The 40462-nt window shown below is 65.6% G+C and carries 41 protein-coding genes, 1 tRNA gene and 1 pseudogene (1 of these 43 running past the window's edge); 24 read left to right on the top strand and 19 right to left on the bottom strand.

What is annotated here, in order from left to right; translation table 11 throughout:
• The 4 genes from ASD94_RS09145 to ASD94_RS09160 form a co-directional block, all read left to right on the top strand.
• Window positions 1-320: the 3' end of a BMP family ABC transporter substrate-binding protein gene (locus ASD94_RS09145; protein WP_056641617.1), read on the top strand. 781 nt of this gene lie to the left of the window's left edge; the window shows 320 of its 1101 coding nt (coding positions 782-1101); its start codon lies beyond the left edge, outside the window; it ends in the stop codon at window positions 318-320.
• Between the two features lie 112 nt (window positions 321-432).
• Complete coding sequence (gene guaD, locus ASD94_RS09150) at window positions 433-1731, top strand: guanine deaminase (protein WP_056641620.1); 1299 nt, start codon at window positions 433-435, stop codon at window positions 1729-1731.
• A gap of 80 nt (window positions 1732-1811) precedes the next feature.
• Window positions 1812-2384: a dCTP deaminase gene (gene dcd, locus ASD94_RS09155; protein ID WP_056641623.1), complete on the top strand. Its 573-nt coding sequence runs from the start codon at window positions 1812-1814 to the stop codon at window positions 2382-2384.
• Between the two features lie 136 nt (window positions 2385-2520).
• Window positions 2521-3015: a hypothetical protein gene (locus ASD94_RS09160; RefSeq protein WP_056641626.1), complete on the top strand. Its 495-nt coding sequence runs from the start codon at window positions 2521-2523 to the stop codon at window positions 3013-3015.
• On the opposite strand, the gene ASD94_RS09165 is transcribed toward ASD94_RS09160, so the two are convergent.
• The 3 genes from ASD94_RS09165 to pcp form a co-directional block, all read right to left on the bottom strand.
• On the bottom strand, window positions 2967-4667 hold the full coding sequence (locus tag ASD94_RS09165; protein ID WP_056641628.1) for a diguanylate cyclase: 1701 nt from the start codon (window positions 4665-4667) through the stop codon (window positions 2967-2969). The genes ASD94_RS09160 and ASD94_RS09165 overlap by 49 nt on opposite strands.
• Complete coding sequence (locus ASD94_RS09170; protein WP_056641631.1) at window positions 4664-5653, bottom strand: delta(1)-pyrroline-2-carboxylate reductase family protein; 990 nt, start codon at window positions 5651-5653, stop codon at window positions 4664-4666. The genes ASD94_RS09165 and ASD94_RS09170 overlap by 4 nt, the downstream gene beginning before the upstream one ends.
• Before the next feature lie 124 nt (window positions 5654-5777).
• Window positions 5778-6452, bottom strand: a complete 675-nt coding sequence (pcp, locus tag ASD94_RS09175) for a pyroglutamyl-peptidase I (RefSeq protein WP_056641633.1) — start codon at window positions 6450-6452, stop codon at window positions 5778-5780.
• Window positions 6453-6574: 122 nt separating this feature from the next.
• On the opposite strand from pcp, the gene ASD94_RS09180 reads away from it, so the two are divergent.
• From ASD94_RS09180 to ASD94_RS09215, 8 genes are all read left to right on the top strand, one after another.
• A complete protein-coding gene (locus ASD94_RS09180; protein WP_056641636.1) occupies window positions 6575-7459 on the top strand; it encodes a neutral zinc metallopeptidase in 885 nt (294 codons plus the stop codon).
• A gap of 67 nt (window positions 7460-7526) precedes the next feature.
• Window positions 7527-9716 (top strand): cyclic nucleotide-binding domain-containing protein, encoded by a 2190-nt coding sequence (locus ASD94_RS09185; protein ID WP_056641639.1) that lies wholly within the window; start codon window positions 7527-7529, stop codon window positions 9714-9716.
• Window positions 9717-9850: 134 nt separating this feature from the next.
• A complete protein-coding gene (locus ASD94_RS09190) occupies window positions 9851-10273 on the top strand; it encodes a group II truncated hemoglobin (RefSeq protein ID WP_056641640.1) in 423 nt (140 codons plus the stop codon).
• Window positions 10274-10386: 113 nt separating this feature from the next.
• Complete coding sequence (locus ASD94_RS09195) at window positions 10387-10980, top strand: LemA family protein (protein ID WP_056641642.1); 594 nt, start codon at window positions 10387-10389, stop codon at window positions 10978-10980.
• A gap of 19 nt (window positions 10981-10999) precedes the next feature.
• On the top strand, window positions 11000-12091 hold the full coding sequence (locus ASD94_RS09200; protein WP_056641645.1) for a M48 family metalloprotease: 1092 nt from the start codon (window positions 11000-11002) through the stop codon (window positions 12089-12091).
• A gap of 43 nt (window positions 12092-12134) precedes the next feature.
• Window positions 12135-12632 carry a RidA family protein gene (locus ASD94_RS09205; RefSeq protein WP_056641650.1) on the top strand — a complete coding sequence of 166 codons (498 nt, stop codon included), beginning with the start codon at window positions 12135-12137 and terminating at the stop codon, window positions 12630-12632.
• A gap of 27 nt (window positions 12633-12659) precedes the next feature.
• Entirely contained in the window at window positions 12660-12926 is a 267-nt protein-coding gene (locus ASD94_RS09210; RefSeq protein WP_056641653.1) for a hypothetical protein, read from the top strand.
• A gap of 120 nt (window positions 12927-13046) precedes the next feature.
• Window positions 13047-15110 (top strand): bifunctional 2',3'-cyclic-nucleotide 2'-phosphodiesterase/3'-nucleotidase, encoded by a 2064-nt coding sequence (locus ASD94_RS09215; RefSeq protein ID WP_108626754.1) that lies wholly within the window; start codon window positions 13047-13049, stop codon window positions 15108-15110.
• A 134-nt stretch (window positions 15111-15244) separates the two neighbouring features.
• On the opposite strand, the gene ASD94_RS09220 is transcribed toward ASD94_RS09215, so the two are convergent.
• Window positions 15245-15991: a Smr/MutS family protein gene (locus ASD94_RS09220; RefSeq protein WP_369818052.1), complete on the bottom strand. Its 747-nt coding sequence runs from the start codon at window positions 15989-15991 to the stop codon at window positions 15245-15247.
• 176 nt (window positions 15992-16167) lie between these two features.
• On the bottom strand, window positions 16168-16881 hold the full coding sequence (gene radC, locus ASD94_RS09225; RefSeq protein ID WP_056641656.1) for a DNA repair protein RadC: 714 nt from the start codon (window positions 16879-16881) through the stop codon (window positions 16168-16170).
• A 97-nt stretch (window positions 16882-16978) separates the two neighbouring features.
• Here radC and ASD94_RS09230 point away from each other — a divergent pair, with 97 nt between their 5' ends.
• Both ASD94_RS09230 and ispH read left to right on the top strand, forming a co-directional pair.
• Window positions 16979-17443, top strand: a complete 465-nt coding sequence (locus tag ASD94_RS09230; protein ID WP_056641658.1) for a peptidylprolyl isomerase — start codon at window positions 16979-16981, stop codon at window positions 17441-17443.
• Window positions 17443-18438 carry a 4-hydroxy-3-methylbut-2-enyl diphosphate reductase gene (gene ispH, locus ASD94_RS09235; RefSeq protein WP_056641662.1) on the top strand — a complete coding sequence of 332 codons (996 nt, stop codon included), beginning with the start codon at window positions 17443-17445 and terminating at the stop codon, window positions 18436-18438. Before ASD94_RS09230 ends, ispH begins: the two co-directional genes overlap by 1 nt.
• 110 nt (window positions 18439-18548) lie before the next feature.
• Here the strand turns inward: ispH and ASD94_RS09240 are convergent, their stop codons facing one another.
• Complete coding sequence (locus ASD94_RS09240) at window positions 18549-19277, bottom strand: HPP family protein (RefSeq protein WP_056641666.1); 729 nt, start codon at window positions 19275-19277, stop codon at window positions 18549-18551.
• Between the two features lie 167 nt (window positions 19278-19444).
• On the opposite strand from ASD94_RS09240, the gene ASD94_RS09245 reads away from it, so the two are divergent.
• From ASD94_RS09245 to ASD94_RS09265, 5 genes are all read left to right on the top strand, one after another.
• Entirely contained in the window at window positions 19445-20386 is a 942-nt protein-coding gene (locus ASD94_RS09245; RefSeq protein WP_056641669.1) for a threonine/serine dehydratase, read from the top strand.
• A 33-nt stretch (window positions 20387-20419) separates the two neighbouring features.
• Window positions 20420-21739, top strand: a complete 1320-nt coding sequence (gene serS, locus ASD94_RS09250) for a serine--tRNA ligase (protein ID WP_056641672.1) — start codon at window positions 20420-20422, stop codon at window positions 21737-21739.
• Window positions 21740-22103: 364 nt separating this feature from the next.
• Window positions 22104-22724: an IPTL-CTERM sorting domain-containing protein gene (locus ASD94_RS09255; RefSeq protein ID WP_056641674.1), complete on the top strand. Its 621-nt coding sequence runs from the start codon at window positions 22104-22106 to the stop codon at window positions 22722-22724.
• Window positions 22725-22921: 197 nt separating this feature from the next.
• Window positions 22922-23011: transfer RNA gene (locus tag ASD94_RS09260), tRNA-Ser, on the top strand.
• 154 nt (window positions 23012-23165) lie between these two features.
• Window positions 23166-23777, top strand: coding sequence for a hypothetical protein (locus ASD94_RS09265; protein WP_056641676.1), 612 nt, complete (start codon window positions 23166-23168; stop codon window positions 23775-23777).
• Window positions 23778-23876: 99 nt separating this feature from the next.
• Here the strand turns inward: ASD94_RS09265 and ASD94_RS23530 are convergent, their stop codons facing one another.
• The 7 genes from ASD94_RS23530 to ASD94_RS09300 all read right to left on the bottom strand — a co-directional run bounded on the left by ASD94_RS23530 (window position 23877) and on the right by ASD94_RS09300 (window position 29065).
• On the bottom strand, window positions 23877-24677 hold the full coding sequence (locus tag ASD94_RS23530) for a hypothetical protein (RefSeq protein WP_156391379.1): 801 nt from the start codon (window positions 24675-24677) through the stop codon (window positions 23877-23879).
• A gap of 6 nt (window positions 24678-24683) precedes the next feature.
• Window positions 24684-25124 carry a hypothetical protein gene (locus ASD94_RS09275; RefSeq protein ID WP_235510606.1) on the bottom strand — a complete coding sequence of 147 codons (441 nt, stop codon included), beginning with the start codon at window positions 25122-25124 and terminating at the stop codon, window positions 24684-24686.
• A 38-nt stretch (window positions 25125-25162) separates the two neighbouring features.
• Window positions 25163-26269 (bottom strand): plasmid recombination protein, encoded by a 1107-nt coding sequence (locus ASD94_RS23135; protein WP_082576813.1) that lies wholly within the window; start codon window positions 26267-26269, stop codon window positions 25163-25165.
• Window positions 26262-26642, bottom strand: coding sequence for a hypothetical protein (locus tag ASD94_RS23140; protein WP_235510608.1), 381 nt, complete (start codon window positions 26640-26642; stop codon window positions 26262-26264). The genes ASD94_RS23135 and ASD94_RS23140 overlap by 8 nt, the downstream gene beginning before the upstream one ends.
• 80 nt (window positions 26643-26722) lie before the next feature.
• Window positions 26723-27007 (bottom strand): hypothetical protein, encoded by a 285-nt coding sequence (locus ASD94_RS09290; RefSeq protein ID WP_082576815.1) that lies wholly within the window; start codon window positions 27005-27007, stop codon window positions 26723-26725.
• 138 nt (window positions 27008-27145) lie between these two features.
• On the bottom strand, window positions 27146-27610 hold the full coding sequence (locus ASD94_RS09295) for a hypothetical protein (RefSeq protein ID WP_056641688.1): 465 nt from the start codon (window positions 27608-27610) through the stop codon (window positions 27146-27148).
• A gap of 93 nt (window positions 27611-27703) precedes the next feature.
• Window positions 27704-29065: a site-specific integrase gene (locus ASD94_RS09300; RefSeq protein WP_056641691.1), complete on the bottom strand. Its 1362-nt coding sequence runs from the start codon at window positions 29063-29065 to the stop codon at window positions 27704-27706.
• Between the two features lie 500 nt (window positions 29066-29565).
• On the opposite strand from ASD94_RS09300, the gene selD reads away from it, so the two are divergent.
• A complete protein-coding gene (gene selD, locus ASD94_RS09305) occupies window positions 29566-30618 on the top strand; it encodes a selenide, water dikinase SelD (RefSeq protein WP_056641696.1) in 1053 nt (350 codons plus the stop codon).
• Window positions 30618-31724 (top strand): tRNA 2-selenouridine(34) synthase MnmH, encoded by a 1107-nt coding sequence (gene mnmH / locus ASD94_RS09310; protein WP_056641699.1) that lies wholly within the window; start codon window positions 30618-30620, stop codon window positions 31722-31724. Before selD ends, mnmH begins: the two co-directional genes overlap by 1 nt.
• 118 nt (window positions 31725-31842) lie before the next feature.
• On the opposite strand, the gene ASD94_RS09315 is transcribed toward mnmH, so the two are convergent.
• The 4 genes from ASD94_RS09315 to ASD94_RS09330 all read right to left on the bottom strand — a co-directional run bounded on the left by ASD94_RS09315 (window position 31843) and on the right by ASD94_RS09330 (window position 35398).
• Entirely contained in the window at window positions 31843-32748 is a 906-nt protein-coding gene (locus tag ASD94_RS09315; RefSeq protein WP_235510610.1) for a formylglycine-generating enzyme family protein, read from the bottom strand.
• A gap of 140 nt (window positions 32749-32888) precedes the next feature.
• On the bottom strand, window positions 32889-33149 hold the full coding sequence (locus ASD94_RS09320; RefSeq protein WP_056641706.1) for a hypothetical protein: 261 nt from the start codon (window positions 33147-33149) through the stop codon (window positions 32889-32891).
• Window positions 33150-33368: 219 nt separating this feature from the next.
• Window positions 33369-34673 (bottom strand): tryptophan--tRNA ligase, encoded by a 1305-nt coding sequence (locus tag ASD94_RS09325; RefSeq protein ID WP_056641709.1) that lies wholly within the window; start codon window positions 34671-34673, stop codon window positions 33369-33371.
• Between the two features lie 56 nt (window positions 34674-34729).
• The gene (locus ASD94_RS09330) at window positions 34730-35398 is read right to left on the bottom strand and encodes a site-2 protease family protein (RefSeq protein ID WP_056641712.1); all 669 of its coding nucleotides are present in this window, start codon (window positions 35396-35398) and stop codon (window positions 34730-34732) included.
• A 236-nt stretch (window positions 35399-35634) separates the two neighbouring features.
• Here ASD94_RS09330 and ASD94_RS09335 point away from each other — a divergent pair, with 236 nt between their 5' ends.
• Window positions 35635-36783 carry a methyl-accepting chemotaxis protein gene (locus tag ASD94_RS09335; protein WP_056641717.1) on the top strand — a complete coding sequence of 383 codons (1149 nt, stop codon included), beginning with the start codon at window positions 35635-35637 and terminating at the stop codon, window positions 36781-36783.
• Window positions 36784-36910: 127 nt separating this feature from the next.
• On the opposite strand, the gene ASD94_RS09340 is transcribed toward ASD94_RS09335, so the two are convergent.
• A complete protein-coding gene (locus ASD94_RS09340) occupies window positions 36911-37546 on the bottom strand; it encodes an L-threonylcarbamoyladenylate synthase (RefSeq protein ID WP_056641719.1) in 636 nt (211 codons plus the stop codon).
• 98 nt (window positions 37547-37644) lie between these two features.
• Window positions 37645-38502 carry a 3',5'-nucleoside bisphosphate phosphatase gene (locus ASD94_RS09345; protein WP_056641722.1) on the bottom strand — a complete coding sequence of 286 codons (858 nt, stop codon included), beginning with the start codon at window positions 38500-38502 and terminating at the stop codon, window positions 37645-37647.
• A 255-nt stretch (window positions 38503-38757) separates the two neighbouring features.
• Between ASD94_RS09345 and ASD94_RS24275 the strand changes: the two genes are divergently transcribed.
• Both ASD94_RS24275 and ASD94_RS09355 read left to right on the top strand, forming a co-directional pair.
• Window positions 38758-39605 (top strand): HAMP domain-containing protein (locus ASD94_RS24275; protein WP_369818053.1); only part of this gene is annotated, 848 nt, incomplete at its 3' end.
• A 1-nt stretch (window position 39606) separates the two neighbouring features.
• A pseudogene (locus ASD94_RS09355) lies at window positions 39607-40462 on the top strand (methyl-accepting chemotaxis protein); the annotation flags it as partial.

Genomic DNA, 40462 nt, shown 5'->3' on the forward strand with positions numbered 1-40462 from the left:
GGGGCACGTACTACACGGAGCGCGTGCGGGCCGTGCAAAACGGCACCTGGAAAAGCGCCAACCTGTGGGGCGGCGTGCGCGAGGGCATGATCCGTGTGGGCGACTTTGGCCCCCGGGTGCCGGCTGCCGTGCAGCAGGAGGTGCTGAATGCCCAAAAGGCCGTGGGTGCGGGCAAGCTCCAGCCCTTCCGTGCGGGCAAGGTGCCGGTGCGCGACAACGAGGGGCAGGAGCGCATTGCTGCGGGCCAAGCACTGCCGGATGCCCAGATCCTGCAGATGAACTGGCTGGTGGAAGGCGTGGTGGGCAAGCTGTCCCGCTGATCCCGCAGGGCATATCGCCCGTCGTTATCACCTACCGGCGCTCCCCGAACCCCATAGCCACTATGGGGTGCCGCATATACAAACGGCGCCCCCTGCCGCTAAGCTTGCCGCCATGCCTGTTTACCGTTCCGCCCTTTTGCGTTTTGCCGACGATGGCCGCGCCCTCTATGACCAAGATGGCCTGCTGGCCGTTGGCCCCGACGCTCAGGGCTGCCAGCGTGTGCTGGCGGCAGGCGCCTGGCAGACCCTCGCGCCCCAGTTTGCCGGGGAGCCAATCGTGCATCTGCCGGGGCGCATCCTGGCCCCGGGGTTTGTGGACATGCACATCCACTTCCCGCAGACGGACGTGATCGGCTCACCCGCCGATGGCCTGCTGCCCTGGCTGGAGAACTACACCTTTCCCCACGAGTCGCGGTTTGTGGAGCAGGACTATGCGGGGCAGGTGGCGCAGTTCTTTGTGGCCGAGTTGCTGCGCAACGGCGTGACCACGGCCCTGGCGTTTTCCACCTCGCATCCTGCATCGGTGGAGGCTCTGTTCACCGAAGCCCAGCGTCAGCAGGTGCGCCTTATCACCGGCAAGGTGCTGCAGGACCGCCACTCGCCTGACGGCGTGCGCGACGACACCGAGCAGAGCCTTATCGATACCGAAACCCTGATCCAGCGCTGGCACGGCGTGGACCGGCTGGGCTATGCCATCACTCCCCGCTTTGCGCCCACCAGTACCCATGAGCAATTGCGCGGCGCGGGCGAGCTGGCCGCGCGTTACCCTGATGTGTGGATTCAATCCCACGTGGCCGAAAACCGCGACGAGATCTGCTGGGCGCGCGAGCTGTTCCCCGCCGCACGCAGCTATCTGGGCGTGTATGACGACTTCGGCCTGATGCGCGAACGCGCGGTGTACGCGCACTGCATCCACTTCGACGACGATGACCGCGCGCTGATGCGTGACACCGGTGCCGTGGCTGCGGTCAGCCCCACCAGCAACCTCTTTCTGGGTAGCGGGTTCTTCGACTACGCCGGTGCCGACCGGGTGGGCTTTGGCTACGGCCTGGCCAGCGATGTGGGCGGAGGCACCAGCTTCAGCCCGTTCCACACCATGCTGGCCGCGTACTACGTGGGACGGGAGGGGCAGACCAAGCAGGGCCTGAGCCTGTCGCCCCAGCAACTGTGGTGGCAACATACCGCCGGTGCTGCGAAGGCGCTGGGCCTTGCGGGCGTGGTGGGCAATCTGCAGCCGGGCTGTGAGGCCGATTTTGTGGTGCTGAACCCCGAGGCCACCCCCCTTTTGGCGCGCAAGACACGCCAGGCGCGCAACCTGGATGAGCTTTTGTTTGCGCTGATCGTGCTCGGTGACGACCGCGTGGTGCAGGAAACGGTGATTTCTCAAGCAAAATACGGCTCTAGCGCTTGATATTCATGCGCTACCAGCTACGTATTTAATAGCGCCCAGCAGTCCACCACTGCGCGGGCCACAGCGCAGGGAGTTCTGCTATGAGCATCAAGAGCGACAAATGGATCCGCCGCATGGCGGCCGAGCACGGCATGATCGAGCCCTTCGAGCCCGGCCAGGTCCGCGAAGTCGAAGGCCGCAAGATCATCAGCTACGGCACCAGCAGCTACGGCTACGACATCCGCTGTGCGCCCGAATTCAAGGTGTTCACCAACATCCACAGCACGGTGGTCGACCCCAAGAACTTCGACGAAAAGAGCTTTGTGGATTTCGAGGGTGACAGCTGCATCATCCCGCCCAACAGCTTTGCGCTGGCCCGCACGGTCGAATACTTCCGCATCCCGCGCAACGTGCTCACCATCTGCCTGGGCAAAAGTACCTACGCGCGCTGCGGCATCATCGTCAACGTGACCCCGTTCGAGCCCGAGTGGGAAGGCTATGTGACGCTGGAGTTCAGCAACACCACGCCATTGCCCGCACGCATTTATGCAGGTGAGGGCTGCGCCCAGGTGCTGTTCTTCGAGAGCGACAAAGACGACGTGTGCGAAGTCAGCTACCGCGACCGGGATGGCAAGTACCAAGGCCAGGTGGGCGTGACCTTGCCCAAAGCCTGACAACGCGCGCGGTGTGGGCGGCGGCAGGGCTGCTGTCCTACATGCGCCTTGCGTGTTGGCTGAAATGCAAGCATCGGTAAGTTTTTTAGCATGGGTGACACGCCTCCCGCGAGATGGGGGCTGATGGAGTTACACCATGCTGATGTCCGCCGCCGCCTCAACCTTCTTCCTCGCGCCCGTCCGTGCTCTGGTGCCAGCGCTGGCCGATACCGTTGCCGACGCTCGGGCCCCTGCTGCCGCCGCGTCCACTGACACCCCTTCGACCAGCCGTGCCAGCCCGGCGCAGCATTCCGCCGACGCAGACTGCCAGGCGCATCACACCTACTGGCCCTGTGACCTTCTCAACACCTTTGTGCTGCGCATGGCGGCACAAGGCCACTGCGTGAACCTGTCGATGATGCTGGGCCACCGGCCCTATGCGCTGGAGCGGCTTGCGCTCGCAGCAAGCGCTCCGGACACGGGCCTGCAGGAACTGGCGACCCATTTGCGGCCGTATTTCGAGGCTCCGGTGCTGCAGGCGGAAAGCCCGGCGCCGCTGCCTGCCGCACAGGGCGATGGTCTCGCTGCGCCGCCGGACAGCTCTCACGCTTCGACACAGACCCTGTTGCGCCCCTGGCCCTTCGCTTCGTAGAGCGCGGCATCACCCCGTCGCAGCATGGCTGCGCCGTTGTCGTCTGCGCCGCGCATTGTGGCCACTCCGGCGCTGATGGTGATCGCGCCCACCACCGGGTCCTGCTGCCCGGCCATGGCCGTGACCAGGGCCTGCGCAATGGACCGCGCGCCTTCGAGGTCGGTGTCGGGCAACAGGGCCACAAACTCCTCTCCGCCCACCCGGGCCACCACATCGGAGCCGCGCAGGCGCGACTCGAGCGTGCGCGCCAGTTGGCGCAGCACCTCGTCTCCCGCTTCGTGCCCGTAGGTGTCGTTCACCCGTTTGAAGTGGTCCACATCCACGGTGATCACGCTGAGTGAGCGGCTGCTGCGCCGCGCCAAGGCCACGGCAAACGCCATCTGCGTCTCGAAGCCGCGCCGGTTCAGCAGGCCGGTGAGGGCATCGGTGCGTGCCTGCAGATCCAGTGCGCGGTTGGCGGCTTCCAGCTCCAGCGTGCGCAGCCGCACCTTTTCTTCCATGGCCTCGCGGGCGGCCAGCAGGCGGTGCGTCATGCGGCCCAGTGACTGGGAGAGTTGCGCCACCTCGCGGTTGCTTTGCATGGCCGGGATGCTGCTGCCTGGACGGTCGGCTTCCACCGCGCTGGCGGCATCGGCCAATGCGTACAGGTCCACGCTCAGGCGCCGGGCGGCGAGCCAGGCCAGGGCGGAGGCGAGCAGCGCGGCGGCCAGTCCGATCACCAGTGTCAGCTGGACCGTTTTGTCTGCCTCGGCAAAAGCCAGCTCCACCGGCTGGCGTGCCACGATGCGCCAGCCCAGGTCGCTGGCTGCGTTGCGTGGCTGCAGCTGGGTGGCTGCGGTCAGGTAGCGCTTGCCATCCTGCCATCGGGTCACCGTGGTCTGCGTGCGGTCGCCATCGCGGTTGTTGTTGACATTGATGCCCTCGGGCAGGCGCTGCCCGGCGGCTCGCATCGCGTCGGTCTGCCCGCCGGGCGCATAAATCAACTCCCCTTTGCGGTCGAAAATGAACAGCCCGAGCGCGCTTTCATCGGAGGTTACGGGGGTGAGGCTTTCCAGCACCTCGCGGGTCCATTGCCAGTTGCCATGGATGCCGAGTACGCCCACCGTGGTGGGGCCGATGCGGATGGGGGCTGAAAAGTCCACGAACCGGTGTGGCTCGCCGGTGGCGTTGGGGGGCAGCAGAGAGCTCAGCAACTGGGCCGGGTGCACGTCGCCCACATGCACCGCTTCCAGCCCGTGTTGAAACCACGGGCGCTGCGCCACGCTCTGGCCCACCAGCAGCCCCCCCGTGGCGTTGCGCACCACGCCCTGGGCATCGGCCACACCGATCCAGATGTTGTTGGGTTGCATGGCCTGGCTGCGTGCAAGCATGTGCTGCGCTTCGGCAGAGTCGAGTCCCTTGGACCAGACCACTTCAGCGCTGGCCATCACCTCGGCTTCCAGGCTGCGCTGCATCAGACCCAGGGCCAGGAGCGTGCCGGCGTTTTCGGCCACCACCTGCAAGGAGTTGCCTGCATCGCGCTGGATGCGATGCTTGAGAAGCTCGCCAAACCCCAGCGACAGCAACACCGACAGGCTCACCACCAGCGTGCCAAACACCAGCGCGATCTGCATGCGCAGGCTGTGGTCTGAAAAGCGGGCGATGAACATCATGCGGATGTGGCCGTCAAGGGCTCCATCGCAGCCGGCGCCTGGCTGGCGTGGCGCAGCGCGAGCCGGGCGGCTGCCAGGTCCCAGCCTGCCCAGCCGCAACTCTTGAACAACACCGGCCCCGTGTGGCGCACGGTGGCTGCGGTGCCGTGGCTGCACACCACGTCACCCAGCGTGGGCAGAGCGGCCACGTCCAGTCCCGCCTGCAGCAGGTCGCCTGCCTCGTGGAGCGCATCGCTGGTGTCCACCACGATCCCTCCGTGCCGCGCCACATGGTGGCACAGGCCCGGCGCCAATTCGGCCATGGTCGGGGTGAAGGCACCCACGGCCGTCACAAAGGCGTCGGGACGGGGCAGGGCATGCAGTGCCACTGTGCTGGCGGTGGTGCAGGTGGCTATCAGCGGGCAGTGGGGCACCGCAGCGTCGGCATCGGCCACCACCCGTACCTGGGCGCCCAGGGCCCGCACCTGCGCCGCCAGCGCCTCGGCGCTGGCACTGCTGCGCGAGGCAATCCACACCTCGCGCACGCCCAGGCCGTGGATGAATGCCTCGGCATGGGCCAGGCCCTGCACCCCTGCGCCTACGATGAGCAACGGGCCGTGTGGCACCCGCGCCAGGTGCCGGGCCGCCAGCAAAGAGACGGCGGCGGTGCGCCGTGCGGTGACTGTGGGGCCGTCCAGCACCAGCCGGCGCTCGCCCGTGGCAATGTCGAACACCACCACATCGCCCTGGATGGACGGGCGGCCCGTGCCTGCGTTACCCGGCGTGAAGGTGATGAGCTTGGCCATGGCCACCGTGCGGTCCGTGGCCGGCATCACAAACAGGCTGCCGCCCTGTGCCAGCGGCAGCACGCCACGCTGGGGCACCACCACGGTGCTGTCTTGCAGCAAGGCAGCAATTTCATCCGCCAGAGCGGACCAGGGCAGCCGCGCGACGGTGGCCGCTGCGTCCAGCACGCCCAGGGATTCAAGAGGGGAGGCTAAAGGCATGCCCGGACTGTACACAGCAGGCTGCTGAATGGGGAGCGGAGAACCCCTCAATGATCCCGAGCCTCATCCCACCCCCCGGTCGGTGCAGGGTGCCGGTGCAGGCTTGCCTCGGGGCCGCGGCGTGCTAGTGCGTTGCGCCCGCCTGCAGCGCAATGTCTTGCGGCGCCAGCACCGCTGCCCAGAGGGCCGCATGGATGCCGCGCACCATGTCGCGCAGCGGCAGGTGGGGCTCGCCCTGGCCGCTGAGCCAAGGCACATGCACAAAGCCGCCGCGCGCGCCCTGGGGACCCCGGCCCTGCGCCAGCAGGTGCATCAGCCCGTACAGCACATGGTTGCAGACGAAAGTGCCCGCGGTCTGAGACACCTCGCAGGGCACACCCGCGCGCTGCACGGCGCGCAGCATGGCCTTGATGGGCAGGCTGGAAAAGTAGGCGGCGGGCCCGCCAGCGTGGACTGGGGTGTCGATGGGCTGGGCACCCATGTTGTCGGGGATGCGCGCGTCGTTGATGTTGATGCCTATGCGCTCGATGGACAGTGCATCACGCCCGCCCGCCAGCCCCAGGCACAGCGTGAGGGCCGGCTGGTGGGCCTGCACCAGCGACTGCAAACGCTGCAGCGACTGCCCGAACACCGTGGGCAATTGCGCGGCCACGACCGAGTGCCCTGCCATGCGCTGGCCGTGCAGGGCCTGCGCGATGAGCCAGCTGGGGTTGTGCGCGCCACCCCCAAACGGGTCAAAACCGGTGAGCAGGATGGTGGGCCTGGCCTGGGGCGCACTGTGGAGGGTGTCAGGTGCCATGGGTGTGATGAAGGGCGTGCAAGAGCAGGGTGGAACACATCGTAAATCGTCCGCGCCGGGGGCGGTCCCGCGCGTAACATGCAGGCTTGGTCGCCCCGCCTGGAGGGCGCTGGAGAGACACCATGAAATGGGAAGGCAATCGCGAGTCTGACAACGTGGAAGACCGCCGCGACGAGGGGGGCGGCGGCGGATCGCCGGTGTTTGGCGGGCGCAGCATTGGCATTGGCACCATCGTGATCGCGCTGCTGGGCGGCTGGGTGCTGGGTATCAACCCCTTGACCATCCTGGGCCTGCTCAGTGGCGGCGGCCCTGCGCCCCAGGTGCAGACGCACCCCCAAGCGCCCGCGCACCGCCCGCCCGCCGACGACGCCATGGCCCGTTTTGTGTCCACGGTGCTTGCCGACACCGAGGATGTGTGGGGCGAAGTGTTCCGCCAGGGCGGCGGGCGCTACCAGGACCCGCGCCTGGTGTTGTTCCGGGGCGCCACGCCCACGGCCTGCGGCACGGGGCAGGCGGCCATGGGCCCGTTCTACTGCCCGGCCGATCAGAAGGTTTACATCGATCTGGGTTTTTACGAAACCCTCAAGAGCCGACTGGGGGCCCCGGGCGACTTCGCCCAGGCCTATGTGATTGCCCATGAGGTGGGGCACCATGTGCAGAACCAGCTGGGCATCAGCGCCAAGGTAGACCAGATGCGGGGCCGCGTGAGCAAGCCCGAGTACAACGCACTGTCGGTGCGGCTGGAGCTGCAGGCCGACTGCTTTGCCGGGGTGTGGGCGCACCACGCCCAGAAGGCCCGCCAGATCCTGGAGCAGGGCGATGTGGAGGAGGCGATGAACGCAGCCGCCAAGATCGGTGACGACGCGCTGCAACGTGCCAACGGCGGGGCGGTGGTCCCCGAGAGCTTTACCCACGGCACCAGCGCACAACGGCAGCGCTGGTTCAACAACGGCTTGCAGACGGGCAGCGTCAAGGCCTGTGACACCTTTGCCGCGCGCAGTCTGTAGCGCGCTTACCAATGCCTTGGCAGTGCCTTGATACCGCCCTGACTTCGACGGTCGTATAAATTTCTCCATGCCTTCCACCGCACCTGTGGCTCCCCCAGCGCATCGCCATGCTGAGCGCCCGGCAGGTGCCGAGGCGGGGCCCTCAGCGCCACAGCCCTCGGGCGCTGCGGCGGCGTGGTCCGCGGCGGCTGTCACCGTGCCCCATGCGGTTGGCCTGGGGCTGCTGGCGTTTGCTCCGCTGGCGGGCGAGCATTCGCTGGCGGCGCTGGCTTTGTGGTCGGCGGCACTGCCCGGCCTGCTGTTGACCCTGGCGACGCCCCGCGCGGGGGTGGTGTACGCACCGACCACCGTGGTGGCGCTGCTGTTTGCAGCCGTGCTGGCCACCGCCCATGGCGCTGCGCCCGGCCTGGGTCTGAACGCCCGCCAGGTGCTGGCGGTCACCGGCGCCACGGTGGCCTTGGCCTTTGTGTTCCAGTGGCTGTTGGGGGTGCTCCGGCTGGCGTCGGTGGCGCGGTTTCTGCCCATCTCGGTCACCCACGGGTTTGCGGCCGGCGTGGGCTTGTCGATGGTGGTGGGGCAGGTGCGCAATGGCTTTGGCGCCGGAGCCGATGCGCTGTGGGACGCGCGCACCGGCTGGCACCTGCTGGCCGCCCTGGCGGTGGTGGGGCTGGCCTGGGGGCTGCGCCAGCGCTGGCCCCGCATGCCGGGTCTGCTGTCAGCGGTGGCTTTGGTGGCCTTGGCCGTGGCGTTGTCAGGGCTGTGGGGGGGCGGGCACAGCACTGTGCTGGTGCCCGCAGTGCAGCCCAGCCAATTTGCCTTGCCGTTGTTGCCCGACTGGACAGGGATTCCCTGGTGGGCCCTGGCCCGGCAGCAGGGCTCGGCCCTGGTGGTGCTGGCCGTACTGATGGCGCTGGTCAACAGCCTGGAGATTCTGGTGTTCAACCAGGAGCTGGAGCTGGACCATGGGCTGCGCGGTAACGCCAACCTGGCGCTGCGCCGCGAGAGCCTTTTGGGCGCACTGTGCGGGCTGATGGGAATGATTCCCGCATCGACCAGCGCGTCGCGTTCGCGCATCGTGCTGGCGCAGGCGGAGGCATCGCGCGATGCCCCGCGCTGGCACGCCGCCATCATGCTGGGGGTGGCGGTCACCGGGGCGTGGTGGCTGCACTGGGTGCCCGTGGCCTGCCTTGCGGGCGGTCTGGTGTTGGCGGGACTGATGCAGGTGCCGGGCCTCATGTGGTCGTTGCGCTATGCGCGCCGGTCACGAGTGACCTGGGCGCAAAGCTGGCTGGTGGCGCTGGTGTTTGCCGTGATGGGTGGCGTGGTGGCGCTGGTGGCCGGTCTGGTGGTGGCCACGTTTGTGCTGCTGCACGACTCTGCCGCCACAATGCTGCGCCACGTGCGGCTGGATGGCGAGCTGCGCTCACGGCGCTTGCGCAGGGCGGGGTCGGACAGCTGGCTGTCGCCGCGCATGAACCAGGTAGCGGTGTTCGAGCTGCAGGGCGTGATGTCGTTTGGAGTGGCCGCTCACTTGGCGGAGCAGGTGCGCATGCTGCTGCAGCCGCGCCACCGCTGGGTCATTCTGGACGCGGGCCGTGTGCCGGCCTGGGACAGCACCGCATTGGCCCAATTGCGGGCGTTGGTGCGCGACCTCGACCAGCAAGGCATTGCGGCCGCCGTGGCGGCACTGGACCCCATGGCCGCCGAACATGCAGGGGAGCAGGTGCGCGCCTTTGCCGATCTGGATCGTGCGCTGGAATGGGCCGAGGTAGGCATCCTGTCCCTGCGCCCCATCGAGCAACGCCCGGCCCGGCCCGAGCGTGATCTGCTGGGGGAAGTGGGTGAGGGCGTGCCCAAGGCCGCCGCAGAGGCCTTGCAGGCTTTGCTGCTGCAGCAGGCCGTCCCACCGCACGGTGTGGTGTTCCATGCCGGCGACACCGACCACGACTTGCTGGTGGTGAAGTCCGGCCACATCACGCTGGTCACCCAGTGGCCGCCCGACAAGGGTTTGCGTCTTGCGACCGTCGGTCCGGGCATGGCGTTTGGTGAGATGGCGTTTCTCAATGGCGCAGCCCGCAGTGCCTGCGCCGGCTCCGAGCGGGGCCCCGCGCATCTGGTGCGTTTGTCGCGCGCTCATTTCGATGCCTGGGCTCGCCAGTACCCCGAGGCAGCGCTCACAGTGATGAACAACCTGGCCCAGATCGGCGCCCGCCGCCTGGCGGTGACCACGCGGCAGTTGCGGGCTGTGCTGGAGTAGCGAGGGCGGGCAATGGGCCTTCTTGCCTGGCGTGAAGCGTGACCCGGTCCTGGGGCCGACAGGCGTGCGAAAACCGCGGATTTCTATAATCAAGGGTTGGCCAATGCCACTTGGCAATCTCCCTTTACCGCTCCATGGAATCCACCACCTCGCCCCCCGCCGCCGGAACTCCCGTGGCCGTCACTCCCTTTGAATGGATCGGCGGCGAAGAGCGCGTGCGCACCCTGACCGAGCGCTTCTACGACCTGATGGACCTGGAGCCTGGCTATGCCGAGTTGCGTGCCGCCCATGGCAGCGACTTGGGCCAGGCCCGGCAAAAGCTGTTCATGTTTCTGTGTGGCTGGCTGGGTGGGCCTTCGTACTACACCGACCAGTTTGGCCATCCGCGCCTGCGTGCGCGCCACATGCCGTTTGCCATCGGCATCAAGGAGCGCGACCAGTGGGTGGCCTGCATGGACCAGGCCATGGGCGAGACCGGCGTGCCCACCGACCTGCGCGTGCGGCTGAAGGAAAGCTTCATGGGCACGGCCGACTGGATGCGCAACAAAGGGGTCTAGCCAGCCCGCAAGGCGGCCCTCGTTTGCGCCCTTGAAGGGCGTCCCTGTGTGTTTCCTGAGGCTTCGTCCGCAGGCTCTAAGATGCTCCCTCCAACAAATACAGGAGGTAGGGTATGTCGGCAACTGCATGGGTCGTGGTCGTTGTGCTGGTTGCGGTGCTGGTGTGGGCCGTCACGGTCTACAACCGGCTGGTGCAGTTGCGCAACCGCATTGCCAACGCGTTTGGCCAGATCGACGCGCAGCTCAAGCGCCGTTATGACCTGATTCCCAATCTGGTGGAGGTGGCGCGTGGCTATCTGGCGCACGAGGCTGCCACGCTGGAGGCCGTCATCAAGGCCCGCAGTCAGGCGCAGGGTGCGGCCGCGGCAGTGCGTGCAGCCCCCCAAAGCGCCAGCGCCATGGGCGCGCTGGCGACAGCAGAAGGCGTGCTTGGCGGCAGCCTGGGGCGCCTGATGGTGGTGGCCGAGAGCTACCCCGATCTCAAGGCCGATGCCACCATGCAGTCGCTGTCCGAAGAGATCACCAGCACCGAAAACCGCCTGGGGTTTGCACGCCAGGCCTACAACGACCAGGCGCTGGAGTTCAACGATGCGGCTGCTCAGTTCCCCGAGCTTGTCGTCGCGCGCCTGCTGGGGTTTGCGCCCGCGCCCATGCTGGCGTCCACGCAGTCCGACGAAGAGCGCGCCGCGCCCCGGGTGAAGTTCTGATCCTCCCCTCGCCACACCCATGAAGTTCTGGGACCACCAGCACAGCGCACGCAGCGAGACGCGCCGCCTGCTACTGGGCTTTGCCTTCGCCGTGGTCGTTCTGGTGGCGGCTGTGCATGCTGCCCTGGCGCTGGCCTGGTGGCTGATGGTGGCGGTGCTGCCAGTGCATCTGCCCTTTCCGCAGGGGTTCCTGGCGGCCAATGTGGGCGTCTCGCTGATGCTGGTGCTGGGCGGCTGGTGGGTGGAGACGTCCAACTTGCGCGCTGGCGGTGTCAAGCTGGCCCGGCGAGTGGGTGCACGCGAGTTGCGCCCGTCGCTGTCGCACGCCGAGCAGCGGCTGTCCAACATCGTGGACGAGCTGTGCATCGCTGCGCACATGGCTCGCCCGCAGATCATGGTCATGCCCCGCACCGATGCCATCAACGCGTTCGCTGCAGGATGGGACGAGAGCGACGCCGCCATTGCCGTGACGCAGGGCGCCCTGGACTACCTCACCCGTGAAGAGATGCAGGGCATGGTGGCCCACGAGTTGAGCCATCTGCACGAGGGCGACACGCGCCTGAAGATGCGGCTGGCGGGCATGGTGTTCGGGCTGGAGCTGGTCTACAACTTTGGCGACACGATGCGCGAGCGCCGGGGCCTGGCCTGGTGGTTCGGGTCGGCCATCATGGTGGCGGGCTTTGCGGGCTGGCTCACCGGCCGCATGCTCAAGGCCGCCGTGTCCCGCCAGCGCGAATACCTGGCCGACGCACGCGCGGTGCAGTGGACACGCAGCCGTGACGGTCTGGGCGGTGTGCTGCGCAAGGTCATGGCCCAGCGCCGCGACACACCGGCCGGGTATGCCGAGAACCCCGCCCACACCGGCCTGGCCCACCCGGCCGTGCAACACATGCTGCTGGTGGATGTGGACGGTGGTAGCCGCATGGAACGCTGGCTGGACACCCACCCCACGCTCGACGACCGCGTGCAGCGTGTGTATGGCCGCCGCATGCAGCCGTTGCCAGCCGTGCCGGTGACTGCGGGGCCCGAGTCTGCGCGGCGCAATGAAGGTGTGGTGCCCGGGGCGGTGTCCATTGCGTCGCTGGTGGACCCGTTTGCGCGCTTCATGTAAACCGCTGCGAAGGCGGCAGCTTTTTTGCAGGAGAACCATTTCAATGTCACGCGACGCACGATTCCAGGAACAGGCCCAGGCGCTGGGCTACAGCTTTGAGGGCGAGATCAAGATCGGCGGCAACTATGTGCCGCTGGTGCGGGACGGCCACCACATCTACCTGAGCGGGCAGATCCCGCGCGTGGGCGACACGGTGGTCGTCACCGGCGCGGCGGGTGCCGCTGTCTCGCTGGCCGATGCGCAAAAGGCCGCCAAGGTCTGCGCGATGCGGGCGCTGGCGCTGCTGCAGCGCGCCTTGGGTTCGCTGGATGCCGTGCAGTCCATCCTGCGCATTACCGTGTACGTGCAGTCGGCGCCCACCTTCACGCAGCAAAGCGAGGTGGCCGATGGCGCCTCGGAGGTGCTGTTTGCCGTGCTGGGGGAGGCGGGTGCCCACACCCGCACCTCGGTGGGGGTGCTGCAGCTGCCCAAGAGCGCCACTGTGGAGGTGGACCTGATTGCCTCGGTGGCGCCGCAGGCGTCCCCTCCGGTCCCGGGCTGATGGCTCATCGCGTCTGGAGAACATGCCATGACCGCCGCTGAGTCGGCTCCCGCACCAGGGCCGCGCCAAGACGCCAGCGTGCACCCGCGTTTCAACGTGTTCGGCCGCATCGTCGAAGTGCGGCGCGAGGGCCCGCTGTGGCAGGCCTACCGCGTGGGCGCTGACGGCAAGCGCACGCCGTCTGGCTTTGTGATCCCCGACTTTGTCGCAGAGCATGAGCTGGTGCAGTTTCTGGAAGATTTATTCCACGAGAGCGCCTCGCCCCACAACGGCGACGTGTACCGCATCGGCTGAATCGACACGCGGCGCCCTGACCGCGGGGCGCTGCGCGGGTGTTGCGGCGCCGCCGTCGCGTCACACCGCTGTCAAACCCGGCCCAGACACTCGGTCCCTTGTTTCAATGAGGGACTGTTCATGCCTGAGCGCACTCCGGGTTTTTTGATTTCTTCTTCGCGTGTTTCACGCCGCGTGGCCACGCTGGGGTTGGTGGCCCTGGCCGCGTCGCTGGCCGCTTGCGGTGGCAGCGACAGCGCTAGCAGCAACGCAGGCGCCACAGCCACGCTGGCCGTGCTCGAGACGACCGACCTGCACTTCAACGTGCGCAGCTACGACTATTTCAAGCTCGCCGATGACAAGTCCTACGGCTTCGAGCGCACCGCCACGCTGGTGCGCGCCGCGCGCAAGGAGTTTGCCAACACGCTGCTGGTGGACAACGGCGACACCATCCAGGGCACCGCGCTGGCCGACTACGAGGCCACCATCAGCCCCATCCCCTGCACGCAGCAGCTGTCCATGTACAAGGCCATGGGCGCGCTGGGATTTGATGCGGGCACGCTGGGCAATCACGAGTTCAACTACGGCCTGCCTTTCCTGAACCAGGTGCTGGGTGGCGGGCTGGACGTGGATGGCGTCGATGCCACCAAGAAGTGCGCAGGCGCAGGCTACCCCGCCGTGCTGGCCAACGTGTACAGCAGCAAGACCAAGAAGCCGCTGGTGCAGCCCTATGCGCTGCTGGAGCGCACGCTGGTGGCCAAGGGTACCGATGGCAAGGAAGTGAAGCTGCCCATCAAGATCGGTGTGATCGGTTTCACGACGCCCGGCATCATGAACTGGGACAAGCGCTACCTGGAAGGCAAGGTCTATACCGAAGGCGCAGTCGAATCCGCCAACAAGTACGTGCCTGAACTGCGCGCCAAGGGTGCCGACATCGTGGTGGCGCTGTTGCACGGCGGGCTCGACAATGCTGCCTACTCGGCCACCATGGAGAACCCGGGCCTGTACCTGTCGAAGGTGGCCGGTATCGACGCGATGGTGATGGGCCACCAGCACGGCGTGTTCCCCGACACGGCGGCCACCCCCAGCTTCAACTTGGCCGGCGTGGACCACAAGGCAGGCACTGTGAACGGCGTGCCGGCGGTGATGGCCAGCTCGTGGGGCAAGGCGCTGGGCGTGGTGCAGCTGGCGCTGCAGTGGGATGGCGCCAAGTGGGTGGTCAACAAGTCCGCCAGCAAGAGCGAGCTGCGCAACATCCAGAGCAAGAATGCCGCAGGTGCCACGGTGACTGTGGATGCAGACCCTGCCATCGCCCCGTTGATCGAGACGCAGCACCAGGCCGCGATCAAGTATGTGAAGACACCGATCGGCCAGACCGATTTCCGCATGAGCACGCTGTTTGCCGATGTGGGTGACCCCGGCGCGATCCAGATCGTGAACCAGGCCCAGCAGGCCTACGTGGCGGCCTACCTCAAGGCCAGCCTGCCGCAGTACGCTGCGTTGCCCGTGCTGTCGGTGAGCGCACCGTTCAAGAGCGGCTTCCAGGGCGGGGCCGACTACACCGACGTGGCGGTGGGCCCGCTGGCCATCAACAACGCGGCCGACCTGTACCTGTATCCCAACACGGTGTACGCGGTGAAGGTGAACGGTGCTGACATTAAGAACTGGTTAGAGGCCGCTGCCAAGCGCTTCAACCAGATCGACCCGGCCAAGACGGGCGAGCAGCAGCTCATCAGCACCTTCCCTGGCTACAACTTCGACATGTTCACGACGGCCGACGTGCAGTACGAGATCGACGTGACGCAGGCCGTGGGCAGCCGCATCAAGAACCTCACCTACCTGGGCAAGCCCATCGACGCGGCGCAGGAGTTCGTGATTGCCACCAACAACTACCGCGCCACCAGCGGCAAGAGCTTCATCGACAAGCTCGACGGCTCAGGCACCATCTGGGCCTCGCCCGATGCCAACCGCGACGTGGTGATCGACTACATCCGCAAGAACCCCGCCGTGACCCGCGCTGCCAACGGCGCTGCCAAGAGCTGGCGCTTTGCCAAGGCCACGGTGGCGGGGCCGGTGGTGTTCAGCTCGGGTGCCAATGCCCTCAGCGTGGCGCAAGCGGCCGGGCTGGGCAATGTGTCGCTGCTAGCGGCCGATGATGGCTCGGGCAAGGGCACTTCGAAGTACGGCGTGGACCTGTCCAAGTAAGCATCAGCCCACCGCCGCAGGGAATGTGGCGGTGCGCGCCTTCACCGCGCCACCGCTGCATGTCCCGGTTGTCTCTGATTTGCTCTGTTTTTGATAGCTGCAAGCGCAAATAAATCATGCGCTTGCGGCTTTTTTTATGAGTTTTTTCGCAGAACGGGCTGCAGCAGCACCACCAGCGCCCCCGCGCCCCCGTCCATGGGCCGTGCCTGCACAAAGGCCAGCACCTCGTTCTTTTGCACCAGCCAGCGCTGCACACGGCCCTTGAGCACGGGGCTCTTGCCGGGCGAGCCCAAGCCCTTGCCATGCACCACGCGCACGCAGCGCAGGCCGATCTTGTGGGCGTGGCGGATGAAGTCGCCCAGCGCCTCGCGCGCCTCGTCCACGCGCAGGCCGTGCAGGTCCAGCTGGCGCTGAATGCTCCAATGGCCCGCGCGCAGCCGGCGTGTCACCTCCACGCCAATGCCGGGGCGGCGAAAGCTGAGCTGGTCGTCGGTGTCCAGCAGGGTGCTCACGTCGAAGTCATCGCTGATCGATTCCATCAGCACCCGCTCCTCGTCCAGCCAGTGCTGCACCGGCAGCGGTGGAGGCAGATGCTTGCGCAGCCGCGCCACGTTGGGATTGCGCAGCGGCGTGACGGGGCCCACGCTGCGGCTGAAGAGGTGGCGCTCGGCCTCGGCCCGGGCAGCCGCTTCGCGGCGGGCTTTTTCTTCAGCCTCGCGGCGCTCCTGCTCCTCGCGCAGGCGGCGGGCCACGGTGGCCAGGTCCTGCAGCTGGGTGATGCGTTCGCCCGCGCGCCGTGGGGCCGGCGGGGCGCGGCGGCGGGGTGGTGCGGTGCTGTCTGCGGCTGCGGGCGCGGCAGGGGCATGGCGCAGCGGGCGCATGGCCGCCTTGGCCGCTGCTTTTTTGTCGGCCAGGCCTGCGCGCCGGATGGACCGGGGCGCGGTAGGCGCAGGGGCGGGGGCGCTGGCTTCCTCGGGTGCCCCGTTGCCACGTGCAGCCCGTGCCAGCGCGGTGTGTAGTGCCGTCGGTGGGCGGGCCGGTGCGGGTGCAGGTGCTGTCACACCAGGCCCTTCTCCGCCATCGACAGGGCCTGCCCCGGCGCCACGATCACATGGTCGAGCACGCGCACATCCACCAGGGCCAGCGTGGTCTTCAGGGTCTGGGTCAGCGCTTCGTCGGCGCGGCTGGGTTGTACGCTGCCGCTGGGGTGGTTGTGGGCCAGCACCACGGCTGCGGCCTGGTGGTGCAGGGCGCGCAGCACCACCTCGCGCGGGTACACGCTGGTCTGCGTGAGCGTGCCGCGAAACAGCTCCTCCAGCGCCAGCAGGCGATTCTGCGCATCCAGAAACAGCACGGCAAACACCTCGTGCCCTTTGGCGGCCAGGTGCAGCTGCAAGTAGTGCTTGACGGTGTCGGGCGAGTCGAACACCTCGCGCTCGCGCAGCTGCTGGGCCAGGGCGCGGCGGGCCAGCTCCAGCACCGCCACCAGCTCGGCGCGTTTGGCGGGGCCCAGGCCTTTGATCCGCTCCAGGTCGGCCGCGCTGGTGTGCAGCAGTCCGGCAATGCCGCCAAAGCCGCCCGTGACGGCGCCCGTGTCGGGGTCGATGCCGGGCGGGTCCAGCAGCTCCTGCGCCATCTGCAGCACGCCCTTGCCCACGATGCCGGTGCGCAGCAGGATGGCCAGCAGCTCGGCATCGGCCAGCGCGGCGGGGCCGCGCGCCAGCAGTTTTTCGCGGGGCTGGGCATCGGCGGGCAGGTCTTTGAGGGGCATGGCGCGAGGAAATTACGTACGGGGCAGGGCACCGATGGACCCAGCCGATAGGGGTTTCCCCGGTTTTCTACAATCGGGGCAGTTTATCGGGACTCTCATGACCACTACCGCCACCCCCCTTCCCACCGTTCAGCCGGGCTCCTTCCTCACGCTGCACTACCGCCTGGCTGGCCCGGCGGGGGATGTGATCAACACTTTTACTGACAAACCCGCCACCCTGTCGCTGGGCACGGGCGAGTTGTCGCCCGCCATGGAGCAGCGCCTGTTGGGCCTGGCCGAAGGCACGCGCACCACGTTCGAGCTGCCTGCGGGCGAGGCTTTTGGCGAGCGCAATGCCGACATGCAGCAGTGGGTGGCGCGCAAGTTGATGAACGAGCTGGGCGACCCCGACGAAAAGTACAACGTGGGCGATGTGGTGCAGTTCCCCACGCCCGACGGCCAGGGCAGCTACGCCGGGGCCGTGATGCAGGTGCGTGAAGATGGCGCGGTGCTGTTCGACTTCAACCACCCGTTGGCGGGCCAGCCCGTGACCTTTGAAGTGCAGCTGATCGGGATCCTGTGATGCAGGCGCCGCAAGAAATCCTGCTGGCCGAGCCGCGCGGCTTTTGCGCCGGTGTGGACCGCGCCATCGAGATCGTGGAGCGCGCTATCCAGAAATTTGGCGCCCCCATCTATGTGCGCCACGAGATCGTGCACAACACCTATGTGGTGAACGACCTCAAGGCCAAGGGCGCGATCTTCATCGAAGAGCTGTCGGACGTGCCACCCGGCGCCACGCTGGTCTTCAGTGCCCACGGCGTGAGCAAGGCGGTGCAGCAAGAGGCCGTGGCGCGTGGCTTCAGCATTTTTGACGCTACCTGCCCGCTGGTGACCAAGGTGCACGTCGAAGTGGCCAAGCTCGCCAAAGAAGGCTACGAATTCATCATGATCGGCCACAAGGGTCATCCCGAGGTCGAGGGCACCATGGGCCAGCTCGACCACGGCATCCACCTGGTGGAAGACGTGGAAGACGTGGCCCGCGTGCAGCCTGCGCAGACCGAGAAACTGGCTGTGGTCACGCAGACCACGCTGAGCGTGGACGACGCTGCCGAGATCTCGGCCGCCGTGCGTGCGCGCTTCCCCAGCGTGCGCGAGCCCAAGCAGCAGGACATCTGCTACGCCACGCAGAACCGGCAGGACGCCGTCAAGGTGCTGAGCCCGCAGGTGGACGTGGTGATCGTGGTGGGCAGCCCCACCAGCTCCAACAGCAATCGCCTGCGCGAGCTGGCCGCCAAGCTGGGCACCACCGCCTACATGGTGGACAGTGCCGAAGAGCTCAAAGGCGAATGGTTTGACGGCCTGGCCCGCGTGGGACTGACCGCGGGCGCTTCAGCCCCGGAAATCCTGGTGCAGCAGGTCATTGATCGCATCAAGGCGCTGGGCGCGGTGTCGGTGCGCACCATGGCTGGCATCGAAGAAACCGTGAAATTCCCGCTGCCCAAGGGGCTCAAGATCGACGCGGCCACAGGCCTGGAAATCTCGCAGCGAAGGCCGGAGACAGGGCCTGTCGGAGGTTGACCCGCACGGCATCTGGATTGCTCCTGAATTGATAGCTGAAAGCGCATAAAAAGATTGCACTAGCGGCACATTTGGCTTCTTTTTAAGAGCCAGACGGCATGGTAGGGCCACTACAGCGACACCGCAGGCCCGCTCCACAGATCCAGTGGCGGGTCGGCCGCCACCGCCCGCAGGATGTCGGTACGCGAGATAAAGCCCGACAGCACCCCGGCCTCATCGGTCACCGGCAGGCCGGGCAGACCGGTGTCCAGCAGCACGGCGGCCACGCGGCGCAGTTCGGTGTCGGCCGCCACGGTGGGCACGGGGCTCACCATCACCTCGGACACCGGGCGGCGCGCCAGGGCGATGGCCTCCTTGACGGCGCCAGGCTCGGGCAGCAAGTCCAGCGGCGCCATGTCGGCCCGGAGCAGCAGCCCGATCACGCGGCCCAGCGCATCCACCACAGGGGCTTGGGCCACCTTGTGCTCGGCCAGGGTCTGCCAGGCATCGTTCACGCGCGCGTCTGGCGCCACGCCCAGGCCGCCGGTGGTCATCACGTCGCTCACCTTCGTCAGCGGCTGGCGGGTGGTGGCCTGGGGGCCTTGTTCGGTTTGCGCGTAGGCGGTCACGGCGTCTTGCAGGCGCAGGTTGACGACGGAGGGCGATGCGGCAGCGTTGGTGTGGGCCACCGTGGGGCGGGGCGGGGCCGTGAAGACGGGCACCGTCTGGCTGTCTTGCACGTCCATGGGCCGCGTGCGCAGGGCCTGCGGGCGCTGCACACTGCGCACGGCAGAAATGCGCGCCAGGTTTTCAGGGCCGCCACGGTACATCTGGCCCGACGGGCCGAATACAAAGAACATGCTTTTTCTCCTGCGCGCAGGCCCGCCAGCGCATGTGCGGGGGGTGCTGCCCTGCCCATGTTATCGGCAGGAGGGCGGCGCACATGCAGTCCGCGTTGTGTCTGCATGTTGCGAGCAGCCCCTACACTGCCCCTTCTTTTGACATCACCTGCCCCACGGAGCCCCGCATGATCGACCGCGCCGCCATCGTCGCCGCCCGCAGCCAACTGGCCACCCAGCCCGACTTTCTGCGCACCACGCCACTGATGCGCCTGTCTGGCAAGTCCCTGGGAGTGGACTGTGCTGAGGTCTGGCTCAAGCTGGAGCATCTGCAGGTGGGCGGCAGCTTCAAGGCGCGCGGCATGCTCTACCGGCTGCTGGCCAACCCCGTGCCCGACAGCGGCGTGATCATCGCTTCAGGCGGCAACGCCGGCATTGCCGTGGCGGCGGCTGCCCAGGCGCTGGGCGTGCGCTGCGAGGTGTTTGTGCCCGAAGTCTCGCCCGAGGCCAAGCGCGCCCGCTTGCGGGCGCTGGGCGCTGAAGTGGTCGTCACCGGCGCCGCGTATGCCGAAGCCTTTGAAGCCTGCGTGGCCCGCCAGAAGGCCACGGGTGCGCTGCAGGCCCATGCCTATGACCAACCCGAAGTGGTGGCCGGTGCAGGCACGCTGGCGCTGGAGATGGAAGAGCAAGGCGGTCGCTTGCCCGACACGGTACTGGTCAGCGTGGGCGGTGGCGGCCTTATTGGCGGTGTGGCTGCGTGGGTGGAGAGCCGGGCCCATGTGGTCGCGCTGGAGCCCGAACGCGCGCCCACCCTGCATGCGGCGCGCGCTGCAGGCCAGCCCGTGGATGTGGAAGTGGGTGGCGTGGCCGCCGACTCCCTGGGCGCCAAGCGCATCGGTGCCATTGGCTGGGAAGTCAGCCAGCGCCATGTGCACGACGCGCTGCTGTTGCCCGACGACGCTATCCGCGCCGCCCAGCTGTGGCTGTGGAAGGAGCTGAAGCTGGCCGTAGAGCCCGCCGCCGCGCTGGGCCTGGCCGCGCTGCAGACCGGCGCCTACAAACCCCAGCCGCAGGAAACGGTGGCCCTGATTCTCTGCGGCGCCAACTTTGACCCGGCAAGCCTGGCCTGAGCCGGCACCGACCACCCCTTTAAAATCCACGCCATGCTAGACATTCTTCTCCTCCGCAAAGACCTCGACACCGCCATCGCGCGGCTGGAAACCCGCAAAAAGCCCCAGGCCTTCCTGGATGTCTCCGCTTTCCAGTCCCTGGAGTCCGAGCGCAAGACGCTGCAGACCCGCACCGAAGAGCTGCAGGCCCAGCGCAACCAGCTGTCCAAGCAGGTCGGCATGCTGATGAGCCGTGGTGACAAGGACGGCGCCGAAGCCGTCAAAGCCCAGGTGGCCGCAGGCAAGGTGGAGCTGGAACAATCCGCCGCCCGCCTGGAACAGATCCAGTCCGAGCTGCTGGCCATGCTGGTGGCCGTGCCCAACCTGCCGCACGAATCCGTGCCCGTGGGCAGCGATGAAACCGGCAATGTGGAAGTGCGCCGCTGGGGCGCCCCTCCCAGTTTCACCTTCGAGGTGAAAGACCATGTGGACCTGGGCACCCCGTTGGGCCTTGACTTCGACATGGGCGCCAAGCTCTCGGGCTCGCGCTTCACGGTGATGAAGGGCCCGATCGCCCGCCTGCACCGTGCACTCGCCCAGTTCATGCTGGACGTGCAGACGCAAGAGCATGGCTACACTGAGTGCTACGTGCCCTACGCTGTGAACGCCGACTCCCTCAAGGGCACGGGCCAGCTGCCCAAGTTCGAGGGCGACCTCTTCGCTGCCAAGAAAGGCGGCCAGGACGGCGAGCCCGTGCCCGACAACACCGCGCTGTACCTCATTCCCACCAGCGAAGTGCCCTTGACCAACTTTGTGCGCGACGTGGTCACGCCAGAGGCCGACCTGCCCATCAAGCTCACGGCCCATACACCATGCTTCCGCTCAGAAGCTGGGAGCGGCGGGCGCGACATTCGCGGCTTGATCCGCCAGCACCAGTTCGACAAGGTCGAGATGGTGCAGATCGTGCATCCCGACAATAGCTACGACGCGCTGGAAGAAATGACCCGCCACGCCGAGGCCGTGCTGCAGAAGCTGGGCCTGCCTTACCGCGTGATGAGCCTGTGCACTGGCGATATGGGCTTCGGCGCTGCCAAGACCTACGACCTGGAAGTGTGGCTGCCCGCGCAGAACACCTACCGCGAGATCAGCTCGGTGAGCAACTGCGAAGCCTTCCAGGCCCGCCGCCTGCAAGCCCGCTTCAAGAACGCGCAGGGCAAGAACGAGCTGCTGCACACCCTGAACGGCTCAGGCCTGGCCGTGGGTCGCACGCTGGTGGCGGTGCTGGAAAACTACCAGCAGGCCGACGGCAGCGTGACGGTGCCCGAGGTGCTGCGGCCTTACATGGGTGGTGTGGCGGTGCTGGCGGCGGCGTAGTCGCAAACACCGCCCGCTGCGGGCAATCTGGCATGGACACCAAACACCCGCCTGTCGGATGGGGTGAAGAAGGCGTGTGACCCTTGGCCATGGGCGTTTTGGCGAGGAGTAGTTCGAGGGAGAGAGGTGCGGCACGGACTGCTGGGCGATGCGGACTATCAAGCTGTGGAGGCGAGGATGACTACCACATCGACACTCATGGTTGAGTCGCCTGCAGGAGCACCATCACTACCGCCAAGCATCCCGACATTTGCTGTAGATAGTGCCGAATTGATCGCCTTCCAAGAGGGGGCACCGTCTTGGTCGGGGGGGCGGGCAATGCGTCCTGCATCATGCACAATGTTCCGCGAGAGGGGACAATCCGATGAAATTCAAACAGATTGCCGCCAGTGCTTTGCTGTGTCTGAGCACGCAGTCATTTGCCGCCTATACCGTGTACGTCTATCAGAGCGGCGCGAACGTAGTGGCTAGTGGCAGCGGCTCTATCAACACCACCGGCCTCGTTTCTGCCGGCCCGGCAAGTACGCTCCCGCTGGTTCGCAGTGCATCGGCACTGCTGTACATAGGCGGCACCCCGAGCGTGTTTACGGCGATGGATATGTTCAACGGGGTGGCCGGGCCCACCTCCTTTGGCGCATCGGCGACGACCTTCAATGCTGATGTGACGACTGGCGGCCTGACCGGCATCATCGGGAGCAGTAACCGTCTTTTTGTTCCTCCCGGCTATGTTTCGGGCAGCGCCATCACGTCATCGGCTACCTGGAATGCCCAGACCCTTGCTGGCATGAGCTTGACCAACGGAACGTATGTCTGGACATGGGGTGCCGGGCCCAGTGCGGACAGTTTCACGGTAGTCATTGGCTCACCGCCCACAGTGCCCTCTCCCTCGAGCATCCCCACTTTGTCTGAGTGGGGCCTGATCGGTTTGTCCTCGCTTGTTGCCATGTTTGGGATTGCCAGGATGCGGCGGCGCATGGGCGGATAGCTGTCGAGTCAACCGCTTACCCATCAGGCTACCCATCGCCTCGGAGTTCAGAGGCTCGGGCCTCGCCGTGCCGGAACTACAACTACCAGCAGGCCGACGGCAGCGTGACGGTGCCCGAGGTGCTACGACCCTGGCTGGGCGGCGTAGCTGTGCTCAAGTCTTGAAAATCTGGCTATAATCGAAGGCTTCGACACACAGGAGAGGTGGCAGAGTGGTCGAATGTACCTGACTCGAAATCAGGCGTAGTGGCAACACTACCGTGGGTTCGAATCCCACCCTCTCCGCCAGTACAAAGGAAACCCCGCTATCAATTTGGTAGTGGGGTTTTTCTTTTGGTGTGGTCGTGTAGCCACCATGTAGCCAGCGGTGCGTCGTTTCGGGTTTGCGCCCCCATGCTCTGCAACGCATACTGCGAGCCAACATCACAGGGGCGGACTACAGATGCAGAGAGCCATTCAACGCGCAGCAGTGACAGCAGCAGCCTGCCTTGCGTTCGCCAGCCACGCAGACACGCTTACCGAGGCACTGTTCCAAGGCCAGGTGCAACAGTCCTTTGACGGCGACAAGGTCGCATCGTGTGGGGTTGTGGTCTCAGGGCTTGAGTTGACCAATTCGGGCAAGGCCCTGATGTTCAATGGCTCGTTCGCCGTCTACGACCCACTAGGCGGCCTCGTGAAGGGCGGAGCTTCTGAGATTGACGCCAAGTTGGTGGGCACTGCCAACTCACAGAAGCATGTTCGTCACTTGCAAATAGCGAACGTGTGGTTCAAGGGTCAAGGAGCGCCACGGACAACGGTCCGCGAGGGCACCGTGATTAACAAAGGCGAAGACCCGCGATACATCCTCTACGCAACAGGGCTCAAGCCGCTGTCAGCGCTCCTGCAGAGCATCAGCGACAAGCAACCGATTCAGATAGGTGTGCGGGTCGCGGGGCGGAAATTTGACCAAGTGCTATTTGGCGTGGTCAATTTGTCGGATGCGCAGTCAGCCCAGCTCGGCCAGTGTCTGACGGAATGGTCAAACTCGGTGCTGGAAAAGTACAAGGCCAAATAAAAACTGCGGCCACCTCACGCGCTGCAGAACTGCTCGGTAAGGGCGCTGAGTTCGCGCCGAAGGCTTAGGACCGCTGCGGACCGTGCCCCGTGCTTGAAGCTATTTTGTGAGGCTCTGACGCGTCCTGCCTCGGACCTCGGCCCCGTGGAGTAGGCCCACGGTTGCCAGCCCCGGATTAGTAAAGCCTGCCGCTCCCGGCGCTCCTGCGTCCATCCGTGTGTCATCTGAAACCCTCAATAGTTCGTTTGCCGTCTTTCCGGATTGTTCGTGTGCGGGCATGCCTAGAGGCTCGCCGCACGCTTGCACGGGTAAGGTCGGCGCGCCGTTGTTCACCTGCTGGGGCCCGCTGGTGATATTGGCCTGCTTGGCATAGACCACAGGCGGGTTTTTGATGGCGGCAAGCGTTTCAATCGTCGCCCTGCTCTGCCCCTGCGCTTTGAGTGCCAGTCGCATGTACTTTTCCGTGGCGTCGAGGTGCTGCCCCATGTTGAGAGCTGCACGCCTAGCCATCTCCGCAAAGATGGCATTGAGGGCGATAGCTTGAGCGGTAAGCATCTGCTCTGCCGCTGAGAGGTCGTTGCCGTTGATCCGTCTGCCATGGTCCTGCAGGCTCGCCACCATCTCAGTAAGGGAGACGTTCGGCTGCGTCGCCCCTAGATAGGTTGTTGCTGTGATTGCATTGGTCGCAATGCCATCGGTTGCCAAGTCCGCAAGTTGCCGCGCCTCGGACACACCCGGGCGGCCCTTTATTTGCAGCGTGTTTTTCGAGCCCTCTACGCTTGGCGTGGACGCCTGAGATTTTGTAGGTACTGAATCCCTCGATGCTGCCGCGCCCGGCATGTAGTCCACCCGCACCCGGCCAGCCCGTACGGGCGCTTGATTTGCTCTGATTGCTTTCATTGTTTTTCAGAGCAACGAACCTTGCGCAGCGGTCGTGCCAGGTTCAAGCCCCGATGTGTCCGCACCTTGTCCGCTTTCTGTCCGCACGTTGTCCACGATGTCTGCGCACCACTCGCGCGCGATGTCTTGCAGGGCCTGTAGCTGCGTGATTTCGTAGGTCAGGTCTGCGTGTCGCTGGTCGCTGTGCTGCGTCATCCAATCGGCAAGGGCCTCTATCCGCTCATGCAGCCCCTGAATCCTCCTTTGTAGGGTAGCGATGCTCTTTGCCGCTTGAAGGTCGCTGGCGATGATCCCGAACTGCTCGCAGACTGCGCGAAGCTGGAACGGATGCACCAGCACGCAATGCGGCTCGTCTATGCCGTCCTGTTGGGTCAGCAGGATGGCCCGCCCGTGCTTGTCATTCACAGCTTCGGCGGTCAGGTGGTGGTGGGTCAATTTGGTTTGCATGGTCGTGGCTTGTTTGGTTGGGGTCGACTGCATGGGGGTCAGTCCCACGCGCTCAGGTCGTGGCTGTACTCGTCGCGCTCTCGGGTCAGTCCGTCGTCACCAATGCGCAGAGCGGGTGCTGGTCTTTGCTGTGGCCGCTTGTGCGAGTGCCGTGCAATGGCCTGTTGCTGCGCTGCGCGGGCTACACGCAGGCGGTCTTGATGTGGTGCCGTCCACTGTGAACGGCGGCCCACGATGTCCCACAACTTCGCCGACGAAGTGATGGCAGGCAGGGGCTGTTTTGAGGGTGGGGAATGGGCGAACCCTACACAGGATAGGGTTCGATGTTTCTCCCCCTCCTTTTGAAACCCTATGGGGTTTGATTCAATCCCTATGGGGCTTGGTGCGGGCTCACTGTGCGGTGTCTTGTCCGATGGACGGATGGTGTTTGCGTCGATTCCCAATGCCAACATTGCGGCGGTCGGGTCACGCTCGATGCAGGCCACCAGATAGGGCCACAGCGGCCCATTCGCGGCGGGAAGCCCCAGCACCTCACAGCGTCGAAAAACCGCTGCAATGGCCCATTGCTTCGCCATGCCGCGCACCTTCGCGCCCGCGTGTTTCAGGCCAGCAGGCCCGGCCACCTTCGCAAAGAACCTTTCCCGCAGCCGCTTCAAGGCTGCGCGGTCGATAGGTGCGCTGCCGACGTGCGCGCCATCCTTCACCGGCAGCAGCAACACATGCAGGTGTGTCGCGGCCTCATCGCGGTGGACTACTGCACTCAGCACCGGCAGCGCCAGCGCACCTGCCAGCCACGCAAGGCACTTTGCGAAGTAGTCGGCAGGGTCAGGTACTGCGGCCTGTTGAGGCAGGCTGAATACCGCCTCGATGGCTTGACAATGATCACGTCGCAGACTCCCGCGAACGATGCCCGCACCGGCCTGCAAAGCCTCGGCATGGGCACACACCTCGGCAGCCGTAGCAGGCCCATGCAAAACGGTGTTGCCGTGTGTGCGGGTCGGGTCTATGTGGCCTCTAGCACCTTGCTCCGCCTGTATTTCGCGCAGGTTGTGCCGGGCGGCCTCCAGCAAGGTGCAGGGCTTGCGGCCATTCACGCGCGATAGGCCAATGCTTTTTACGGCAAAGTGGGCGATGCTCTCAGCCATGCGCGCCGCCTTGCCCGCGTTTGGCGAGCCATTGGAGAACAGCGCGGCGTCCTTGCGGCGTCAACCAGTAAATGCCTGGGCGAGCAATGCAGCCGTCTCGGTCGATAACCTCTATGCGGGTGCAAGGTAGGTGCGCTTTTCCGAGTCCATGTTCACGCAGTCGCCGAATCAGGTCGGGGCCGTTCGCGCAACCCACTTCCCGATCAAAAGCCTCACGGGGTACAGACGGACGGCGCAGCAGGAAGTCCAGCGCGCGCAGCTCGCGCGGGTTGTCTGTGCCTTGAAACTTCGCGGGGTGCTCGCTGGAATCGTGGGTGGCAGCCTCGGGGAAAAAGCCCAATTGAATCTTTGATGGAGCGGCAGGCTTTGTCATTTGCGGCCCCCTTTCCGAAACCAGCGAGAAGGGGTAGCGCACCACAGCGCGAGCATTATTCGGTTGATCGCGGCGCTCATTTACAGCACCCCCAACACGGCGCGGATGCCCGCTACAGGCCAGCCCAGACGGCCATTGATACGAACAGGCCGCAGGCCTTCTGGGAAGGTCTCAGCGCAGGCCCAGCCGCGCAGTGTCTGCGGGCGGCGTAACAGGTAGTAGGCCGCTTGCTCAGTCGGAACCGTGGGGCGGTTGACTTGATCCAGCGCTGGGAACTTCTGGTGCTCAGATGCAGCCTGTTGGATCAGGCTGGTGTGCTGGGATGCGGTCAGCGCTTGCGGCTGTCGCGTGGTCGTAGATTGCATTGCTAATCTCCTGCGCCGTCTCGGCGTTAGGGTTGCCCCGGCCGACTTGGCAGGGGCACAGGCGGCGCATAGCTGCGTTGACCTGTTGCTGCAACTGTAGATTGATGGTCGCACCGTTGGAAGTGCGAAACTGGGGAACTATTTATCCGTACCCATTTTTTCCCAAGCTCTTGCGTCATGCACGACCCTGACCCAGCGCATGTCAGTAGTTTTGTACTGTTTTTCTAGCGCCCCCAGCGTCATAGGCTTTGCCTTTTCGATCCATCGTGGTTGACGTATCACCAATTTGATGGCCTCTGGGATGGACAAATGCATGTCGGCGATAACTGAATCCACATCAATCCGAAACTCGGCTTTTTCGGTAATGCACCATTTGGTAGGTGCGCCGGGTGGGTCATTCACTTGAAAGCCCGGCACATGCGTTTTTGCAAGTTCGATAGCGAGAGCCATCCAGTCTCCGGGTTGGACTCCATGCGCGTCAAAGAGCGCTGGCAGCTTCGAGAACACCTCAACGGTGATCCGCTCTGCCTCGGCATTGGTGTCTGATAGCAAACCCAGCCGTCGTCTAACGACTGCTTTCTTAAGTTCACCCTCGTACTTCATGGCACGCCCTCAGTGCAACCCTGAATAGGAGCCCCAGCAGGCGGGCAGGGAAACCCGCTTTTCGGTTCGCGGGCCTAGCTGGGGCAAATTGATCTACGCGGCGGCGACTACACGCAGCCCACCGGGTTGGGCTTGGACATCGAAATGGATGCCCGCCTGTTCCAGAATCCACGACTCGATGCGCTCATGGTGTACGCGCAGAAGGTCCAGCGGACGCACCGTGTAGTGCTTTTCAGCGGTCGCGCTGGGCTTGTGGCCCATGATTTGAGCCACGACACCAGCGGGGATTTCTAGCCACTCGGTCAGGCTCTTGAACGACCGGCGCAAGCCGTGGATGGTCAGCCCTTCAATACCGGCTACAGCGCAGGCGTCATGGTGGTTATTTCGGGCGATGACAATGCGGCCACCTTTGGCGCTGGCGCTTGAGAAAACCCATTCATTGCGGCGCGGCAGGGCTTGCAGCAGATGCCAAACGTAAGGCGTCAAGGGAATGACGCGCACGCCGTCCACACCTCCTTTGCTGGCGTCCTTATCGCGGATAGTCAAGCCGCGCCATTTGGTGTTCACATCCTCCCAGCGCAGGCCCAGCACTTCACCAGCGCGGGCACCCGTCAAAAGCAGCGTTTGCAAATATGCGGCCACTACTGGGTTTTGTTGCTGTCGAACGGCGGCAAACCATGCGGGCAATTGCTCTTTAAGCAATGCGTCTTGCTTCACTCCTGCCTTACCCAGTGACTCGCGGGCCTTCTTTGTTTTGGCAGGGTTTGCGCTGGGCAGCACTGGCGCATATTCCGGCTGTTCCGCGCACCAGCTTAGAAATGCTTTCAGACATCGCCACGCAAGGCGGGCAGCCGCCGGGCGGGTTTGTGTCTCGCGCGCGGCCCATGCCTCAATAACAGGCGCGGTCAAGTCACGGAGCGCAAGCCCCACCAGCGGATGCAGGATGCCGGGTGCAGTCACGCCACCAGCAGCCCGCTTAGATGCAACTCCGCCGGGCTTCACCAGCAAAAGGTGCTCGCTGTAGTGGCGCTCTCCCCAGCGCAGGCGGCGGGCGTCCAAGTAAACGGCCCATACCTCGCCAACGGTCACAGCCTTGGCAGCGGCGGCGGCCTTGGCTGCGTCCTTATCGGCGCGTTGCTTGCGCTCTATCTCTCTGGGGTCTTGTCCGTTATCCAGCACCACGGCAAGGCGGCGGGCTTCGATGCGTGCCTCTTCAATGCTCCACAGCTTTACATCCCCAAGGGTGCGGCGAATTGTTTGGCGGTTCAGCTTCGCCTCATAGACAAACGACTTGGCACCTGCCGCAGTCACACGCACGCGCAGGCCCGGCGCTTCGGTGTCGCGCATGAAGGCCTGTTGCTTGCCGTTAGGGCAGGTCAGGCGCTCGATTGCCCCGGCGGTCAAGTTCACCCGTTCGGACAGGTCGGGCGCGTCGGCTTTTTTAGGGCGGGCCATGCTGATGTCTCCGGCATTTCTGGCTACACGGATCACTCATGTAGCCACCATGTAGCCAAAAAATCCCAATGTTGGGGAATTTCAATCAACACAGTCACTGTGATTTTTTCCAGTGACGATTTCGTAAGATGTTGATTTGTAATGATTCTATCAGCGCCAATCAACATTGCGAAATGATTCAAAGGTCTGACTCGAAATCAGGCGTAGTGGCAACACTACCGTGGGTTCGAATCCCACCCTCTCCGCCAGTATCAAGGCCCTGTAGCTATTTAATCAATAGCACAGGGCCTTTTTCTTTGGGGCCGTTGGGACACTTCAGGCGCCTGGATAGCCCACTTCGGGTGCTGCGGGTAAAGAGGCTCGCAGATTTGCCGCTGTGTGGGCATCACCGTGCAGACGCGGGATTGGCAGGTTATTGATTGCGATGCATGGCCGCGTTTCCCTGCAGCGCCAGAATACGGGTTGCGCGACCCGCGCCCGATGCCACGAAAGAACCTCGCATGCTCCCAGAGACCTTGACAACATCCCCCATTCGCCTGACCCAGTACAGCCACGGCGCAGGCTGCGGCTGCAAGATCAGCCCCAAGGTGCTGGACGTGATCCTGGCGGGCAGTGGGGCGCAGCACCTGGACCCGCGGCTCTGGGTGGGCAACACCTCGCGGGACGATGCGGCGGTGTATGCCTTGGATGCGGAGCGCGGCGTGGTGTCCACCACCGATTTCTTCATGCCCATCGTGGATGACCCGTACGATTTCGGGCGCATTGCTGCCACCAACGCGATCAGCGACATCTACGCCATGGGTGCCGATCCGCTGATGGCCATTGCCATCCTGGGGTGGCCTGTGAATGTGCTGCCGCCCGAGGTGGCGCGTGAGGTGGTGCGCGGTGGGCGTGCGGTGTGCGATGCGGCAGGCATTCCCCTGGCAGGCGGGCACTCCATCGATGCGCCGGAGCCCATCTTCGGCCTGGCGGTGACGGGCATCGTCGAAAAGCGCCACCTCAAGCGCAACGACACGGCCACCGCGGGTTGCCGACTGTACCTGACCAAGCCTCTCGGGATCGGCATCCTGACCACTGCCGAAAAAAAGGCCAAGCTGCGGCCCGAGGATGTGGGCGTGGCGCGCGACCTGATGTGCACGCTCAACCGGCCAGGGAGCCGATTCGGCCGACTGGCGGGCGTGAAGGCCATGACGGATGTGACTGGCTTCGGCCTGTTGGGGCACCTGGTCGAGATGGCCGAGGGCAGCGGTTTGAGCGCCGTGATTGACTACGCGGCGGTGCCGCGACTGGAGGGGGTGGAATACTACATGGACCAGGGCTGTGTGCCCGGCGGCACGCTGCGCAACTTTGACAGCTACGGCGCGAAGATTGCGCCCCTGGCGGACGTGCAAAAGCACCTGCTGTGCGACCCCCAGACCAGCGGGGGGCTGCTGGTGGCCGTGAGCCTCGAGGGCGAGGCCGAGTTTCTGCAGGTGGCCGCAGAACTGGGCCTGGCGCTGAAGCCCATCGGTCAGCTCACCCCGCGACAGGCCTTTGCCGTCGAGCTGCGTTGATGCCCACCAACCTCACGGACTACCGGCACATCTTTCTGAACGATGTGCCCATGATGGACGTGCGCGCGCCGGTGGAGTTTGGGCAGGGCGCGTTTCCGGGCGTGGTCAACCTTCCCCTGATGGACGATGGCGAGCGCCAGCAAGTGGGCACCTGCTACAAGCACAAGGGTCAGGAGGCCGCGATTGCGCTGGGGCACCAGTTGGTGTCGGGCACCATCAAGCGCCAGCGCATCGAGGCATGGGCGCAGTTTGCGCGGGCGCATCCGCAGGGCGTGCTGTACTGCTTTCGTGGCGGGTTGCGCTCGCAGATCGTGCAGCAATGGCTGCTGAACGAAGCGAGCATCGACTACCCCCGGGTGGTCGGGGGCTACAAGGCCATGCGCGGGTTCCTCATCGGCACCACGCAGGCTGCAGCGGCGCAGTGCGGGTTTGTGGTGCTCAGTGGCCTGACCGGCACCGGCAAGACTGAAGTGATTGAGCAATTGGCCAATGGATTGGACCTGGAAGGCCACGCCAACCACCGCGGCTCCAGTTTTGGCCAGCGCGTCAGCGGCCAGCCCACGCAGATCGACTTTGAGAACCGGTTGGCCATCGACGTGCTCAAGAAGCGCGCAGGAGGCCACGAGACCTTCGTGCTGGAAGATGAAGGGCGCCACGTGGGCAGTTGCTCGGTGCCGCTGGAACTGCGCCAGCGGCTGGAGCAGGTGCCTATCGTCTGCCTCGAAGATCCTTTCGATGCTCGACTGGAGCGCATTTTGCGGGACTACGTGCAGCAGCAATGTGCGGATTTTGTGGCCGTCCACGGCGAGGCGACGGGAGCTGACCTGTTTGCCGCCCGGCTGCTCGACAGCCTGGGCAAGCTCGCCAAGCGCCTGGGGGGTGACCGCTACCAGGCGTTGCGCGCGTCGATGCAGGAAGCGCTGGCGCGGCAACGCAGTCATGGAGACCTGTCGCTGCACCGGGACTGGATCGCGGCACTGATGCGCGACTACTACGACCCGATGTATGCCTACCAGCGGCAAAGCCGGGCGGACCGCATCGTGTTCCAGGGCGATCGGCGCGCGGTGCTTGACTTTCTGCGTGTGCCCTCCGCCTCGCCCTGTTAGCAGTTGGGGGCGGTCATCCGAGGGGCGGGCTCCGGCGCATCGTCGTTCAGGGCGGTGGTGCGAATGGTTCTCCCTGTCCAAAGGACAACCTGCCACCCCGAATCAATGGTGACACCCGTCAGGGTGCGGCTTCGATCTCGCGCACCAACCGCATGCCGACCAGTGTGTAGCGGGTCTCCGGGCTGTTCCAGTTGCGGTAACCGCAGCGTGCATAGAGCGCCCAGGTGTGCCACGAGCCACCCCGGCGCACGCGCACGCTGCCCTCTGCAGGACCGATAGGGTCATTGCGTGGGGACTCGGCGTAGTAGGTGTCGCCATGCCAGTCACCCGTCCACTCCCAGGCGTTGCCCAGCATGTCGTACAGCCCGAACGCATTGGGTGCAAAGCGGCCTATCGGCGCTGTGAAGGCGTATCCGTCGTTGCCTGCCAGCGCTTGCTGGCGCCAGCGTGGCCACTGCGGGGCCGCAGCCTGATCGAAGGTGTTGCCGGCAGACACCAGCTCTTGCGGGTTGTCGCCATGGGGGTACAGGCTGCGGCTGCCCGCACGGCAGGCGTATTCCCACTCCGCCTCGGTGGGTAGGCGGTAGCGGTGGCCCTCGGTGCGGCTGAGCCACTGGGCCATGGCCTGCGCGTCGTTCCAGGTCACGTTCACCACGGGGTGGTCCGGGCCCTGCGCAAAGCCGGGGTTACGCCATGAGTAGCGCGGGTCACGCCCCTCAAACGCATCGCCGCGCCGTGTGGTGGCCGGGTCGTAGGCGGGGTTGTAGCCATAACCTCCAGTGCCGTCGGCCTCGGACTCTGGCCGGTAGCCGGACGCCTCCAGAAAGCGCTGGAACTGCCCCACGGTGACCTCATGCTGGCCGAGGTAAAAGTCGCGCGTGATGTGCACCTCATGCGCTGGCGATTCATCCGCCAGATCGGTCAGGCGCTTGCGCTCCAGCAACGGAAAGGTCTTTTCCAGCGCCTCGACGGGCGGCACGCCCCCCATCCAGAAAGTGCCCGCAGGCACACGGACAAAGGCCATACCCAGGCTGTTGACCCAGGGCGACGTGGCCGTGCCTGCAGGGGTAGACGGCGTGTGCTGGCAGCCTACGATCAGCGCAGAAAGCGCCAGCAAGACCGCAGCGCTCGCCCAGCGGCGGCATGCTGGTGGGGCGGCTGGCCTCAAGGCTTGTCCTGCAACTCGCTCACGCATTCAAACACCAGGCGCGAGCCGTCGTTGCGCAGCAGTTTGGCGTGCAGGGCCATGCGCTGGCATTCGCGGCTGGCCGCCGCATACGCTTGAGAGGTGTCGGGCCCATAGACTGGCACGCTGAAGGTGCGGTCGCGACCCGAGGCCATGGGGCCCGAGGGGCCGTAGGGGTTGGTGGCATTGCAACCGGCCAGCAAGGCCAGCACTGACATCGAGGCACACAGCAGTCTCATGGGAGTCTCCCGAGCAGATCAGGGAACCCAGTTTACGCACATGTGCGCCCTGCTGGGCGGCCGGTGCCCCTCAGGAGGGGGCGTGGGTGGGTGCACGGGCGGCTGTATCGCACTCGATTTGTAGTCATTCAGGCCAGAGGCGCAATCTGTATATGCCTTGATTGCTATTGAAAAATGAGCGACCTCTTGTCCGGTGCCGCGACGGACCGGTCGCGCAGCTTATGCAGCTGCGGCGGCTTCGGCCAGCGCCTGCAGGGCGGCCGTCACTTCGGCGGCGTCCACGCCGTCCACCGGTGCCAGGCGCGGGGCCAGTGTCTGCAGCGCTGCGCTGTCCTTTTGCAACTGGGCAATGGCCTGGCCGGCCTCCTTGGGTGCGTCGAAGCCCGTGCTCTGCAGCAGCAGGCGGCCGTCGGCGGCCACGAGCTTGAAGTAGAACTTGCCGTCGGCCTCGCGGTACTGCTTGAAAGCGGGCAGGGCGGTCTTGGCAGCCTTGGCCGGTTTGGCGGCCGTGCTGGCCTGCACCAAGCTGCGCAGGCCCACGGCGCTGCGCAGTTCGCGGATGAAGGGCGTGGCCAGCGCGCGGGCGCGCTCGGCCCCGGCCAGCAGGGTTTGCTCGATGCGGGCGGGGTTGTGGATGAGCTCCTCGTACTGTGCGCGCATGGGGGCGATCACTTGGTCCACGCGCTCCAGCAGCAGGTGCTTGGCGTCGCCCCAGGCGATGCCATCGGCATAGGCCTTGCGCAGGGCCTCGGTCTCTTCGGGCGTGGCGAAGGCCTGGTAGATCTGGAACAGGGCCGAGCCTTCGACCTCTTTGGCTTCGCCGGGCGAGCGCGAGTCGGTCAGGATGCCGCCGATGAGCTTTTGCAGCTGGGCACGCGAGCTGAACAGCGGAATGGTGTTGTCGTAGCTCTTGCTCATCTTGCGGCCGTCCAGCCCGGGCAGTGTGGCCACATGGTCGTCGATGGCCGCCTCGGGCAGCACGAAGTGCTCGCCGTACAGGTGGTTGAAGCTGGCTGCCATATCGCGGGCCATCTCGATGTGCTGGATCTGGTCGCGGCCCACCGGCACCTTGTGGGCCTTGAACATCAAAATGTCCGCGCCCATCAGCACGGGGTACATGAACAGGCCTGCGGTCACGCCGTCGTCCTGCTCGCGCCCGGCGGCGGTGTTCTTGTCCACGCTGGCCTTGTAGGCGTGCGCGCGGTTCAGCAAACCTTTGCCGGTCACGCAGGTCAGCAGCCAGGTCAGTTCGGGAATCTCGGGGATGTCGGACTGGCGGTAGAAAGTGACCTTCTCGGGGTTGAGCCCTGCGGCCAGCCAGCTGGCCGCGATCTCCAGCGTGGAGCGCTGGATGCGCACCGGGTCTTCGCACTTGATGAGTGCGTGGTAGTCGGCCAGAAAGTAAAAGCTTTGCACGCCGGGCGTGAGGCTGGCCGCCACCGAGGGGCGGATGGAGCCGACGAAGTTGCCCAGGTGGGGGGTGCCGGTGGTGGTGATGCCGGTCAGAAAACGGGTGGTGCTCATGGGAAACAAGAACTCAGCAAATCAAATGAACAGGAAGTGGCGGGCTGCTGCTGCGCTCAGCGCAGCAAGGCCGTCAGCGGGGTGAGCAACAGGTTGATGGCGGTGTAGCCCGCGGCCATCAGGGGGCGCAGCCACAGCGTGCCCACCACCCCGGCAATCACCAGGCCCATCACGATGAAAAAGCCCCAGGGCTCGATGCGCGACACCATGTGCGCCTGCCGCCAGGGCAATAGGCCCACCAGGATGCGCCCGCCATCGAGCGGCGGCAGCGGAAACAGGTTGAACGCCCACATCACCAGGTTGACCATGACCCCGGCGCGCGCCATTTCCAGGAAGAAGCGCTCCTCAATCCCCGTGCCCACCAGCACCACCAGCAGCACGGCCCAGGCGATGGCCTGGATGAAGTTGGATGCGGGCCCGGCCAAGGCCACCCACACCATGTGCTTCTTGGGGTTGCGCAGGTTGCCGAAGTTCACCGGCACCGGCTTGGCATAGCCGAACAAAAAGGCGCCCGAGGTCGCAAAGTACAGCAGCAGCGGCATCAGGATGGTGCCGACCGGGTCGATGTGCTTGAAGGGGTTGAGCGTGATGCGCCCCATCATGTACGCGGTGTTGTCGCCAAAGTGGCGTGCCGCGTAGCCATGGGCCGCCTCATGCACGGTGATGGCAAACAGCACCGGCAGGGCGTAGATCAGAACGGTTTGGATGAGATTGGAGGTGTCCACGCCGGGATTGTCTCAGACGCTCCGCTGTCCCCGGCGTTGCAAGGGTGACGCTGCGCGTGTGCACATGCGATGGTGCCGGGCGCTGTTGTGGGTTGTACGTATGCCGATGGGGGTTTTGCAGGGGGTGTTCGTTGCTAGCATCTGCCTCTTGCCCGCGGACCGCGACACACGGCGCGTGGTCCTGTGTGGAGGCACCTCCCACAACGACATACAACAGGCCTGGAGACACTGAAGCCATGTGGAACAACTTGAAGATCGGAACGCGCCTGTTGCTGGCGTTTGGCGGCCTCGCACTGGTCGTGCTGCTGTTGATGGTGATGGCGCTGTCTGGCATCGGTGGTGCCGAGCAGGCGCTGCAGGGCGCCACGCCACCGGCCCAGGCGGCGCTGGCGCAGCTGCAAAGTGCGCGCACCTGGGTCATTGGTTGCAGTGTGGTGGTGTTTGCGCTGGCCCTGGTGGCCATGCTCAGCCTGCGCGCCAGCATCGTGGCGCCGCTCAACCAGGCCATCCTGATTGCGGAAACCGTGGCCTCGGGCGACCTGAGCCAGGAGTTCAACTCCGACCTGGAAGGGGACTTTGGCCGCCTGCTGGGCGCGCTGGGCACCATGGAGGACACGCTGACCGACCTGGTGTCCCGCATCAAGCAAAGCACCGATTCGATCACTGCCTCTGCGGCAGACATTGGTCACGGCAATACCGACCTGTCGCGCCGCGCGGAAGACCAGGTGTCATCCCTGACCGAGACGGCGGCCAGCATGGAGCAGCTCACGGCCACCGTGCGCCAGAACGCCGAGCGTGCCCATTCGGCCAGCGACTTGGCCGTGCAGGCGTCGGCGATTGCCGAGCAGGGCGGCTCGGTGGTGGGCGAAGTGGTGCAGACCATGCAGGCCATCAGCGGCAGCTCGCGCAAGATCGTGGACATCATCCAGGTCATCGAGGGCATCGCCTTCCAGACCAACATCCTGGCACTCAACGCCGCCGTGGAAGCCGCCCGTGCTGGCGAGCAGGGCCGTGGCTTTGCGGTGGTGGCCAGCGAGGTGCGCAACCTGGCCCAGCGCAGCGCGGTGGCGGCCCGCGAGATCAAGGCGCTGATCAGCGCGTCAGTCGAACAGGTCGAAAGCGGCGCTGGTCAGGTGGGCAAGGCGGGCAAGACCATGGAGGAAATCGTGGGCGCCGTGGGCCAAGTCAGCGCGCTGCTGGGTGAAATCTCCACAGCCCTGCGCGAGCAGAGCGAGGCCATCAGCCATGTCAACGTGGCGGTGTCACACATGGATGGCGGCACGCAGGAGACGGCTTCGCTGGTGCAACAGGCGGTGACCACGGCGTCAGCACTGTCGGCGCAGGCATGCGATCTGGAGCAGGCGGTCGGAGCGTTCAAGCTGTAGCTCCCGGGGCCGCTGCGCGGCTTCGCGTTCAGGGGACACCACGGACGGTCTGGCAGAGCCAGCTCCATGGTGGCGCGGGCCCTTGGCAGCGACTGCGTTGAGCGCTGCGCCGCTTTTCAGCGGGCTTTTACAACCCCAATGCCTGCACGCTGCCCCGGCCTTCGCGCACCACCACCGGATCGCCGCCAGTGCCCATGGGGGTGAGGTCCACCACCGTGGTGGGCTCCAGCGGGCAGGCCCCGGCATCCACGATGGCGTCCACCAGCTTTTCATAGCGCTCGCGGATTTCCTGCGGGTCGTTCAGGGGCTCGGTTTCGCCCGCAGGGATCAGCGTGGTGGCCAGCAGCGGGGCGCCGTGCAGCTCCAGCAGTAGCTGCAGGCCCTTGCGGTCGGGCACCCGCAGGCCAATGGTCTTGCGCGAAGGGTGGCTCACGCGGCGGGGCACTTCCTTGGTGGCTTCGAGGATGAAGGTGTACGGCCCCGGGGTGCCCAGCTTGAGCAGGCGGTACTGGCGGTTGTCCACCCGCGCATAGTTGGCCAGTTCCGACAGGTCGCGGCACAGCAGCGTGAGGTGATGCTTTTCGTCCACCTGGCGGATGCGGCGCAGGCGGTCCACCGCGTCCTTGTCGTCCAGGTGGCAGACCAGCGCGTAGCTGGAGTCCGTAGGGACGGCCACGATGCCGCCCTTTTGTAGCAACAGCGCGGCCTGCTTGAGCAGCCGGGGTTGCGGGTTGTCTGGATGGGCTTCGAAATACTGGGCCATAGGGGCTGGTTCTCAATGATGCAGGGAGCAGCGCACCTGGGCACCACCCTTCACGGGGCGGTTGCTGGACGCCGGTGCGCCCGATGCGGCGCGTGCCGTCATCGCAAAATCCGGTCGGACAGCAGCTCCCACACGGGGGTCAATGCGCCGGGCAGCAACGGCAGCGTACCCAGGTCGGTGTGCGATTCGTCGGGGCTGTGGAAGTCGCTGCCACGCGATGCGGCCAGGCCAAACTCCTGCGCCATGTCTGCATAGGTCACGTATTCGGCCGCACTGTGGCTGCCCGTGACGACCTCGACCGCGCGCCCGCCATGCTGCTTGAATTCGGAGAACAGCGCGAATTCTTCATTGGCGCTGAACTTGTAGCGGGCCGGGTGGGCGATCACCGCCATGCCCCCGGCCTGCGTGATCCAGCGCACGGCGTCGCCCAGGCTGGCCCAGCGGTGGGGCACATAGCCGGGTTTGCCTTCGGTCAGGAACTTGCGAAACACCTCGGAAGTGTCTTTGCATACGCCGGTTTCGACCAGAAAACGCGCGAAATGTGTGCGCGAGATGAGTGCCGGGTTGCCCACAAACTGCAGCGCCCCTTCGTAGGCGCCCTTGATGCCCACCTGGGCCAGCTGGGCTGCCATCTCTTGCGCCCGTTCGCCGCGCCCGCCGCGTGTGGCGGCCAGGCCTTGGGCCAGCTGGGTGTCGTCAGGGTCAAAGCCCAGGCCCACGATGTGGACGGTGGTGTCGGCAAAGGTGACCGAAATCTCCGTGCCCGTCAGATAGGCCATGCCTTGGGCGCGGGCGGCAGCTGCCGCACGGTGCTGGCCACCGATCTCGTCATGGTCCGTCAGCGCCCACAGCTCGACCCCGTTGGCTTTGGCCCGCGCGGCCAGGTTTTCGGGCGTGAGGGTTCCGTCGGAAACGACGGAATGGCAGTGCAGGTCGGCGTTGAGGATGGAGGTCACCGATTCATTTTAGGGCTTGTACTGATAACGCGCCCCACGGAATCCATTAACACTTGTTACATCTACACTGTGCGTTGTCGGTGGGTGTTCAGCCGGGGCTAACATCAACGATGAGGTTGTGGTTTCCCTCGGGCAAGAAACAATAACAACGCGGAACCTTGCGGTTCTCGCAGAGCATCAGGAGCAACCATGAAATTCAATGACCTGCGCGTCGCCCACAAGATGTGGAGCGTGATTCTTGGTTTGCTGGCGCTGATGCTGGTGGCCGCCGTCTGGACACAGTGGTATGGACGGCAGGTAACTGCTGCGACCGAAGAGTCCGTCAACAAGTACGAGTCGGCCATCACCACGGCAGTCAGCTGGCGTGGCTTGGCGGAAGTGGCCGTTACCATGTCGATGGCCGGGTTTGTGACCACCGACCAGGCCCTCAAGGCAGATTTTGATACCCGGGTGGCGGCGCTCACCGCACGCATCACCCCGGTGCAGGAAAAGATCAACAAGGCGGCGGTGTCCCCTGAGGACAAGGCGGCACTCGCTGCAGTGGCCGCCGCACGTGCCGATGTCCGTGGCCAGACCGACAAGCTCAAGGAGCTAACCGACGCCGGCGACGCAGCCGCCAAGCAAGCCTATGTAGAGAAGGTTTACCGCCCCAAGGTGGTGGCCTACCTGGAGTCGATCGACAAATTCGTGGCGGTGCAAGAGCGGCAGCGCGATGCTGCGGTGCAGGCTGCCCGCGACACACGCGGCAACCTCGTTCTCATCGGGGCTGCAGCGGCCATCGCTGTAGTGGCCCTGGGCATGCTGTTGGCGGCCCTGCTGGTGCGCTCCATCACCCGCCCGCTCGATAGGGCAGTGGTGCTGGCCGAAGCCATCTCGGCAGGGGACCTCACGCTGGATCTTCAAGATGACCGCAAGGACGAGTTGGGTGTGCTCACGCGGGCCTTGTCGACGATGTCGGCGCAGCTGCGAGGTGTGGTGAGCGAGGTGCGCCAGGGGGTGGATTCGGTGTCGTCCGCATCCATCGAGATTGCCAACGGCAACCACGACCTGTCGGCGCGTACCGAACAGACCGCCTCGAAACGGAGACGGTGCGCTCGGCCAGGNTGTCGACGATGTCGGCGCAGCTGCGAGGTGTGGTGAGCGAGGTGCGCCAGGGGGTGGATTCGGTGTCGTCCGCATCCATCGAGATTGCCAACGGCAACCACGACCTGTCGGCGCGTACCGAACAGACCGCCTCGAACCTGGAAGAAACCGCAGCCAGCATGGAGCAGCTCACAGCCACGGTGAGCCAGTCGGCCGACACGGCCCGCCAGGCCAACCAGCTCGCTGGCACGGCGGCCCAGGCGGCAGCGCGGGGTGGTGAAGTGGTGGGTCAGGTGGTCACCAGCATGCAGCAGATCACCGACAGCAGCCGCAAGATCAGCGACATCATCGGCACCATCGACGGCATCGCCTTCCAGACCAACATCCTGGCGCTGAACGCTGCGGTGGAAGCGGCCCGTGCGGGCGAACAGGGTCGGGGCTTTGCCGTGGTGGCCAGCGAAGTGCGCAGCCTGGCCCAGCGCAGCGCCGAGGCAGCCAAGGAGATCAAAACCCTGATCAGTGCCAGCGTAGAGAACGTGGAATCGGGTTCGGCCCAGGTGGCGCAGGCCGGACAGAGCATGGAAGAGATCGTTGCCAGCGTGCAGCGCGTGAGCGACCTGATTGGCGAGATCACGGCATCCTCGACAGAACAGCGCGACGGCATCGCGCAGGTCAACCAGGCGGTCACGCACCTCGATCAGATGACACAGCAGAACGCGGCACTGGTGGAAGAGTCCACGGCCGCAGCCGCCTCGATGCGCGACCAGGCACAGCACCTGGCGCAAGCGGTGTCGGTGTTTAACGTGGGGGCCGTGGCCACCCGGGCTCCTGCAGCAGCGCCCCGGGCTGCAGCACCGGCGCCCGCGCCTCGGCCCGC

It is taken from the genome of Acidovorax sp. Root70 (genome assembly GCF_001428225.1).
Lineage (GTDB): Bacteria > Pseudomonadota > Gammaproteobacteria > Burkholderiales > Burkholderiaceae_C > Acidovorax.

Bases quoted from the DNA above. Each gene is read 5' to 3' on its own strand.
- guaD (WP_056641620.1), top strand. From the start codon at position 433: ATGCCTGTTTACCGTTCCGCCCTTTTGCGTTTTGCCGACGATGGCCGC.
- dcd (WP_056641623.1), top strand. From the start codon at position 1,812: ATGAGCATCAAGAGCGACAAATGGATCCGCCGCATGGCGGCCGAGCAC.
- ASD94_RS09160 (WP_056641626.1), top strand. From the start codon at position 2,521: ATGCTGATGTCCGCCGCCGCCTCAACCTTCTTCCTCGCGCCCGTCCGT.
- ASD94_RS09165 (WP_056641628.1), bottom strand. From the start codon at position 4,667: ATGATGTTCATCGCCCGCTTTTCAGACCACAGCCTGCGCATGCAGATC.
- ASD94_RS09170 (WP_056641631.1), bottom strand. From the start codon at position 5,653: ATGCCTTTAGCCTCCCCTCTTGAATCCCTGGGCGTGCTGGACGCAGCG.
- pcp (WP_056641633.1), bottom strand. From the start codon at position 6,452: ATGGCACCTGACACCCTCCACAGTGCGCCCCAGGCCAGGCCCACCATC.
- ASD94_RS09180 (WP_056641636.1), top strand. From the start codon at position 6,575: ATGAAATGGGAAGGCAATCGCGAGTCTGACAACGTGGAAGACCGCCGC.
- ASD94_RS09185 (WP_056641639.1), top strand. From the start codon at position 7,527: ATGCCTTCCACCGCACCTGTGGCTCCCCCAGCGCATCGCCATGCTGAG.
- ASD94_RS09190 (WP_056641640.1), top strand. From the start codon at position 9,851: ATGGAATCCACCACCTCGCCCCCCGCCGCCGGAACTCCCGTGGCCGTC.
- ASD94_RS09195 (WP_056641642.1), top strand. From the start codon at position 10,387: ATGTCGGCAACTGCATGGGTCGTGGTCGTTGTGCTGGTTGCGGTGCTG.
- ASD94_RS09200 (WP_056641645.1), top strand. From the start codon at position 11,000: ATGAAGTTCTGGGACCACCAGCACAGCGCACGCAGCGAGACGCGCCGC.
- ASD94_RS09205 (WP_056641650.1), top strand. From the start codon at position 12,135: ATGTCACGCGACGCACGATTCCAGGAACAGGCCCAGGCGCTGGGCTAC.
- ASD94_RS09210 (WP_056641653.1), top strand. From the start codon at position 12,660: ATGACCGCCGCTGAGTCGGCTCCCGCACCAGGGCCGCGCCAAGACGCC.
- ASD94_RS09215 (WP_108626754.1), top strand. From the start codon at position 13,047: ATGCCTGAGCGCACTCCGGGTTTTTTGATTTCTTCTTCGCGTGTTTCA.
- ASD94_RS09220 (WP_369818052.1), bottom strand. From the start codon at position 15,991: ATGCGCCCGCTGCGCCATGCCCCTGCCGCGCCCGCAGCCGCAGACAGC.
- radC (WP_056641656.1), bottom strand. From the start codon at position 16,881: ATGCCCCTCAAAGACCTGCCCGCCGATGCCCAGCCCCGCGAAAAACTG.
- ASD94_RS09230 (WP_056641658.1), top strand. From the start codon at position 16,979: ATGACCACTACCGCCACCCCCCTTCCCACCGTTCAGCCGGGCTCCTTC.
- ispH (WP_056641662.1), top strand. From the start codon at position 17,443: ATGCAGGCGCCGCAAGAAATCCTGCTGGCCGAGCCGCGCGGCTTTTGC.
- ASD94_RS09240 (WP_056641666.1), bottom strand. From the start codon at position 19,277: ATGTTCTTTGTATTCGGCCCGTCGGGCCAGATGTACCGTGGCGGCCCT.
- ASD94_RS09245 (WP_056641669.1), top strand. From the start codon at position 19,445: ATGATCGACCGCGCCGCCATCGTCGCCGCCCGCAGCCAACTGGCCACC.
- serS (WP_056641672.1), top strand. From the start codon at position 20,420: ATGCTAGACATTCTTCTCCTCCGCAAAGACCTCGACACCGCCATCGCG.
- ASD94_RS09255 (WP_056641674.1), top strand. From the start codon at position 22,104: ATGAAATTCAAACAGATTGCCGCCAGTGCTTTGCTGTGTCTGAGCACG.
- ASD94_RS09265 (WP_056641676.1), top strand. From the start codon at position 23,166: ATGCAGAGAGCCATTCAACGCGCAGCAGTGACAGCAGCAGCCTGCCTT.
- ASD94_RS23530 (WP_156391379.1), bottom strand. From the start codon at position 24,677: ATGAAAGCAATCAGAGCAAATCAAGCGCCCGTACGGGCTGGCCGGGTG.
- ASD94_RS09275 (WP_235510606.1), bottom strand. From the start codon at position 25,124: ATGCAAACCAAATTGACCCACCACCACCTGACCGCCGAAGCTGTGAAT.
- ASD94_RS23135 (WP_082576813.1), bottom strand. From the start codon at position 26,269: ATGGCTGAGAGCATCGCCCACTTTGCCGTAAAAAGCATTGGCCTATCG.
- ASD94_RS23140 (WP_235510608.1), bottom strand. From the start codon at position 26,642: ATGACAAAGCCTGCCGCTCCATCAAAGATTCAATTGGGCTTTTTCCCC.
- ASD94_RS09290 (WP_082576815.1), bottom strand. From the start codon at position 27,007: ATGCAATCTACGACCACGCGACAGCCGCAAGCGCTGACCGCATCCCAG.
- ASD94_RS09295 (WP_056641688.1), bottom strand. From the start codon at position 27,610: ATGAAGTACGAGGGTGAACTTAAGAAAGCAGTCGTTAGACGACGGCTG.
- ASD94_RS09300 (WP_056641691.1), bottom strand. From the start codon at position 29,065: ATGGCCCGCCCTAAAAAAGCCGACGCGCCCGACCTGTCCGAACGGGTG.
- selD (WP_056641696.1), top strand. From the start codon at position 29,566: ATGCTCCCAGAGACCTTGACAACATCCCCCATTCGCCTGACCCAGTAC.
- mnmH (WP_056641699.1), top strand. From the start codon at position 30,618: ATGCCCACCAACCTCACGGACTACCGGCACATCTTTCTGAACGATGTG.
- ASD94_RS09315 (WP_235510610.1), bottom strand. From the start codon at position 32,748: ATGGCCTTTGTCCGTGTGCCTGCGGGCACTTTCTGGATGGGGGGCGTG.
- ASD94_RS09320 (WP_056641706.1), bottom strand. From the start codon at position 33,149: ATGAGACTGCTGTGTGCCTCGATGTCAGTGCTGGCCTTGCTGGCCGGT.
- ASD94_RS09325 (WP_056641709.1), bottom strand. From the start codon at position 34,673: ATGAGCACCACCCGTTTTCTGACCGGCATCACCACCACCGGCACCCCC.
- ASD94_RS09335 (WP_056641717.1), top strand. From the start codon at position 35,635: ATGTGGAACAACTTGAAGATCGGAACGCGCCTGTTGCTGGCGTTTGGC.
- ASD94_RS09340 (WP_056641719.1), bottom strand. From the start codon at position 37,546: ATGGCCCAGTATTTCGAAGCCCATCCAGACAACCCGCAACCCCGGCTG.